Below are 44,747 nucleotides of genomic sequence, written 5' to 3' on the forward strand. Positions count from 1 at the left end.
CGACTTCAAAAGCGTCTACCGGTGGTTACATGAATCAGTTACTGCCGATAAAAGGACTCATCAGGCAATCGCGCAACGAATGGAGCAACTCGCAGAGTTGATGCCGCCGTCAGTCGTAGAGGAAGCAAAAAGCCCCTTAAATTAGGGGCTTTCAGGTTTCTTAGGATAAGCGAGAGCGGAAATCTTCGTACGTAAAATGACGGATACGTTCAAAACTGCCGTCTTCACGCAGAATGCCAATATCTGGATGTTGTACACCATTAAAGAACGTTGTTTTTACCATGGTGTAATGCATCATGTCGGCAAAGACTAATCGGTCGCCGGGTTTTAACGGCTCATCAAAGCTGTATTCGCCGATGACGTCACCTGCCAAACAACTGTTGCCACCAAGGCGGTATCGGTAAGGTTTATCAGCAGGTAACCCTGCACCCTCGATATGCGGTCGGTATGGCATTTCAAGAACGTCGGGCATGTGCGCAGTAGCGGAGATGTCTAACAGTGCGATAGAACCTTGGTTCTCGACAATATCCACTACTTCACAGACCAATGGACCCGTTTGCCAAGCAACTGCTGATCCGGGTTCTAAAATAATGTCCAAGTTGTAAGTCGCTTTTAACCGTTGCAACTGGCTAATTAGATGGTCAACATCATACCCTTCGCGCGTCATTAAATGACCGCCGCCCAGGTTTAACCACTTCACCTGATGCAATAAATCGCCAAACTTGTTCTCTACGGCTGCGAGCGTCCGCTCTAAAGCGTAGGAATCGCATTCACATAGGTTGTGTACGTGTATGCCTTCTACATCGTCTAGTGAGACGTTTTCAAGCTCACTTGCGCGTACACCCAGTCGTGATCCCGGTGCACTGGGATCATAGAGTTCGGTATCGGCCTCTTGGTGTTCGGGATTGACCCGCAAACCAACGGATACGCCTGCCGCCTTTGCTTGGTCGGCGTAGGCTTCCCATTGCGAGATGCTATTAAAAGAGATGTGATTAACAATCGGCAACAACTGTTTGATATCCTCAGCCTTGTAGGCTGGAGCATAAGCATGGACTTCGCTGCCGAACTTATCGGCAGCGAGTTGAGCTTCCCAAACCGAGCTTGCTGTACATCCTTTCAAATACTGCTTGATAAGCGGAAAAGCAGACCACATCGAGTAGCCCTTAAGCGCCAGAATGATACTGGCGCCACTTTCTACTTGCACACGTTTCATCAACTCTAGATTGTTACGCAGCAATGCTTCGTCGAGTACGTAACAAGGCGAGGGTATATCCTCACGCAGGTACTTGTTCATATTACTCACCAAAAGGCTGCTCACACTCAGTAACGTGCCAAGGCAAGCCATACTGATTTAGGCGATTCATGAATTCATCTGGGTCGAATTGTTCCATGTTCCAAACGCCTGGTTTCATCCATTCGCCTTGCAACATCATTGCCGCGCCAATCATAGCGGGTACGCCAGTAGTGTATGAGACTGCTTGTGCGCCTACTTCTTTGTTCGTTTCAGCATGGTCACAGTTATTGTAAATAAAGATGGTTTTCTCTTTGCCATCTTTCATACCTGTTACATAGGTACCAATACAAGTTTTACCGGTGTAGCCTTCTGCTAACGAGCCTGGGTTAGGCAATACGGCCTTTAAAAACTCAAGCGGTACGATGTCTTGTCCTTGGAACTGAACGGGCTTGATTGACGTCATGCCAACATTCTCCAACACACGCAAATGCGTCAAGTATTGGTCGCCAAAGGTCATCCAGAAACGCGCGCGCTTGATAGTTGGGAAGTGCTTAACCAAAGATTCAAGCTCTTCGTGATACAGCAGATAAGAAGGACGTTCGCCAACATTGGGATAATCTAAATCCTTGCGGACGCTGATTGGATCGGTTTCGTGCCATTCGCCATTTTCCCAGAACTTACCTTTTTGCGTGATTTCACGAATATTGATTTCTGGATTAAAGTTGGTCGCAAAGGCTTGTCCGTGGTCACCGCCATTACAATCGACGATATCGAGATAATGAATCTCGTCGAAGTAGTGTTTAGCAGCGTAGGCTGTGAATACGTTAGTCACACCCGGATCGAATCCCGCGCCTAACAGCGCCATCAGCCCCTTCTCTTTGAAGCGTTCTTGATAGGCCCATTGCCAAGAATATTCGAATTTAGCTTCATCTTTTGGTTCATAGTTAGCAGTGTCGAGGTAGTGCACGCCGGTTTCCAAACACGCGTCCATGATTGGTAAGTCTTGGTATGGCAGGGCTACGTTGATGACTAGTTTAGGCTGCACTTGGCGAATCAGATCCGCGACTTTAGCAGAATCGTCAGCGTCGACCTGATACACACCTACTACGCGATCGGCGCCGGCTTGTTCCTGCAAGGCTTCACACTTAGAAAGGGTACGGCTTGCCAAATGAATTTCTGAGAACACTTCTGGCAGCTTGGCACATTTTTGTACAACTACGCCGGCAACACCGCCCGCGCCAATGATTAAAACCTTAGACATTCGCTCTATCCTCTATCGTAAATGCAGTATCATTTCTTGCTGCGAAAGATAGCATAAAATTATCAGTGCTTCATTCGCTATCTTTGCCTTGTGTAACTGTCATGTTGAGCTTATTTGCCGCAAATGTCCAAAGCTTGCTAACGTGTTCAATGGTCATCCATGTTGGTCGATCATTTAAGTGACCAGCAGAAGGCTGTGTAAGCAGTAGTATCGGTTTGTCGCAGTTTTGCGCGCGTTGCAAAGCAGCAGCAAGTTTATAACTGTGCCAGGGCGCCACGCGAGTATTGTTTTGGGATGTGCTGACAATAGTCGCCGGATAACAGCTTGGTTTTTCGATATTGTGCAGTGGCGAATAGTTATAGAGCGTATTGAATTGCGACGCATCGCTACTCAGTCCATATTCGGTCGCCCACGCTTTGGCGTTGGCGTTGGCCGTTTGATAGCGCAGCATGTCAAACAAGCCATTATCAAGTAACGCGACGTTAAACAACTCGGGCGACTCCGCCATCACTGCAGCACCTAGCATTGCGCCATTGCTGCGACCGTAAAACGCTAACTGGTCGCGCGTGGAATACTGGTTTCTAAGTAGATATTCGGCGGCGCCTTTAATATCACGAATGACCTGTAGCTTACCGGTTAATCGGCCTGCGTCGTGCCATTGTTCGCCGAACTCGCCACCACCGCGGACATTGGCAATTGCGACTTGGCCACCGAGTTCCAACCACGTCAACCAAGCAGGGTTGTATGTAGGAAGCATCGAGATACCAAAACCACCATAAGCGATGAGCAGCGTAGGACGTGCTGTTGGCTCGGATTTAACATCTTTACCAACGATAAACATTGGGATCGGCTGGCCATCAGATGAGGTGTAGGTAACTTGTTTAGCTTGATAGCTGTCGACGCCTGCCGGCTGTTTGAATGAACGCCAAAGTGTCGTGCGTTGCTGTTCTGCTTGGTAGCGATAGATGCTGCCAGGTTGAGTGAACTGTTCAAATTTAAAGAAAGCCTCACGCCCGATTTTATCTGCTGTGAGCTCCGAAATATGGCCCTGCCCAGGTAGCGCTAACTCCCTTAACACGTGCCCCTCTTGGCTAAAAATGACTAAGCGTGACTGAGCTTTATCTAAATAATGAGCAATGATCTGATCATTAATCACAACGGCGTCAGCTAACGTTTGCTGTTGTTCCTCTACCACGATTTTCTGAGATTGTTGCGGTTGCTGGATATCTAATGCAGCGAGTAACCCTCGACCTTGCTTACCCCGCAGTTTAAATATAAGTGATTGTCCGCTGCGGCCGATAAACGTGGCAAATTCATTATCAGGAAAGTTTATGGCAATCAGTTCGTTGGGCTGCTTTACATCTGCCAGTAAGTACCAACGATTTTTGTCAAAGCCAGACGTCTCTTTGATCAATAATGCAGAGGTATCGGGTAACGTATAGATATAGCTGTCATTTTTTATCCCGGTTGCAATCCGTTTGTCTTGTGTTTGTGCCGAACCTAGCTTGTGGAAGTATGTTTGAACCGGTGCTTGGCCATCATAACCGCCATCACTGCTTTGCGGATAGCGACTGTAGTAAAACCCCTTCGAGTCCATAGTCCAGGCGAGTGGAGTAAACTTCACACCACTGATCACTGGTTGCGCGGGCGGTTTTGGCTCGGCAACTGGCGTGATGTACCAATCAACCCAGTCGCTGCCTTGTTCGCTCAACGAGTAAGCGATAGTCTTGCCATCAGGCGATACACTATAGTCGTGAATCGAGGTCGTGCCAGAGGGATCAAGTTGGTTGGGATCGATCACGATATGTGGTGCGCCCGAGTCTGATTGACGTACGTAGAGTACCGACTGATCTTGCAAGCCATCGTTTTGCAGATAGAACCAATGTCCAGCGACTTCGGTAGGCGCACTGGTACGTTCGTAATTTGATAACTCTGTCAGCCGTTGTCGAATAAACTCAGCGCTGCTTAACTGACCTAAGCGTTGTTCTGTATAACGGTCCTCTGCCGCTAGCCACTTTACTACTTCCGAGTGCTGTTCATCTTCTAGGCTGCGAAAGTCGTCAGTGACCTCCTCGCCGTGATAGTTATCGGTCACGGATTTTGAGGCAAGAGTGGGATAGCCATAGGGATTCTCAGGCTTGGCTGCTGGTTTTTCGTTCTGACTCGAGCACGCTGAGACTAAAGCGAAAATTAACAGGCTAGCAAACCGTGTGTGCTTCATAGGATATCCCTTTGGTGAAATGAACGTACTATTCTATGAACCCTGACTCAGTGACTCAATCGCTTTACAGAATTTTAGCGATATCTGAACGTATTAGTGCGCTGAGTTGTTTGAAGGAATCTGCTTTATAAGTATGTTTGAGTGACTGCATCGCGTTTTGAGGTACGGCAAAGTCAGATGGAGTAAATGTGAGCGCATCATGGTTGCTGACTAACGCACAGGCAAATAGCACACTGTCTAGCGGCAAAATGGCTTCTTTAAAGGCGCTGAGTAAAGCGTTTGTGGTAGCGTCGAGTGTGTTTGATGGAATCTGGCCGTTAAACCACCAACGCAGCTGAGCGGCACCCCATTCACAAAGAGGCGTACACAACGCTTCAGCGTCAGCTGTTATTGGGAAGACCCAAAGCGATGCATAGCGCGCGCTGACGCGATCTTGCTTACTACTGAGCCGGATCAGGTGGTAGCCGTTGGCACGCCAAAATTGAGCTAAACCTGGATCGTAACCAAAACTTGTACCGAGCGCATGCACGTTTTGCGTTGCTGCCCAGTGTTGAACGGCATTGAGGATATTCGAGGCGATATGCTGTCGACGGTGACTTTCTTGGACGGCGATTCTACTCACTCGGCACCATCGTAAGGCCGCTAGACGGGGGCTTTGCAGAAAGTAAGTGAGACTTTGAGGCAATAAATTTCCAGCTGGACGTCGTTTGCCTAATTGCACTTGCAAAGCGAGGTCATCTGCCAGTGGGCCTTCTAGCGCGAGCCAGGCAACCGCGATGACAGAGCCATTGTTAACGTGCAAGTAAAGGTAATGCTGCGGCTCATCGAGTAATAGTTTGAGATCATTTGGACTACTTTGGTAGTGGGCTTCGAGTAGTAACTCAAACGCTTGGTGCAGAGCATCCTCTGGTAGCTTGCTGGCATGATAAACGCCGCTATCTATTGACTGGGTTAATTGTCGTGGCGCCGCATTCAGCAGTAATGCTTGCTGTAGCCAATGCTCTAAAGGGTCACCCGTTAACCAACGGATGGGGTCTTTTAATGTGTGCATCTTCACGTGAGCAAACGTCCGTTCGGCCCACTCGACAAAGTGAATAGCAAAGCCTCGGCCACACCCCTCATAACCATCTACAGTTGTCGCTAGCATCCACGCCGGATACTTTTGCACCAACTTTTGAATCGCCCATAAAGGAATACCTGCCGCTTCATCGATAATGAGTCGCTCTGTTGAGCCAGGTTGATCAATCAGTGTGTCCCATGCAACAAAGTGAGCATGAGGTGCGTGTTTCAGTAATACTTGAGCATTAGCTTTTCTGGGCGCTGTGACAATACATTGGCTTGCGTTGTCGGCTTGAGCAAGCGCTGTCCCTAAACAACTGCTTTTACCACGACCTCGTGATGCAATAACGATATGCACAGATTCCTTGTCCTGCAACTGTTGGACAAGGTCCTGTTGGGCTGCCGTAGGCAGTGAAGGTGGCTTAGCATCGCTTGTGGTCTCAATGGGCGAACGCATTTGCCAACAATCGATGAGCCGCTGTAACGCGGGAGAAGGCCGTTGTGGCGTCAGTAGCACTAGCTCGCCACCGGCGACTAAAGTGCCACACAAAGAAGCTATGGCATCAAAATTCAGTTGGTTTCGACAGTCAATGACAACTTGGTTGAACTCGTGTCCAAGATAGTCTCTATAACGGTTGCTGGCTGCATGGGCTGCTGTATCAGAGTCAGATAAATAAAGCGAAAGGTTTTCGGGAGGAGTATCAAAAGAGGGGCTCAAAAGAGCCCCATCTGACATGATACGTAACTGTCTAAAGTCAGTATTCTCTAGAACCACGTGATGCCAAAGAATTTGCTTAATACGGTGTTGACGAATACCACAAATAGGATGGCAGGAATAAAGGTGGTAATGGATACACGTACGTATTTGGCTAAGAATGTATTGGGATAATTGCTATTACCCTCAGATAACTCTTTTTCAAGGCTGCTATACCGCCAGTGCCACCAAACAAATAAGCAAATGAGCAAACCGTTAAGCGGTAAAATGGTGTCATAAAACACATCGTAAATGACATCAAACACAGACTTTGTAGCGCCGCCGTAACTAACAAACTCGGTAAATGCTGGTATAAATCCAAATGAAGTGGCTGCGATAATTGTGAGTACTGTGGTCGCTGCACACATAATTGATAGTGCTTTTTTACGCGACGTGCCACGTTGTTGAATGATGGCTGCCGTCGGTACCTCGATAATAGAAACCAACGAGGTAATGGCAGCTACAAAAGCGAGCAAGAAGAAAATGGTGGCTGCAATGCTGGCGCCAACGTATCCAATTGATGCTTCTAAAGCGATAAAAATTTGTGGGAAGAATGAAAAGATCATGCTTACCGAAGAATCGCTAAGTGAGTTAGGGTCGGTATTCGGGTTAATTGCGAATATCGCCGGCAAGGTCATAAGGCCTGCGGTGAAAGCGACCGCGGTGTCTGTAATTGCGACAAGCTTACCGGAGGTTACAATATCGTCCTTGCGGCTAAAATAAGAGCCATAAGTGATGAGAATGCCCATACCGAGTGACAAGCTGAAGAATGCCTGTGAGAGGGCGCCACTGATTACCGAACCATCAATTTTGCTAAAGTCAGGAACTAAGTAGAACTGAATGCCGAGCGATGCGTTATCTAATGAAAGTACAAAGATAACGAGTAAAATCAGCATAATAAATAACGCTGGCATCAGGAATTTAGCCGCTTTCTCAATACCCTGGCGAACGCCGCCCATGAGAATAATGTTGACGATTAACGTCACCGCGACAAGGAAACCAACAAAGCTGTAGTCGTTGACAAATTGACCGAAGTAACTCGGGTCCGCTAGTTTATTGAGGTCACCGATGGCGGCATGGTAAAGATAACCGAAAATCCAGACAGTGATGACCATATAAAATATAGCGATCATGAAAGGAGTGAGAACAGCTAAGAAGCCCGAAAAGCTCCAAAATGGTTTGCCACTGCCTAATGCTAAATAAGAGCCGAGCGGATTTTTTTGAGCTTTTCGGCCAAGCCCCATTTCGGCAAGCATGACGGGTAGACATATAAATGCAACAAAGAGTGCATAGATTAAAAGAAACGCTCCGCCACCATTTTTAGTTGCAGCGACAGGGAATCCAACCAGGTTACCAATACCAACCGCTGAACCTGCGGCAGCTAGGATAAACCCGATCTTGGAACTGAATTGATCGCGTTGTTCGCTCATTAGTTTCCTTCTTTTTAATTGTTATTGTAGAGCTCTATATAGCGAGCCAAAAATTTAAGCAATCCTAGCAAGGGGCAGGGCGCTCGGCAAGCATGCGCCCGCCTGTTCTGCGATTAAAGGTGTAAAGCGTAGGTTTAATAAGGAAATTTAAGAGGTTCTGCGGTTTACCAAGACTGCATTTCTATAATTCGTGACACACAGCGCTGAAACGGAAACTTAAGTAACTCAGCCTGATACAGGCGGTCGGGCTCATCGGCAGCATTAAGTATGAGTAAGCAACCTCGATCGTAGCACTCATCGACTAACGCGATAAAACGGCGAGCCTCATTGTCCAAGTGACTTTCGTGTTGATGCGCTGCGTCGCGTTGGTAGCCGTCCTCGACTCCTTGTTGAATTGAGTTTTTCGGCTTAAAAGTAAAACGTGGAACCTTATCAACGGCGATCTGCTTATAGTGCTCCGCGAGTTCCATATAGTCACGCTGGCTTCTTGGACCCGAACAGAGCTGAGCGAAGTCAAACAGAATCGTCTTTTCTGAACGACATATACAAGGTAAGTCGCGGTTCATGATGGTCACTGGCTTATTATCAGATAACTGACCAAAGTGTGCGGCGACTTGCTGCTGAAAGTCTTGTGCTGACTGCTCAATAAAGTAATACGGCGCTTCACCCTGTTTTAGTCGGCGGTAATCAATACCTGAATCAAGGTCAATGATTTGGCATTGTCGCTCGAGCAACTGAATGAAGGGTTCAAAGCGGTGCCGTGCAAGACCGCCCCGATACAGCTCTGACGGTGGTGTATTTGAGGTCGTGACGAGGGTGACACCATGACTGAACAACGCCTGCCAGAGATTAGCTAACAGCATGGCATCACCAATGTCTTCGACGATAAACTCATCTAAACATATCACTCGATATTCTCGCGCCCATGCGTCAGCGATAGTTAATAGGGGGTTCGCTTCGCCTTGGTGTTGATTGAGCTGATCATGAATGCGCTTCATGAAGTGGTGATAATGTAATCTGATTTTGCTCGGTACGGCTAGGCTACTATAAAACAAATCCATCAACATCGACTTACCGCGACCGACGGGACCGTAAATATAAACAGATTGTGGATGCGCATATTGAACAAGTTGCTGGCGCAGAATATCAAGACGAGCGCACACAGATTCTTGCAGTGCATCCGCTTGCAATTTTCCTGAGTGAATAAGGCTTTGATACTGTGTCTTTATCATAAAAAAGCGGCCGGTTGAGGGAACCGGCCGAACTCGTTGCTAGTGAACAGCCATTAATACATCATGCTGTAAAGAGTTCTACGCGCCTTCGATGCAAGCGGATCACCGTCAGGTAATTGATTGATAACGTCGAGTGCATATTTTTTAGCTTCAGTGCGTGCGGGATCCTTTCGCATTACTTCAAATAACAATGAAATGGCTTCTTCATCTCGGTGCGACTGGTGCAATTGTAGCGCGAGTTTGATTTTTAATTCGCTATTATCTGGCTCTTCCTCGACCTGCGCTTGTAGTGCTTTAATCTCTGGCGAGTCGGCGCTATCTTCAGCGAGTTCGATTTTGCTCATGATCCGTTGATAGTCACTATCTTGCTCGACCATTGGGATCGTCGCCGCGAGCTCCTTAGCTTGTGCTAAACGACCGTGGTCGACCGCTGCTTCAGCCAGTAATTTGATGGCAGTCATGTTGCTATTATCAATGTCAAAAGCCTGTTTGGCTTGAGTGTAAGCTTCTGCAGCGTTGCCTTCGGCAAGCGCTTGTTGTGCATTTTGAATAAAACTATCGGCTGGGCTTGGCAAATGGGGTTCGAGCATTGTCATGATTTCAGTTTCAGATTTAACCCCCGCGAAGCTGTCAACGGGCTGACCGTCCTTAAAGAAGGCTACGGTAGGCAAACTACGAACGCCAAACTGCATGGCAAGCTCTTGTTGCTCGTCACAATTAATTTTTGCCAAGGTAATGTCGTCGGGGTATTGGCTCGCAATACGTTCTAATACCGGCATTAATTGTTTGCAAGGCTCGCACCAGTCGGCCCAAAAATCGATGATCACTAATCGCTCTTTGGAGCCTTCTAATAAAACTTGCTGAAAATTTTGTAGCGTAATGTCGACAATATTGCTTTGTGCCATGAGTCAGCCTTTATTTAATTGTATCAATACATAGCAACATCGGGGCAACCCATAGAAAATTCAATGGCATCATTACTTGAGCCACGCCAGCAGCTTGTCTTTAAGTTTGGTGTAAGGAGGATAACGCAGCGCTACGTCGAACTTAAAGGAACGTTTCATGACTGCCTTTTGGTGACTGAGCGTGTCAAAACCAAATTTACCGTGATAACGACCCATGCCACTTTGGCCAACGCCTCCAAACGGAAGCTCCTCGTTAAGCATAAACATCAACGTATCGTTTGCGCAGTAGCTTCCGGCACTGACTTGGTGCTTAACTTGTTCTAGGGTGCGATTATTTTTACTAAAGGCATAGCACGCTAACGGTTTCGGCTTTGCTATCACGTAATCAATGGCGGCTTGTATGGACGTCACTGATTTGATTGGGAGTAGCGGACCAAAGATCTCTTCGTGATGAAGTGGGTGCTCGCTGTCCAGTCCATCTAAGTTGATGAGTGTGGGCGCGATGTAGTTATCTTTACGCTGATAGTCTCCGCCACTGATGATGTCTGTGTCGTCGAGTAGCTTTACGAGACGTTGCCAATGGTTGGCACTAATAATTCGACCGTAATCATCGCTCTGTTGCGGGTCACTGCCGTAAAACAGTTCGATTTGCTCTTTGATTTTGCTTATCAACGTATCGCGAATGCTGTCCTGAACCAGCACATAATCCGGTGCTATACAGGTCTGACCGGCGTTAAGGTATTTGCCCCAGACCAAGCGTCGAGCGGTGACCTCAATATCACAATCTTCACTTACTATCGCCGGACTTTTACCACCGAGCTCTAGTGTTGTGGGTGTCAGGTGTTGCGCTGCGTTACGTAAAACAGCTTTAGCACCATTACTACCGCCAGTGTAGAAAATATGATCAAAAGGTTGTTGGGTGAGTTCGTTAGCAACCGAGACATCACCGGTGACAACCTTAATCGCATGATTGTCGATATAGTCGCCCAGCTTATTGGCGATGACCTCTGCGGTGTTTGGCGCATGTTCTGATGGCTTCAGTATCACACAATTTCCAGCCGCAATGGCGGCAATAGCTGGCGCGATAAGTAGCTGCAGGGGATAATTCCACGCCCCTAAAATAAGCACGGTACCGAGCGGTTCAGGATAGAGCTGACTTGAGCCAGGCCAAGCCAGTAACGGCGTTTTCACACGCGTCGGTTTAACCCACTTATTGAGGTGCTTCAGTGTGTAATCGATGTGACTTAATAAATAGTTGAGCTCAGTTAATCGACTTTCGCTTGGATGTTTACCCAAGTCCTGCGTGAGGGCGCGCTCGATCGAAGACTGCTCTTTTGTGAGAAAGTTTTTAATGCCTTCTAGCTGTTGTTTACGCCAAAAAACCGGGCGTGAAAGCCCGGTTTTGTAGGTGTTACTGAGTGAATCAAATAACTCAGCTATTGATGGGGTCGTGCTCATTCAAGGCCGCCTAACGTGATGGTCTTAATTTCCAAGTACTCATCTATACCGTATTTTGACCCTTCACGTCCAATACCCGATTCTTTAATTCCGCCAAAGGGGTTATAGGCGTGTGAGATACCGCCCGTATTAACGCCAACCATGCCATATTCAAGCCCTTCACTGACTCGGAATATGCGTGCAGTATCTTTAGCGGCAAAGTAGGAAGCAAGACCGAACGGAGTGTCGTTCGCCTGTTGAATCGCTTCTTCCTCAGTTTCAAAACTCGAAATTGCGATGACGGGACCGAAAATTTCTTCTTGCGTGATTTCCATGTCCTGAGTCACACCCGAAATCACCGTCGGGGCATAGAATAAGTCGCCCAGATCGGTCATCACTGATCCGCCTTCTTCTATCTCTGCGCCATCGGATTTAGCACTGATGACTAAACGTTGAACTTTATCGACAGCGTCTTGATCAATCAATGGTCCCAGATCGACGTCTTCTTTATCACCTGGACCCACATTAAGCGCTTTAACTTTAGAGACCACTTTCTTAATGAACTCTTCTTTCACGCTATCTTGTACCAACACACGGTTCGCTGAAATACAAGTTTGACCGCCGTTGCGGAATTTGCACGCCATCAACTGTTCGGCGGCTGCATCTAAATCGGCATCATCGAACACGATAAAGGGTGCATTGCCACCGAGTTCGAGCGAGATCTTTTTAACGTTCTCGGCACATTGCTTCATTAAGATCTTGCCGACACCCGTTGAACCAGTGAAAGACAGTTTTCTAACTTGTTTTGATGTTGCCAGAATTTCGCCCACGGTTTTCGAATCCGTGGTCGGTAAAATATTAATGACCCCGTCCGGAATACCGACTTCACTGGCGAGCTGAGCCAGAGCGAGACTTGATAAGGGTGTCAGTTGTGGTGGTTTAACAACGATGGTGCAACCAGCTGCCAACGCAGGCGCGACTTTGCGCGTGATCATTGCGTTCGGGAAGTTCCAAGGCGTAATCGCGGCACATACACCCACAGGTTGTTTGATCACCATGACACGCTTGCTGTTATCGGTAATTGGTAGAATATCGCCGTTGATGCGTTCCGCTTCACCGGCAAACCAATCGACAAAGCTAGCACCGTACTCGACCTCACCAACAGCTTCAGGAACAGGTTTGCCTTGCTCGGCGCTCATCAGTTCGCCCAAAGCCTGCTTGTTGTCCATGATGGCTTGATACCACTTGCGCAACAGTGCTGCGCGCTCTTGAGTGGATGTGGCACGCCATTTAGCGAGTGCTACTTCAGCGGCGTTGATGGCTCGCTTCGTGAGATCGCCATCCGCGTCGGCCACTTCTGTGATTACCTCGCCATTGGCAGGGTTTGTAACGGCGAACCGTTTTTCCGTCGGTACCCAATGCCCCTCAATGAAACAATCCTGCTTTGTGAGTGACGACATAGAGTGAGATGACATAACGCCTCCTGTTATTCGGGTTAGTATATCAATGTAGGCAAAAACTAATGGAATGGTTCAGTTTTTTAGAAAAATAAATGACTATCTCTGTGTAAATGCATAAAACGTATACAAATGAGTTGTAATTTTCCAATAACTAGGTACAATTCGCGCCTCGCAGTTATCCGTGTATATGAAACACGCAATCTGCGACCGAGTAAGGGTAAGCCTAATTTCTAGAGATGCTCAAAAGCATAATGGTGGCCGGGCGAAACCCTCGAACACACATCGTGGTTTATAACCACCTTATGACTTTGAGATTTTTATGAAAAATGATACTACCGCTGTGTCTTTCCAAGACATGGCATTGCCTTCTGTTGTCTTAAATCAACTTGAAGCGCTAGGTTTTACACAACCTACACCTATCCAACAACAAGCCATTCCTAGCTTATTGGAAGGGAATGATGTATTGGGTGAAGCGCAAACCGGCACGGGTAAAACCGCCGCGTTTTCACTGCCAGCTTTAGCTTCAATTGAAGCGAATCAACGTCAAACTCAGATGCTTGTCGTGACGCCGACCCGTGAGCTCGCGATCCAGGTCGCTGATGCCATCGAAAGCTTCTCTAAGCAAATGAAGGGTATGGAAGTCGCAACCGTTTATGGCGGCAGCGCCTTTGGGCCACAAATTCAAGCGCTAAAACGTGGCGCGTCTGTAGTTGTTGGTACGCCAGGTCGATTGATCGACTTACTCAACAAGAAAGTGTTGAAGCTTGACGGACTGCGCTTTGCTGTGTTGGATGAAGCCGATGAAATGCTAAACATGGGCTTTATTGAAGACATCGAAACTATTTTACAGTCGGTGCCGGATACCGCACAACGTGCGTTGTTCTCGGCGACGATGCCAACCGCTATTCGTAAGTTAGCCAAAACGTACTTGACGGATCCTGTGAACATTCGTATTGCTCCCGTAGAGCAGGCGAAGGCGAACATTCGTCAGCGCGCATGGAAAGTCATGGGCATGACTAAAATGACAGCATTGACTCGTCTTTTAGAAGTGACTGAATATCAACGCGCGTTAGTGTTCGTGCGTACGCGTCAAGATACTATGGACGTGGCAGAGCTTTTACAGCGCCAAGGATTCCGTGCAGCACCTTTGAGTGGTGATTTGAACCAAGCACAACGTGAACAAACAGTCACTCAATTGCGTAGCGGCCACATTAAAGTGCTCGTAGCAACAGACGTTGTCGCGCGTGGTCTTGATGTACCCGAAATTACTCACGTCATTAACTACGATCTACCGAGTGACACCGAGTCATACGTTCACCGTATCGGTCGTACCGGTCGTGCAGGTCGTAGCGGCGAGGCTATCTTGTTCTATCGCGGTAAAGAGCGTCACTTGTTACGTCATTATGAAAAACTGACGAACGGTTCAATTGAATACTTTGACGTACCTTCAGCAGAAGAACTGAGTCGCTTCCGCCAAGAGCAATTGCAGCAAAGCCTATTGAAGCAACTTGAGTCGGATGTTGACAGCAACGTTCAGAAGCTTCTCAGCAGTTGGTTAGCTGACGGGTCGATGACCGCTGAACAGATCGCGCTGAGCCTATTGGCTCAACGTAACCAGCAACAGCCGTTGTTCGTGAAAGAAGAGCGTCGTCCGCGTCCTGAACGCGCAGAGCGTGCTGATCGTGATAACGGACGTCCTCAGCGTGGTGAAAAGCGTGTACGCGCGACCACTAAACGTGTGCCGGATAGCGAGTTCGATACTTATAAGATTCAGGTCGGCCGTGACCACGGTGCGCGTCCAGGCGATATCGTGGGTGCCATCGCCAATGAAGCTGAGATCGATAGCCAATTCATTGGTCAGATTCAACTGTTCGCACAGCACTCGTTGGTACAACTGCCCAAAGGGATGCCTGCTGAATTGAAGAAAGCGTTGCAACGCACACGCGTGCGTCAGCAGCCGATGGCACTTGAGTTATCTGATAGTCCGCTTAAGAAAATGCCGCCTCGCGCGAGTAAAGGCAACGGCGACAATCGCCGCCGCGCTCCGCGTAAAGGTCAACCTGCTGCACGTCGATTCAATTAATCGGCGTTAGCTAACCCGATGTCGGCCAGAGATTGTGTGATAATCATCTGGTCGATATCATATCCCCACTGTTTTGCTTTAGCTAATGCAAAGTCAATATCGCTTTGATCGACATTAGGTGAGCGCGCCAAAAACCAAAAGTAGTCGTGTGAATCGCTCGTAACAATCGCCATTTTGTAGTTGGGTGATAACCAGCTGACATAGTATCCCCCATAAAACGGCCAGAAAAAGGTTACCTTGTAAGCGGCTGACATGCCTTCTACAGGCTCGGCTTTGCCAATTGCGGTCTGCCATTCGTCATCCACTACATTATAACCGCGATTAGTCACCTCGATAGTGCCGTCAGCGTTGAGTCGGTACTCTGCGGTGACGCCTTGCAGGTTTTCTTCAAAGCTGTGCGGCATACGGATAATTTCATACCATTTGCCCAAATATTTTTCCGCTGAGAACTGTTTTACTGTCGGCGCCACGGGCGTCGGGTCAGATTTGCAGCCGGGTAGGGCGAACAACACAAATAAAGATAAGAGACCGAGTAACGACTTGTTTAAATAACTCATGATTATAAATCATCCATGTTGTTTAAATAATATTCTGCTTGCTTGGCAAGCGCCTTTTGTTCTTCTTGCGTTTTCTTGTTCCACACCGAATACATCATTGCCATGCGTTGATTATTACTAAAGTGTGATTCATGTCGAGCCAAGAATTGCCAATAAAGCGAATTAAACGGACATGACCCCTCGCCAGTTTTCTTATCCGGATTATAGCGACACTGAGAACAATGGTGACTCATTTTCTTTATATAATTTGCGCTTGAAATATAGGGTTTGGTGGCTAGCACACCATTGTCAGCATATTGACTCATACCACGGGTATTAGGGAGTTCTACCCACTCGAGTGCATCAATATAAATGCCGAGATACCATCCATCGACTTGATCGGGATCGCAGCCCGCTAATAGTGCAAAATTTCCAGTCAGCATAAGACGTTGAATGTGGTGTGCGTAAGCGTACTTTAAAGACTGTTTAATGGCTTGCGATAGACAACGCATATGTGTCTCACCATCCCAAAAAAACTTCGGCAGATCGCGTTGATGTCCGAGCGCATTAAGATTCTTATATTCAGGCATGTGATGCCAGTAAATGGCGCGGATAAATTCTCGCCAACCAATAATTTGTCGAATAAACCCTTCAACTTGATTGATACTGATTGTGCCTTCATTTTCGCGCCAATGAGTGAGAACTGCGTTCACGACTTCCATTGGATGTAACATTTTGCTGTTCATCGCAAATGATAAACGTGAATGGTACAAGCTCCATGCGTGATCGTGCACTTCAGTATCCGTTATCGCATCTTGGTAGGTGCCAAAGTGAGCTAATTGGTGTTGGCAAAAGAATGATAAAATATCCCGAGCTTGCTTGCGTGTGGTCGGCCAAATAAAGTGTTGAGGATCGATGTCTCCAAAGTAATTAATATCCTGTTGTGTCACCATTTGGTGAATATCTGTGACATCATTCGCTGGGCAGCTTGGGGCAATAACAGAGCTACTTTTTGGTAGCTTGTTACGGTTATCATGATCATAGTTCCACTGACCACCTTCGGGTTTGTCGCCCTCCATCATGATATCGAACTGCTTTCGTACGCGACGGTAAAAGCTCTCCATCAAAAAATTATCACGACCGGGAAACCACTCAGCCAAAACAGTTCGTTGGGTAAGGAAGTGCTCACTGTCGACCCAGTCAATGTGTATATCTTCTTTCCCCGCCCAGCTACGGAGTTGATGATCAACCCGGTACTCGTCGGGCAGCATGCAGCTCAGCTTCGCGTTGGGGTGCTGGGCTAATATGGCCGCTAAGTTCTGCGTAAGTGACTGGGTGTTGTTTGCATCATCCAGTTTCATGTAATGAACTCGATGACCTGCTTGCTCAATGGCGCTGGCAAAATTACGCATCGCGGCAAAAAAAGCAACGATCTTTTGTATATGGTGTTTGACGTAATCAGTTTCTTGGCGCATCTCCATCATCACGTACAGCACGTTATCATGCTGCGTGCGCCACCAAGTGTGCTTCGCGTTAAGCTGGTCGCCCAATACTAAGCGAACTTCCCTTATGTCACTCATCGTACGTGTCTGCCCCCTTGAGAGGGATCTCCTCTAGGGCTTTATCGGGTTTAGCATAACTGAGTCGAAATAGTCTCGAGGCGCTGTGATAGCTATCAAGGCCAGATACCGCGACGGTCTCTAATGTGTTCAAATCAATAAAGCCATCTTCTTGGATCGCCTCCTCGTCAGTTTGAATCCATTGAATTTCGCCAATGACAAAGTCGGTACCATTGTGCGTAATATTAGTAATTTCGACGAGCTTTACACCCATTGAGAGCGGGCTTTCTTTAACGAAAGGGGCGTGAAAACCATTACAACGGTCAGGCGTTAAGCCGGTTGCTTCAAACTCCGATACCTTTCTATCGTATCGCGCTGCCGTTTGATGTGCCGCTTTAACTATCGATTGGGATACATGATTAATCGTATAAACACCTGTTTCTTCGATATTTTCCAATGTATGGCGCTCAACTGAATCGGGGCGCATGATGAAACCAATGAGGGGAGGGTTAGCGCCTAAATGAACCACTGAGCTGACGATTGCCAAGTTGTCTTCATTTTTACGGCTACTAGTACCAATTAAGTTAGCGCTTTTATAACCCGATAATGAGTTGATGAAATTAACACGATGACGGTTATCCATATTAGCCAAGTCGGCCTGAGCGATATGCTTTGTCATAAGTTGAATACTCCTCTTTTGCTTTCAGTTACGTGCTAGTCTAGGGATAGGATCTAATACCGAACTGCTTTAATTTGTGGCATTATGGGCAGATTAAATGATTAGGGAGCCGTTATGAGCGACGCACAACAAAAAGTTAATGTAATCTGCATCAAATGGGGTGACAAATACGGGAACGACTACGTCAATACATTGTACTCGATGGTCAGCCGTAACCTTAGCTTACCCTATCGGTTTGTATGCTTTACAGACGAAGCAGAAGGTATTCGTGATGAGGTCGAAGTTAAGCCGATTCCAAAAATTGGGTTTGAAGACTTCGACGAGAAGAAAGCATGGGCGAAAGCGCATGGGTGGTTGAAGTTAACGTGTTTTGCGAATCCTCTCTCTGATTTAACCGGACCCACATTGTTTCTTGATTTGGACATCGTCATTGTTGGTTCGCTCGATGACTTTTTTAAACCGGAAGGTGACTTCATGGTTATAAAAGAGTGGGACAAGTCAGATGCTACCGGTAATACCTCGGTATTCCGTTTTGAAGCGGGGGCTCACGAGGATGCGCTGGATTATTTAAAGGCCGATCCCGAGAAAGCAACGGAGTCTGTTCGCAACGAACAAGAGTACATTACACAATTTGTCGACCGCCAAAATCGTCTGAAGTATTGGCCAGAGAAGTGGTGTCGAAGCTTCAAACGTCATTGTATTCGACCGTTCCCGTTGAGCTTTTTCCAACAGCCGCGGATCCCCGAAGATGCGCGCGTTATTATTTTCCACGGTAAGCCACATCCCGATGATGCGTTAGCGGGTCGTAGCGGTAAGTGGTATCGTAAAGTGCTACCAACCCGTTGGATAGCTGAATACTGGCAATAAGCATGTTACGTTGGCTCTACAGCGGTGTGATGACAGGTGTCGCACCGCTGGCGCTTGCTTGGTTTTATTACAGAGGCCGAAAAGATGCTGGTTATCGAGCGCATCATTGGGAGCGACTGGGTCGCTTGGAGGTTACTGACACTGAGCAAAACGGATTACTCATCCATACCGTATCGGTGGGTGAGACCATCGCTGCGCGTCAGTTGATTCAACAAGCTATTGAAGAGTTTCCGCATAGCCCCATCACGATTAGTTGCATGACGCCTACTGCACGTCGTCTCATCGAGCAAAGTTTTGGTGATAGGGTGTCTGTGTGTTACTTGCCTATCGATCACCCTTGTGCAGTGCGGAGCTTCCTGTCGAAGCTCAGACCGCGCGCGATTTGGGTGATGGAAACTGAGCTTTGGCCTAATTTGGTGTATCACGCCGGCCAACGTCATATTCCTGTGAGTCTCCTCAACGCCCGTCTATCAAAACGTTCAGCACGCGGTTACGCCCGAGTCGGGAAACTCATGCGTGAAAGCTGGCACAGCCTAGCTTATGTTGGCGCACAGTCGCGTGCCACAGCAAAGCGTATGTTATGTTTGGGGGTAAGAGATACGAGGCTCTATATTGATGGTAACTTGAAATATGATGTTTCCGTGCCCACATCAGAAAAAGTAGCCGCAGAGGAATTACTGAAATTGCGCGGAGAACACTTAGTTTGGCTGGCTGCAAGTACGCACCCAGGCGAGGAACAAGCGGTACTGAGCGCGCATCAAAAACTGTTAGAAACGTATCCAGCGATGCTGCTGATTTGGGCACCACGTCATCCTGAGCGGTTTGATGAAGTTGCAGCGCAACTTCAGAGTTCTGAACTCGTTTGGATGCGCCGTAGTGAGTTGAGTGATCAAGGTGTCCCATCGGACTGTAATGTGTTGCTAGCCGACTCAATTGGCGAGATGTTGAAGTGGTGCAGTATTGCTCAAGTGACTTTTGTCGGTGGAAGCTTAATTGAGCGCGGCGGACATAATCCGCTTGAAGCCGTAGCGGCAGGTTCAGCTGTCGTTAGCGGAAGAAAGATATTTAATTTTGCCGAGGTGTATCGGCTGTTAGACGAGCAGCGGGCTGTGCATTGGGTTAAGGACTTAGATCTTGCCACACCACTGCAATATTTATTTGATAATGATTCATTGAGAAAAACGAGCGTAAGTGCCGCTGAAAACGTGCTTAGCACGCATCAGGGCGCCAGTCGACGTATGCTTAAGCATGCGCAAAGATTTAGCGATATAGGACAGCAAATGATAGCGACATTTACGACAAAACGTGATGTGATTAAGTTTGATAAGGACGTGTTGCCAGAATTTGAGGATAACTTTTTTTCTGCCAAATATTGGCAGCAGAAAAAGGCCATAGCAGGCAATGCGACGGGCCGTGCAACTGTTTGGTTTATTCAACAGGGGGATCACGGCATGGTGTTGAGGCACTATTACCGCGGTGGACTTGTAGGTAAGGTCAATAAAGATAAGTTTATGCGAGAGCCGGTAGAGCGAAGCCGTGCTATCGCAGAGTTTGATTTGTTGGTAAAGCTACGCAATCAAAATTTACCTGTACCTCGGCCTATTGCTGCACGTATGCGCAAAGTGGGTGTCATGAGTTACACCGCAGATATTTTAGTTGAAGTGATTCCTGGCGCTGTGGATGTTTACCGATTGCTCCGTGAACGTCAATTGAATGTAGAGCAATGGCAGTCTTTAGGTGCTGCGATACGTCAGTTGCACGATAAGAACGTGTTCCACTCAGACTTGAATTGCCACAATATCATGCTCGATGATAATGATAAGCCTTGGATCGTTGATTTTGATAAGTGTGGATTTAGAGAGCCCGGTGAGTGGAAAAAGGAAAACTTAGACAGGTTACTGCGCTCATTGAAGAAAGAAAAAGCTAAGTACGATACCTTTTATTGGAAAGAGAGCCGTGATTGGCCCGAGTTATTGACCGGTTACGAAAAAGGTTAGCACTTACTCTAAACGTCTAATAAAAAGGCCTGCCAAGTTTAACTTAGCAGGCCTTTTTTGTACCGTCGCAACCTAAATGATTAGTCGCGAATCTGTCCGTTACCTGTCACTACGAACTTCTCAGTTGTAAGCGCTTGTAAGCCCATTGGACCGTATGCATGCAGCTTACTGGTTGAGATACCAATCTCAGCGCCTAAGCCAAGCTGACCGCCGTCAGAGAAGCGTGAAGATGCATTTGCCATGGTCACTGCAGAATCAACTTCGCGAATGAAACGCTTAGCTGTCTGATCGTTTTCAGTGACGATGACTTCGGTGTGTCCGCTGCCAAAACGTTTGATGTGCTCAAGTGCACCATCAAAGTCATCAACGGTACGGACAGCGATTTCAAGCGCAAGATACTCTTGGCCGAAATCATCGACTGAAATTTCATCAGCACCGTCAAAATAGCCCACCGATTTGTTGCAAGCGTGAATGGTCACGTCTTTTTCTGCCAATGCTTTGGCTGCCATCGGTAAGAACTTATCAGCGATATCTTGATGGACTAGCAGACCTTCCAGCGCATTACATACACCTGTGCGTTGGGTCTTGCCATTAAGCAAGATGGCGAGCGCTTTATCAAGGTCGGCATCTTTATCAACATAAAGATGGCACACGCCTTTGTAATGTTGAATCACTGGGATCTTACTGGTATCGCTCACGAAATGAATGAGGCCTTCGCCGCCGCGAGGAATCACCAAATCGATGTAGTCTTTCTGCTGCAGTAGCTCGGTCATGACTTCGCGATCTGGCGTTGGTACTACAGTGATCACATCTTTTGGTAAACCGCTTTGCTCTAAAGCCTCATGCAGTGCATCAGCGATAGCTTTACTACTTTCGATTGCTTCGCGACCACAACGCAAGATGACTGCATTACCAGATTTAAAGCACAGTGCTCCCGCATCCGCTGTGACATTCGGGCGTGCTTCATAAATCATGCAAATGACACCCAGCGGAATACGCATTTTTTCGATTTTTAATCCGTTAGGGCGTTCTTCTAACAGGTAGCTGTCACCCACTGGATCTTTTAGGTCGATAATTTCTTCGATAGCCGTCGCCATGCCTTCAACACGTTCTTCAGTTAAATGAAGACGATCCATCATTGCATCGCTCAGACCTTTTTCTTTGCCTGTTTTCATGTCCGTTTCGTTCACTTTAAGAATTTCATCTTTATGTGCACGAATCGCATTCGCCATCTTCTGTAGTACGGCGTTTTTCTCTTGTTCTGACAGTGTTGCCACCGCGTGTGCCGCATCGGCCGCACGTTTGGCAATCTGTTGTGCTAAATCTTGACTCATGAGTCCTCCAAAATCATCAAATCGTCACGGTGAATCACTTCTGTAATTGGGCTGTAACCAAATTGTTCAGCAATATCTTCCGTCTGCTGACCTTTGATGTGTAATAGTTCGTGAGAACTGTATTGGCAAATACCCTTAGCGATTGCGTCTGTATCATTTGCGCTGCGGACGAGTACCGCATCGCCTCGGTCAAAGTCGCCTTGAACATCGACAATACCGGAACTTAACAGTGACGCACCGTTCTCTAATAAAGCTTTTTCTGCACCTTCATCGATTAAAATCTCGCCTTGCGCGACGAGCGTGTGACGTAACCAGTGCTTCTTGTTACTAATGGGGTCTGATTGACGTCTAAATAAAGTGCCAGGAATCTCGCCTTGCAACAGCGATTCAAAAGTCTCGCCTTTGCGGCCGTTCACAATATAGGTATCAATACCGTGTGAAGTCGCTTTTTCTGCAGCCTCGACTTTTGTTCTCATGCCGCCTGTGCCAACCGCACTGACAGAGCCGCCTGCTAGCGAGAAAATACTTTCATCGATTTGCTCAACCACAGGAATTTTCTTGGCGTCTGGGTTCACATTCGGATCGGCGTCATAAAGTCCATCGATGTCTGAGCAAATAAATAATGCATCTGCGTCAACGAGCGTTGCGACCATCGCCGCCAAGTTATCGTTGTCGCCCACTTTCATTTCATCAGTGGCAAGTGCATCATTTTCATTCACAACAGGTAAAATGTTGTGTTCTAACAATCTATTCAGTGTGTTTTTGATACTTACGTAACGTGCACGGTCACGTAAATCACTGTGCGTCATCAAGAGTTGGGCGCATGGAAAGTCAAAAAAGCGCGACCAATACGCCATCATTTCGTTCTGTCCTACAGCTGACATGGCTTTACGAACGGTGACGGGTAACTTTTGATGCTCAAATGGAATATGCTTTCTTCCAGCGGCAACACTGCCTGAAGAAACGAGTACGACCTCTTGGCCGCGTTCTCTACACTCGTTGATGAAACGAGCGATTGGCAGTAGGTACTTGGTACTCACTCCGGTTTCATCTGGCGCAATGAGCGCACTGCCTACCTTTAGGACGGCTCTTCGCCAGGATGGCGCTTTCATATAGACTCCCTTTTCATGAATTCGTTAGTAGTCTAACAGATTGGCTTTTTTTTCTCTACTCACAGAGCTTTAAAGCTTCATAAGCCAAAGCTATTGTCAATATATTAGTCAAAAATAAATCACTGTGTTAGTGAATTTGTGCATCCATTAATCACTTGGCGGGGTGTAACCCTCAACCGTGACATCCTTTCTTTCGAATAGGAATTCTTTCATACGTTCTTCAAGGAATTTTCGATCGTCTTCCGCCATCATATTTAAACGATTTTCGTTAATTAGCATAGTTTGCTTCTTCTGCCACTCGGCCCAAGCTTCTTTGGAAATGTGATTAAATATACGTTCACCTAGCTCACCAGGATAGAGCTGAAAATCGAGTCCCTCAGCTTCCTTTTGTAAAAATTCGCAATAAACGGTTCTGCTCATTTTAGTACCTTTAGTTTTTTAAATAGTTTTACTGTAACTGCCGAATACCCCAGTTCAATATCCTCGTGGAGTGGCACCCAGCGTTGCTTTCTTTCATTAATGGCATCTGTAGCGTGACTGTCAACTACGATCGGATAACAATGCAGGGTGAAATGACTAAAAACGTGCTTAAATGGTGATAATTCGATCAATTGTTCGGGATGAGCTGGCGCTGAGTTCAAGAGTGCTGATTTACTCTCGTACTCTGGAAAGCTCCAAAGTCCGCCCCAAATTCCTGTTGCTGGTCGCTGCTCTAGCAAAATGGATAATGTTTGGATATCCCGTTGAATGAGCAGATAAACGGTGCGAGTCGGGTTTTCCTTTTTAGGCTTAGGCGCTGGGATAGTCGCGACCGTGTCTTCTTGATACGCGAGACAATCGCTCCTAAGAGGGCAAGCCTGACAATCCGGCTTGCTTCGCGTGCAGACCAGAGCGCCCAAATCCATCATTGCCTGATTATAATCATCATGTCGGTGAGCGGGTGTGAGCGCTTCAGAGTGTTGCCATAACGATCGTTGTACCGCTGTTTTACCGGGCCATTCTGACTCACCGAAATAGCGAGCTAGCACACGTTTTACATTGCCGTCGAGAATAGCTGCAGGCTTGCCAAAACCTAGCGATAATATTGCGCCTGCTGTAGAACGACCGATGCCGGGTAGCGTCTCGAGTTCAGCCTGAGAGTCGGGTAACTGGCCGTCATATCGCTCGACAGCGAGCTGTGCGGCTTTATGGAGGTTGCGAGCGCGTGCATAGTAGCCTAATCCCGTCCATAAACTGAGCACGGTATCTTGTTCGGCTTCGGCTAAGTCGGGAAGTGATGGAAAGCGCTCTACGAATCGCTTAAAATAGGGGATAACGGTATTGACTTGGGTTTGCTGTAGCATAATTTCTGACAACCACACCCGATAAGGCGTTTTATTAAGTTGCCATGGAAGCGTCTTGCGCCCGAACTTATCAAACCAACTTAATACATGGCTTGAAAACTGCTCATTCATTAAGGCCTCTGACTTTTATCAAGTTACGTTAGTTCTATTTAGTTTATTGTCTAAAGCTGTGTAAATAAACCGCAAACCTATCTGACAAATAAAAAAATAGCACTATAATTTTAATAATTATGAATGATCATTATGATCTACATATTTAATTTGTCGTACTCACAGTGAGACGTACGAATTTACAGATTGCATGAATAAGGAGATTGCAATGAAAAAACTAAACGCGATTGTTCTAGCCCTTTTAAGCGCCGGTGTGTCTGGGACTGCACTTGCACAACAATCTCAAGTAGAAAAAAACGATATTTATGTGGGAGCGCGTTTGGGAGTTTTTGCGCCTGACTCGGAGCGTGTCGCTGCGCAAAACAATGTTGGTGTGCCGGTAGATAATGGTTTGAGCACTTGGACCGGCGGTCTTGAGCTAGGTGTGATGTTAACCGAAGCTTGGGAAGCACGCGTTTATTATGACTATATGGAAGCAGATTTAGACCCGAGCGGCACTGCTTACGGTAAAAGTTACGGTACTGATGTGCTGTATCATTTTAATGATATGGTCTACGGTGGTTTAGGCCTAACGAGTACTGATATCGGAGATATCGCGGACAAATCGGTTCGGTTGACGGTGGGTCACCGTTCTTTCATCAATAACAATTTAGCTTGGCGCGTAGAAGGTGGTGTTCAGCAAGGGTTTGATGAAGATTACACCGAAGGTTTTGCGAACGTTGGTCTTCAGTATTTCTTCGGCGGACGCAATGCTGTAACAGAGGCGAAACCTCGTCCAGCGGCTGCGCAGCCAACTGAAACGACACCTGCACCGCAGCAGACGATGGATAGTGACAACGACGGTGTGATAGACAGCCGCGATAAGTGCGCTGATACGCCTCGTCGTTACTCAGTGGATGCAGACGGTTGCACCATGTATGAAAATGAAACTGTACGCGAACAGCTGCTCGTTGAATTTGATTTTGATTCCTCGCAAGTTCGCAAAGATGCGATGGAACCTATTGCGGAAATGGCGGAATTTATGAACGAGCATCCGCAGTTAGATCTGACAATACATGGACATACCGACAAAATCGGTGATGCAGAGTACAACCAGTGGTTGTCGCAGCGCCGTGCAGAGTCAGTCAAAAATGTACTGGTTGAAAGCTACGGCATTTCAGCAAGCCGCATTAACACAGTCGGTCATGGCGAGAGTCAGCCTAAAGTTAAAGGTGACAGCCCTGCAGATCGTCAAGAAAATCGTCGCATTGAAGCTGAACTGAAAGTCATGACACGTGTACCTGTCATTGAGAAGTAAATTGCGTTAAGTACCTTGAATAGGTGATAATAGAGAGCAGGCTCATGAAAATGAGCCTGCTTTTTTATTATGGTGACAGCAACAGTTGAGTGTAAATAAATGAGTCAGTTTAAAAGCGCTGAAGAAGCCGCAGCGGCTGGGAAATATGTACGTCGAGTTCGCAGTTTTGTAAAGCGTGAGGGGCGATTAACTAAAGGCCAAGCGGCCGCAATTGAACGTCAATGGCCACAACTTGGTCTTGCGCTAGAGCAAGGTCTGCTCAACTTTGAAACAGTGTTCAATAACAGCAACCCAGTCACTCTAGAAATAGGCTTTGGTATGGGGCACTCGTTGGTTGAAATGGCAAAGAATGCACCTGAGCAAAACTTCATCGGTATCGAAGTCCATGAACCCGGCGTCGGTGCCTGCTTGATGGCTGCAGAGGATGCTGGTGTTACTAATTTACGCTTATTCAATGACGATGCAGTTGAAGTACTTGAGCAGTGTATTGCTGACGAGAGCTTACAGCAGGTGCAAATTTTCTTTCCTGATCCATGGCATAAGAAGCGTCATCATAAACGCCGACTAATTCAACCGGAGTTTGTTGCTCACCTGTGTAAAAAGCTCAAACCCAACGGTGTGATTCACTTGGCGACCGACTGGGAAAACTACGCCGAACATATGCTTGAGGTGTTGTCCGGCGAGCCACGTTTGAGCAACCTATCGACCGCGGGTGACTTTATTCCGCGCCCAGAAGAGCGTCCTAAAACCAAGTTTGAACAACGTGGTGAAACTAAAGGCCACGGTGTCTGGGACCTTAAGTTTCAGAAAGCAAAGTAGTTAAAACGTCGTTCAGGAATCGGTGACCGAGCTGACTTAGCTGCCAATGGTCACCGTCTGATTCGACCCAGCCTTTTCTCTTGGCTTCGTCTAGTGCACGGTCACCGTGTTCGATCGGTAAGCCGGTAAAGTCAGTAAACTGCTGTTTAGATACAGGCTGAAATAGACGAAATTGGTTCATGAAGAACTCGAAGCTTCGCTCTTCGGGGTCAACATCCCACTCCCGATAACGTAACGCGCGCGTCAAATCGAGATAGCCCTGAGGATGTTTCACCTTTTCGCAACGCCGTATTTTATGTTGCTCTGGGAGGGTTATTTTACTGTGTGCTCCACAACCGATACCTAAATAGTCACCAAACTCCCAATAGTTAGTGTTGTGTAGACTTTGGTGCCCGGGTTTACAGTAAGCACTGACTTCGTATTGCTGATAACCGGCTTTCAGTAATCTCTCGTGGCCGCGTTGATAGATGGCCCATAGCGTATCGTCATCGGGCAGTTGAGGTGGTCGGCTGGCAAACATAGTGTTGGGTTCGATGGTCAGCTGATACCATGAAATATGAGGTGGATTTAGTGCAATAACACCTTCAAGATCGCTCAGTGCGTCGTGCGCCGATTGACCGGGCAAACCATGCATCAAGTCCAGGTTAAAGCTCTTCAGAGGTAACTGACTGGCGTGCTCTGCCGCGGTGCGAGCTTGCAACGGGTCATGGATACGACCGAGTGTACGTAAGTGTTCTGCATTGAGGCTTTGAATACCGATAGAGAGTCTGTTGACACCCGCGTTGATGAAGCCCGCAAAGCGCTCTACCTCGAAAGTTCCTGGGTTAGCTTCCAACGTGATCTCGCAATCACTGGCAAGAGTCAGGCGTTTGCGCACGCCATCAAGTAACCGTTGAATCCCCTCCGCAGTAATCACGCTTGGGGTTCCTCCGCCAATAAAAATAGATTGGATAGCGCGACCTTGCACGCCGCCGAGATCGGCTGATAGGTCATCTAGCAAGCGACTTATATAAGCTTGTTCAGGAATGCTACCTTGTATTTTGTGCGAGTTAAAGTCGCAGTAGGGGCACTTCTCGACACACCATGGAATATGGATATACAGCGATAACGGTGGAAGCGTAAGTGACATATTAGGCCTGTTCTGCTATGTGTTGCAGTAATTGGGAGAGTGCTTTACCACGGTGACTCAATTGCTGTTTAGCGGCTTTATCGAGCTGGGCTGCTGAACACTGCTGGTCAGCGATATAAAAAATTGGATCGTACCCGAAACCGTGGTCACCTTGCGGGTGCGTTAAGAGCTCGCCGTGCCATTGCCCGTGACAGATTAACGGCGTTGGATCGGCAGCATGGCGCATATAAACCAGTACGCAATGAAAGCGAGCTTGGCGTTGCTTTATGCTCGACATATCCGCAAGTAAACGCTCGATGTTATCTTGATCGGTCGCATGCTCGCCCGCATAACGCGCCGAGTAAACGCCTGGTGCACCGTCGAGCGCAGGAATTTCGAGGCCAGAGTCATCCGCTATGGCGGGTAATCCCGTATGTAGACAGGCATTACGCGCCTTAATGATGGCGTTTTCTACAAACGTTGTGCCGGTTTCTTCTGCTTCGGGCACGTTCCATTCACTCTGTGGTCGGACTTGCCAAGACTGAGTTGCCTGTTGGCTCGCCAACATCGCTTGCAGCTCGCTCACTTTTCCTTGGTTTCCAGTTGCGAGCACTAGGGTAAAGTCGCTTGTTATCATAGAAAAATCTCAAGTCAAATCGGTGACATCATGATACCGTTTGAACGTGCCTTTTAAAATCAATGATTCATAATAAGCGGCACGGATAAAATAAAAGAATAAAAGGAGAATGCACTTGGATGCTGCAAATACACTGATTTTAGTGTGTGGTTTTTTGTTAGTGGTGAGTATCCTTGCAGGAATTATTTCTAATCGCTTGGGTGCACCGATTCTACTCGTGTTTCTTGTCGTGGGTATGCTCGCGGGAACCGATGGTGTGCTCGGGTTAAGTTTTGATAGCCCTAATATTGCGTTTTTCATCGGCTCTATCGCATTAGTGATTATCCTATTTGATGGTGGCATGCGCACCAATCCTGAGCGCTTTAGGGTTGCACTTTGGCCCGCTATTAGTTTGGCAACTATCGGGGTGGCCTTAACCTGCACCTTGGTTGCAACGACAGCGGTATATTTATTCGATCTACCTTGGACGGCTGCCTTATTGATAGGCGCCATTTTAAGTTCTACCGACGCGGCCGCTGTATTTGGTATCTTTCAGTCGCAGGGTTTACAGATTAAAGAGCGGGTCGGTGCGACACTTGAGATAGAGTCAGGTAGCAACGACCCGATGGCGGTTATCCTCACGCTGACCATGACCAGCGCTGCCGCATCTGGCGAATTTTCAGCGTGGTATCACATGGTGGGAAATGTCGCCTGGCAGCTTGCAGGTGGCTTGGCGATGGGATGGTTAGCGGGTCGTGCATTCATTATTGCAGCCAGGAAATTACCGCTGAGTTTCTCATTTCTACCCTTATTAGCGATTGCCAGTGCCGTGATGATCTATGCACTGACTGCATTTTTGGGTGCCAGCGGTTTCTTAGCGGTGTACTTAATGGGCTTCGTTATTGGCAATTCGCGTCTACCACAACTTGTGCATATTCTGCATGTACAGGATGGGCTAGCTTGGTTAAGTCAAATTAGCATGTTTCTTATACTTGGCTTATTAGTAACACCTTCACATGTTGTTCAATACTTACCTGTCGCAGTGGGTGTTGCCTTTACGCTGATATTCGTAGCGCGTCCGATAGCAGTCTTGGTGAGTTTACTCCCATTCAGCTTTCCCTGGCGTGAACAAGTGTTCATCAGCTGGGTCGGATTACGTGGGGCGGTACCTATTATCTTAGCCCTATTTCCATGGTTGAGTGGTGTTGAGCAACAAGAGCTCTATTTCGATGTCGCATTTGTCGTAGTGCTCATCTCTCTAATCATTCAAGGCTGGACCATCGCGCCTGTGGCGCGTTGGTTACAGTTAGAAGTTCCCAAACGTCCGGAACCGGCGCAACGGATGCCATTGGCGTCTGTTTCGAGTCGCGAAGCACTCGAAGTTTGGTCTTATCCTATCGATAAGGATTCTCCCGCCTGTGATCACGCGTGGAAAGAGCTCAAGTTGACCGCCCCTGCGACTTTTGTCGGTGTTATTCGTGACGGTGACTGGCTGCAACCCGAGACACAACCTATTGTGCGTGAGGGGGATGTACTGCTAGTGACTGCAACAGTCAAAGATATTGATGAGGTGAGTCGTATCTTAGCATCCGGCGGTAAGGGCATGCAGATGAGTGATAAAGGCTTCTTCGGTGACTTTACTTTAAGGGGCGACTTGACCATTGCCGAGCTGGCGAGCGTATATCCGGCAGGCGATGTGGATGAATCTATCCTCAGCATGACTCTTAATGACCACTTTAAGGACAAGTTCCATCGTCGCGTAGTTATCGGTGATAGCTTGGTTATTGGCGCGTTGACAGTGACAGTGCGTAGCTTAAATAAAACAGGTGATATTGAAGCGGTGGGTGTTAAAGCAAAAGAGTGAGCAGGCGCTCACTCTTGATACATTTTTTGCTCAAATTCAAGGCGATGGCTATGACCCGCTGAATCGCGGATATCAATTTTAAAGCGCATTAACTCTTCATCACCAAATAAAAAATCGGCAATGTAATAGACGCTTGTGCCCTCATCAATTTTTTGGAACTGCAATGTCTGTACGCCACCGCGAGGGTTTATCACGTGGCCTTTTAAGTCTGCAGCGACCGACTGTTGGTTAGAACGATTCAAGACCGCAATATTTACCAATCCTGACTTCTCACTGCGCTGGATGTCATAGGTTGAAGCGATCTCGGGCGTTAGAAACGTCGAGTTAAACGCGTTGTAATGAACATCCCACTCGCCCAACTGCTGTTTTTGTTCAGCGAGCGAAGCACCCGTAAAGGTGCTCGCTGCCAATAATAGTGTGAAGGTTAAATAACGACTCAATTGATGCATTGTGTGCTCCTATACGCCAATTAAGATGCGTAAGAACTGAATCGCAATAATGACAATTAACACCGATAGATCTAAGCCTCCTAGCGGCGGAATGATACGTCGCACGGGCGCAAGAAAGGGCTCTGTCAATTGATACAACATCGCTTCCATCGGGTTATAGCCTTGGGAAAACCAGCTCAACAGCGCGCGGATAATTAGGATCCAGAATAGGGTGGTTAAAAATGCACTAACGGTAGACAGTAAGCCCTGAACAACAATTACCAAGGGGTTCACCGGGATGTCATTTAACCAAACCAGCGCTCCTATTTTGAGCATGCCTAGCGCAATAGCGAGTATTAAACACGCTAAATCTATGCGACCTTTAGATGGAATCACTTTGCGCAAGGGACCCAACAAAGGCTCGGTTGCTTTGACAACAAACTGACTGAGCGGATTATAGTAATCCGCTCGAACAGCTTGCATCCAGAGTCGCAAAATAACCACAATCGAGTAAAGTTCGATTAAGGTGGTCAGAAGAAACTGCATTGCGTTATTCATGGTCGCTCCTAAAACAGATCCGCCATTTCTTGATTACGTTTCACTGCGGCTTTCACAGCATCGGCCGAAATGTTATGCAGATCGCGTTGTTGATAGACTTCTACGCCTTTTGCGGTTGAGCCGCCCTTACTGGTTACTTGCTTGCGTAAATCTTCTAATGTTAAGTCGCTTTCTTTCGCCATTTGTGCGGCACCTAAACAGGTTTGCTGAACCATAGCGCGCGCTTTTTCTGGGTCAAAGCCGAGTTCCGTTGCGCCTTTGGCTAAACTATCCATAAATTCGAAGAAGTACGCTGGGCCACTGCCCGCAACGGCGCCTAGGATATCGAGTTGATCCTCATCGGCGACCCACAAGGTATCACCCACGCCATCGAATACGTCAGTCACATAGGCTTTATCTTTGTCATCGGCGCTATCGGTCACTAAACCTGACATGCCCTGACCGACCAACGATGGCGTATTAGGCATCACGCGGATGATGGTGATGTCATCACCTAAATAAGTGCGGTATTTCGGCATACGAATACCAGCAGCGATGGTGATAATCAGTTTGTCGGCAAGGTTACTGACTTTGCTTTTAATATCAGCACAAACTTGTTCCATTAATTGCGGCTTAACTGAGAGCACGATAACGTCGGCTTGCTCAATAACCTCAATATTGTCTTGGCTAGTATTGACGCCTAAGTTGGACTTCATCTTTTCAAGTTTCTCAGGGCTCGGGTTGCTGACAAAAACATGGTCAGCTGGATAGCCACTTTTGCACATGCCACCAACGATGCTTTGTGTCATGTTACCTGCGCCAATAAATGCGATCTTACGAATATCGTTCATTATCACTCCCGTTGTCCAAAAATTGCACTTCCAATACGTACCATGTTAGCACCTGCGTGTATTGCTTGTCGCATATCACCGCTCATTCCCATAGAAAGGGTGTCAACAGATGGGTGCAGTTGTTGCAGCTGTTGGTAAAGTTCACGCATGCTCGTGAAGCTATCAAGTTGCTGCTTTTCATCGGTATCTGCTTCTAAGATGGTCATGATGCCGCGTAGTTTCAAGTGCGGGCACTTGCTGACAAACTTTGCGAGTGCATTAATATCACTTTTTTTTACACCGGATTTATTCGGGTCGTTATCGATATTTACCTGTAAGAGTACATTGAGCGGGGGCAAAGCACCTGAGCGCTGGTCATTTAAACGACGAGCAATTTTCTCTCGATCGATACTTTGAACCCAGTCAAAGTGTTCAGCGACAAGTTTAGTTTTATTGGACTGTAGCGGACCAATAAAGTGCCAGGTTATATCCAGCGCTTGCAACTGTTGCACCTTGGCAACCCCTTCTTGAACATAATTCTCAGCAAATTCGCGTTGGCCGGCTTCGTACGCAACCCGAATTGCTTCGGCTGAATGCTTTTTACTCACAGCGAGCAGCCGCACGGACTCCCTATAGGTAGTCTGTTCGGCCATAGCGTTAATGTTTTGACGAATTTGTCCAAGACTTTTGACAATATTTTCTGCTACCTTGGTCACCATTATTCCTTGTTTATCAGATAGAGAATTCAACGATGAATGTAAGCGAACTGCTTTCCTTTAGTATGAAGCAATCGGCTTCAGATTTGCATCTTTCTGCAGGCAGTGTGCCTATGATACGAGTGGATGGTGATATTCGACCACTTAAAATGGACCCTCATTCACATCAAGAACTTCGTACCATGTTGTTCGATATTATGTCAGAAGGTCAGCAGGAAGAGTTTAACGAGCGTTTCGAATGTGACTTCTCGTTTTCCATTGAGTCTGTTGCGCGCTTCCGTGTCAACGTTTTCACTCAACGGCACGGTATCGCGGCTGCCTTCCGGGTCATCCCAAGCGAAGTTACGACCTTAGAAGAGCTCAATGCGCCAGAGATATTTAAAGACATTGTCGATGCGCCTCGCGGTTTGGTGTTGGTTACAGGACCCACGGGATCGGGTAAGTCAACAACGTTGGCGGCGATGGTTGATTACATTAACCGTTCACGTTCACAACATATTTTAACAATTGAAGATCCGATTGAGTTTGTGCATGAGAATAAACAAAGCTTAATCAGTCAACGCGAAGTGCATCGTGATACACGCAGCTTTGAAGCCGCTTTACGCTCGGCGTTGCGGGAAGACCCGGATGTCATTTTGGTCGGTGAGATGCGCGACTTGCAAACCATTCGCTTAGCCATGACTGCGGCAGAAACCGGGCATTTGGTGTTGGGTACGTTGCATACCACTTCAGCGCCTAAAACCGTTGATCGTATTATTGATGTGTTCCCTGGAGACGATAAACCCATGGTGCGCTCGATGCTCTCAGAATCATTACGGGCAGTCATTTCGCAAAGCTTATTAAAACGCGTGGGCGGAGGTCGTGTGGCGGCACATGAGATCATGCTGACAACCCCGGCGATTAAGAACTTGATTCGGGAGGATAAAGTCGCACAAATGTACTCTGTTATCCAGACGGGACAGGAGAAAGGAATGCAAACACTCGATCAGTCGTTAAAGAAATTACTCTCGCGAGGCGATATAGATAGTGAAGAGGCGCGTCGTTGCGCTGCGAATAAAGAGGATTTCTAGTGATACGACTCGGGTGCGCGGTTGTCATTTTGACCCTTTCGCTGGCTGTTCAGGCGCAGCAATCTACACGTATTGCGCTAGGTTGTTGTGTCGACCAGAGTGAGCGACAGGCGGTATGGGATGCGTTGAACCTGGCTGAACCCGAGGTGTTTGCTTTACTCGGTAATGGGGTTGCTGCAAACGCTGATGATATGGATGACTTACTTGCGGCGTACGAGGTGTTTAATCGTTACCGAGGTCCGCGGATGCTACGCAGAAACAGCGCTTTTGTCTCGACGTGGGGAGAGGATGATTACAGTATTGATGGACACGTCGGTGCTGACAACCCGCAACGTTATGCGGTACGCAATCACTTTTTGACCTTTTGGCGTGAGCCGCTGACGTCTGAACGTATGTTCCAAGAGCATGGTATTGCTAAAAGCTTTATCATCGGGGAAGCGCCGCAGCGGGTACAGGTGATTTTATTGGACACGCGCTGGGCGCGCGAGCCGTTAAAGAAAAGAGGTTTGCTTGAGCGAGTCAGCCTTTACTTCGATGACAATAATGGTCCCCTACAAGTGGGTGACGCCAATAGACTGCTGGGTGAAGGCCAATGGCAGTGGTTAGAACAGCAACTGTCGAAAGAAGCAGAAATACGTATTTTGCTTTCTGAAATGCCATTTTTAGCACCACAGAACGGATATCCGAGTTGGGCGTTGTTTACACAGGAGCAGAAGCGACTGTTTGCGCTACTAAAAAATCTCAATGTAAAGCACGTTTTATTGGGCCATGGTGGTATTAACTTTGGGCAAATTGTCAAAGCGCCTCAGTTACTAGACTATCCTGTTTGGCAAGTCAGTTCGGGCACCATTAATAGAGACAATGGGACGCCGTATCAGTTTAGTCAGCGACAAGGTTTGGGCGAGCCAAGTACGCGGTTTGGTATGATCGAGATTACATGGTCAGAACAACCGACCGTGACACTCTCATTGAGAGACGTCAACGGGCGGCCATTGACTCAAACGACAATTAATTTGCGTGACTTGCAGTAATGTTTAATTGTGGCGGTTGACGATGCTGGGTCGCTTGCTCGTAGCTGTAGGCGGCCTCGATCAATACAGGCTCTGCATTCGCCGTGGAAAAGAAGCTAATGCCAACGGGTAGTTTTGGCTGCTTGGGAAGTTCAATATAGCCCATCGGTACGGTAATGTGCGGATAGCCCGCAACAGCTGCCGGTGAGCTTGCGGAACCAGCGTAATGGTCACCATTCACCAAGTCGATTTTCCAACTAGGACCGGTCGTGGGCGCAACTAACAAATCCAGATCATGCTCAGTAAGCATCTTATCGATACCCTCGGGTCCAGCTAGACGCTTACTTTTCTCCAGCGCATCTAAATAGCGAGATTCATCAGCAGCGGTCATATTGTTTGCCATGATAAAGAGCTCTTGACCAAAATACGGGAGTTCTTTATCTGCCATCCGATTGTTAGCCTCAATTAAGTCCGACATGCTGCGGTACGGCAGATTAGTGGTCGCAAGGTACGCCGCCATATCGTGCTTGAATTCATATAACAAAACGGTGAATTCGGCATCGCCGTACTCACCATAAGTTGGCATTTCCACATCAACTAGCGTAGCGCCTTGTGCTTTTAGCACGTCCAATTGTTGCTCGAACTGCTGATCAAGTAATTCGTTATACCCCATTAAATTACGAACGACTCCAATACGCTTACCTTTGAGCCCATCTTCGTTCAAATAGTCGGTCAACACGGTGTCGGAGCGGAAGCTAGCAGAATCGCTCCCATCGTAGGATGCCATTGCTTGCATTAGTGTAACTGCGCCCGCCACGGTTCGTGCCATTGGACCTGCGGTATCTTGACTGTGCGAGATAGGGATGATGCCGTCACGACTAATTAAACCTAACGTTGGTTTGATGCTGACAATACCGTTTACCGCTCCGGGGCAGACGAGTGAACCATCGGTTTCAGTACCGACTGCGAAGGTGGTGAAGTCGGCAGCGACGGCCGCTCCTGAGCCTGCGCTTGAGCCACACGTGGAGCGGGTAGGATCGTATGGATTACGCGCTAAGCCGCCAACACCACTCCATCCCGAGCTTGAACGTGTTGAACGAAAGTTAGCCCACTCACTCAAATTGGCCTTGCCTAAGATAATTGCACCTTGCTTACGAAGGTTTGTCACTAAAGTGGCGTCATCCTCGGGATAGTTCTCGGCAAATAAAACGGATCCCGCGGTATTGGCGAGTCCATCCGCTGTATCGATATTATCTTTCAGTAACACAGGAATTCCGTGAAGAGGACCGCGGACATTGCCTTGTTCACGTTCGTTATCTAACATTTTAGCTTGATTTAACGCATCAGGGTTAAGGCTGATAACCGCACGCAATTGAGCGCCCTGTTGGTTGTTTGCTTCTATCTGACGTAAATAATGCGTTATCAGTTCCGCTGAAGAGAGCTCGCCTTGTGCTAGTGCGTCTTGAATCGTTAGATAATCGGCATGTGCGAATTGAAACGTGGCTTCACTTTGTTGGCTGCTGACCGTGGCGGGATTCGTTTCTGTCGGCAACGTTTGACATGCGGTTAACGCTAAAGCCAAGCTGAGTGATAAGGTTGTTTTGCTAAGTTTGGATAGAGCCATAATCGAGTTCATCCCTGTTATTTTTATGTTGCACTAAAATCGCACACCTTCTTAGGTAAGGCGAGAAAAAATAAGGTAGAATAGCGGAATATTGAGATTTATAGCAGGTTGTATAGGTATGAAAGTTCTGGGTATCGAAACGTCATGTGACGAGACGGGGATCGCTATTTATGACACTGAGAACGGGCTACTGGCGCATAAATTATACTCACAAGTAAAACTGCACGCAGATTATGGTGGTGTAGTTCCGGAGTTGGCTTCCCGGGACCACGTTCGTAAAGTGTTGCCGCTTATACAGGAAGCGTTTGCCGAAGCCGAGCTATCGCGGGAAGATATTGATGCGATAGCTTACACCTGTGGCCCGGGTCTAGTCGGAGCTTTGCTTGTCGGTAGTTGTATAGGTCGAAGCCTCGCTTTCGCTTGGGATGTTCCAGCGGTGGGCGTTCACCACATGGAAGGGCACCTGCTGGCTCCGATGTTAGAAGATACACGTCCCGAGTTTCCCTTTGTCGCGCTACTCGTTTCTGGGGGACACACGCAACTAGTTGATGTGAAAGGAATTGGACAATACGAGTTGCTTGGAGAGTCGGTCGACGATGCGGCTGGTGAAGCGTTTGATAAAACAGCTAAGTTGATGGGGCTGGATTATCCGGGAGGACCTCGACTGGCTCGACTTGCTGAAAGTGGGCGTTCTGAACGTTTTAAGTTTCCGCGACCAATGACCGATCGCCCAGGTCTCGATTTTTCGTTTAGTGGCTTAAAAACGTTTACCGCCAATACGTTGGCGAGCAGTCCTAATGATGATCAAACGCGAGCTGATATTGCCCGCGCATTCGAGGATGCTGTCGTTGATACTCTGGCTATTAAATGTAAACGTGCGCTCAAACAAACTGGACGTCAGCGACTAGTTGTTGCGGGCGGGGTGAGCGCTAATAAACACTTGCGCCAACAACTTGAACATTTAATGAAGAAATTGAAAGGGCAGGTGTTCTATCCAAGAACAGAGTTTTGCACTGACAATGGTGCCATGATTGCGTTAGCAGGCGCCCTTCGTTTAGAGGCGGGCGAAAAAACAGGGTTGGCGATCAAAACTTTCCCGCGTTGGCCATTAACTGATCTTGCTGCGCACGGTTCTTAAAGTTATTGATCTCTACGAAATGAAGTTTCTTTACCTGATGTGAGTCGTATAATATTCGCTTGATGGCGCCACAGAATGAGCGCTGAAATCATAATTACAGGCACGGTGTATTGAGGTTTTATCCAATATGCATAAAACGGCGCAAGACACACGGTAACGAGCGCAGCAAGAGAAGAAATGCGACTCAGCTTGAAGACCAGAAGCCAGGTCGCGATCAGCAACAGCGCCATCGCCCAAGCCACAGGAAACATTGAGCCTAGGGCGGTTGCGACGGCTTTGCCGCCACGAAAATTAAAGTACAAGGGGAAGATATGGCCCAGGCAAGCGGCGACAGCTATTAAGCCAAGAAAAAACGGTTCGATCCCTAAAAAATAGGAGCTCCAGACAGGGATCATCCCCTTGAGCACGTCGAACAGAAGCGTCAATATTGCGGGCAGTTTACCCCCAACTCGATATACATTGGTCGCTCCGGGATTACCGGAACCCGATAATCTGGGGTCGGGCAGTCGCCAAAGCTTACAAATGAGCACGGCACTACTGATCGAGCCCAGTAGATAGGCAGCGAGTATCATCAGTAAAGTCAGTGCGCTCATAGGGTTCGATTCTTCCTAAGATTAGGTTAAGCTTTATAGACCTAGAATAAGCGGTTTTTAGTCGAATTACCAATGAGGAAATTTATGTCCCAACAAGGATTAGATGAAGTACTGATTGAGGGGCTAGAAGTTGACGCAACTATCGGCGTTTACGACTGGGAACAAGATATTCAACAAAAGCTGATCATTGATCTCACACTGGCATGGGATTGCCAGCGCGCAGGTCAGTCGGACAGTATCGATGATGCGCTCGATTATGCCGCAGTCAGCCAAGCCGTTGAACGTTGGATTCAAGCGAAGCCGAGAGCATTAATTGAGACCGTTGCAGAAGGTATTGCCGAGTTATTATTTAAAGATTTTGGTGTTAATGAAGTCCAGGTAAAGGTCAGTAAGCCTGGCGCTGTGCCAACGGCAAACAATGTAGCTGTAAAAATACAGCGGACCCGTGTAGACGGACCGTTCGGATAATTGCGATGGCACGTGTATTTTTAGGTGTGGGTTCGAACTCCGACCGAGAGCGCCACATTCTTAATGGGCTGATTGATATCAACGAGCACTTTAACTGGGTGCAGCGTTCCCAGGTCTATGAAAGTGAAGCGGTTGGCTTTGCAGGACATGCGTTTTATAACCTCGTAGTTGAAGTAACCACAACGCTCGATGTCGAATCGGTCCTTCAGCAGTGTAAGGCGATTGAAAAAGCACATGGACGTACTCACGGGGGGCCTAAATTTAGTCCCCGTACGTTGGATATCGACGTACTGCTATACGATGACTTGGTTCGCGAATCAGAGCCTCAATTACCGCGTGCTGAAATTTTAGAGAATGCCTTCGTTTTATTGCCGCTAGCGGATATCGCACCGATGCGCAGACATCCGGTTAACGGCAAAACCTATCGTGCTTTGTGGCAAACTTATAACCGAACACAACAGCTAGCTCCGCTCAAAGATGAGCGTTGGCTGCCGTTTTAAATTAAGCCACGTTTTATCGCTAACAAGCGCTCCTCATTCAGTACTTGGCCTACCTCAGGCCCTTTAAGGCCTCGTGCAACGATAGATGAGGCATCAATCGATCTTGCCTGAGTCAAGGCACTTACAATACAGCCATCACTGATATTAGGTCGTGCGATATGGCGAATGTGTGCCAATTGCTCGATACGCTCTGGTTGGCGCCACATATCAGCGCCATTAGCAAGCTCTAATAGTTGTGCGGGACTGAGTGGTGAGGGTTGCAATAACCACTTGCGGCTACCAAACACTGCTTGTGCTAACCGTTTATACTGATTGGGCAGACGTAGCTTTTGACTCAACAAATTAATTTCAAAAGTATCGCCTTGACGTAACATGAGCGTTGCAAATCGTGTGTGAGTGCACTGTGTGACTTGGCTAATTTGTTGTAGGTCGCTCACTGATGAGGGCGATATCGTCAATTCAGGCATCACCTGCGACCATGCATCAATTTCGACTAATAGCTCAATAAACGCTGCTGGCGCATCGGTGGCGAGCGCCTTTTCCCACTCTCGCCATACTCGTTCTGCAACGAGTGTCTTTAACTCGCCCGAACGAGCCATGGCTTTCATCAGGTTTTTGGTTTCCTGTGCGACCGTAAAGCCCAAGGGTTTAAATCGTGCATAGAACCGTGCCACGCGAAGCACTCGCAAGGGATCTTCAACAAACGCAGGCGAAACGTGACGCAATAGCTTGCGTTCAATATCTTGCTGTCCGCCATAGGGATCGATCAGGTGTCCGTGCTCGTCTTCAGCGATGGCATTAATGGTTAAATCTCGACGCTCTAAGTCTTGGGTGAGCGTTATCGTGGTCTCTGTATTAACTTGAAACCCCGTGTATCCTTGTCCTTGCTTACGCTCAGTACGCGCCAGTGCATACTCTTCCCGTGTCTGTGGGTGTAAGAACACAGGAAAGTCCTTACCCACTTGTTGATAACCTAAAGCGAGCATTTGGTCAGGGGTTGCGCCCACCACAACATAATCTTTATCACCGACAGGACAGCCCAATAACTGGTCTCGAACGGCTCCACCGACTAAATATATATCCAAGTGCACCTCCATGCTTTAAGGTGATGATCGCGAATCACTAGTTTAAGCGCAAGTAACTCGTTACACTGAGGCTAAAAAAGTTTGGCATGACTATGTATCAACAGCATTTTGGATTAACCGCAGAACCATTTTCGATCGCGCCCGATCCGCACTTTCTCTATCATAGTGAGCGTCACCAAGAAGCGCTCGCGCATTTAGTGCAGGGGTTGCAAGGTAGTGGTGGTTTTATTCTACTGACCGGAGAAGTCGGTACGGGAAAAACCACGGTATCGCGTGCGTTACTTGAGCAACTGCCCGAGTCGACAGAAATTGCCTTTATCCTAAACCCGATGCTTAACGAGGATGAGTTGTTGGCGACGTTATGTGATGAGTGGGGAATCCGCTATCAAAAAGGACGTGCAACACGTAAAGTACTGACCGATAAAATCAGTCAGTTTCTACTCGATGCTCATCAACAGGATCGTCAGTGTGTCGTGCTGATTGATGAAGCGCAACACTTAAAGCCCCAAGTACTCGAGCAGCTGCGGTTACTAACCAATTTAGAAACGACAAAAAATAAGTTACTACGAGTCATTTTAATCGGACAGCCCGAACTACAAACCTTATTAAAACGGCAAGAGCTTCGACAGCTGGCACAGCGTATTACTGCTCGTTATCACTTGTTGCCATTGACCAACTACGATACTGAAAGGTATATCGCTTATCGCTGTCAGATGGCGGGCGCCAACCGAGCGCTGTTTACTCAGCCTGCGGCGATGACGGCTCACAAACTGACGGGCGGAGTACCCAGGCTATTAAATTTACTCTGCGATCGCGCGCTTTTAGTTGCTTACGCAGATGGTCAAATGCAAGTCGACAAAGCGCATGTTAAACGCGCCTCACAAGAGCTGGGCCAATTTGACGAGCCTCAACAACGCGCTCAGACGGCGTCACGTTGGCCGTGGCTTCTACTGCCAATCGCGGCAGTAATAATAGCCGCTCTGATGCGCTGGTGGTCGGTTCCCGAGATTCAGGTGGAAGAACCGATTAGCAACTATGACTATCAAAATGCGCAATTACTGGCGACTGCGTGGCAATTACCTCAACCGCCTCGGCAACAAGCCTTTTGTGATTGGGTAAAGAATTATCAGCTCGCTTGCTTAAAAACCAATGCGGTCAGCGTGTCGCAATTACAGCAAATAAACTATCCGGCGTTATTGTTACGTGATGCTCAAACAGGCATCGTATTGAAGTCGATGGAGCCGGTTGATACCCAGGGGTGGACAGGAGAAGTCATCGGCTTATATCAGCGACCCGATATTCGATACCAAGATGGGGCTACGGAATCTGAAGCTTTGACACAATGGGTTAAGGAGCAACTGGCGCGTTATTTAAGCGATACCCAGCAGCGTTTGAATGCGCAAGCACAATTACAAGCGATTCAAAGACAAGCTGGGCTACCGATCACTGGCGAGTTAAATCAAGTTACATTGGCGTGGTTGAGTGCACGCTACTTTGAATCCGGTCCGCGCTTACAGGAGGTTAACTGATGTCTTCTATCTTAAAAGCGCTAAAGCAACAGCAGTCCCCCATCGTGCGCACACAAAGCCAACTTAATAACGAGCTATTCGCAGCGCAAAAAAACTCGGCTTCAGGGACTGCCAAGTGGGCTATCGGTGCTTGTGTAGCTGCCATAGCCTGCAGTTTAGTGGTTTTGTATCTTCCTTTAGGTGAACAAGACAACGCGGTAGCGCAACGGGCCCAGCAACCAGAGGTCTATCGTTGGGGAGACGCGGCTACAGTACCTACCATCGATTGGGCGGCAGCACCTGAACCGAAACCAGCTGAACCCGAGCCGATAATTGTCAACCCGAGAGGGCAAACGGCTCAGCAGCCAGCTAGCCAGCAAGATGCGTTGGCTACCGAAGGCATTTCTGAGGATTTGCTGAGTCGCTTTGAACAAGCTGTTAAAGCAACGGCCGATGCTAAGCAAAATGACGTCGATAGCGTGATTCCTACTTTATCGAAACTCAATCCGTCGTTACAGCGACAGATTCGTGCGTTCACGTACGATGCGCATATGTACGTTTCTGATGAGAGTCGTCGGTGGATAGAGCTTGATCAACAAAAACTCATGGTTGGCGATCAATTTCGTGACATGCAAGTTGTAAAGATCGAGCCACAACGAGTGGTTTTACGCAGACAGGGCAAGCTTTTCGCGGTCGAAGCGCTGGTTGATTGGGAAGGCGCCCAATGATTGACAATTGAGCGTGACCTTTTTACTCTTTAAACAACTGAATTAAACGCCTGTTTGAAAAAACGTCGAACGGGTTCAACTTTGTATAAAGAGAGGTAGGTCATGGCCGATTATCGTGCGCCAAGAGATGACATGGATTTTGTCCTTCATGATGTATTTAATGTCACCGCCGATTGGCAAAAAAGCGACATGCTTGCGGAGATGATGGATCAAGACACAGCGTCAGCGATTCTTGATGAAGCCGCAAAGGTCGCTGAGCAGCTCATCGCGCCGGTATCTCGTCAAGCTGATGAGGAAGGCGTGAGTTTTAATGGCGGTGAAGTCACGACGCCCGCAGCGTATAAGGAAAACTTCCGCCAATTAGCTGAAGGTGGCTGGGTCGGGGTTACCGCAAACCCAGATTTTGGTGGTATGGGGCTACCGAAATCACTCTCAGCTCAGTATGAAGAAATGCTGTGTTCGGCCGATGTCGCTTTTTCCCTTTACCCTGGGCTAACCTCTGGCGCCATCATGACGCTTGATTTGCATGGCAGCGACGACATCAAACAAACCTATCTAGAGAAAATGGTGCAAGGCGAGTGGACCGGCACCATGTGCTTAACTGAACCTCATGCGGGTACTGACTTAGGGATTATAAAAACTAAAGCAGAACCACAAGGTGACGATAGCTATCTCATTTCAGGAACCAAGATTTTCATCACCGGTGGTGAACATGATTTGGTCGATAATATCGTACACCTAGTGCTGGCAAAACTGCCTGACGCACCCGCTGGCACGAAAGGTATATCGCTTTTTGTAGTGCCGAAATTTTTAGTCAACGACGATGGCTCAGTCGGTGAGCGTAATGCGGTCAGTTGTGGCTCCATTGAACATAAAATGGGAATCCATGGTTCAGCTACTTGCGTGATGAACTTTGACGGCGCACGCGGCTGGATGGTCGGTGAGCCTAACCGTGGTTTGGCTGCGATGTTTACCATGATGAACTATGAACGTCTGGGAGTAGGGATTCAGGGTCTTGGTACCGCAGAACGCTCTTATCAAAATGCGTTGGAGTATGCGAGAGAGCGTATTCAAGGACGTGGTGCAAAAGCGACGCGTGATATGAGTGCAGCCGCTGATCCCTTATTGGTGCATGGCGACATCCGCCGCATGTTGTTAACCATGAAGTCACTCACCGAAGGTGGACGTGCGTTTTCAACCTGGGTCGGGCAACAATTGGACCGAGCAAAATACGGTGAGTCAGATGAAGTGAAGCAACAGGCGGACGCAATGGTGGCATTGCTAACCCCTGTTGCAAAAGCCTTTTTGACGGACACGGGTCTTGAGTCAACAATTCATGGACAACAGATTTTCGGCGGTCACGGCTATGTGCGGGAGTGGGGACAAGAGCAACTCATTCGTGACACCCGCATTGCACAAATTTATGAAGGCACCAATGGTATTCAAGCACTCGACTTACTCGGGCGCAAAGTGGTTGGTTCTAAAGGTCAGCTGTTACATCCATTTGTTGCCGAGATTAAAGCATTTGTTAATGAAGCTGCCACCGACAACTGGAATGCTCAATTTAATCAACTCAAGCAGGCCGTTGATGAACTAGAACGCGTGACCGGACAAATCATTGAGCGCACGCAAAGTGACGAGAATCAAGTCAACTCCGTTGCGGTGGAGTATTTGCATTTGGTCGGTTATATTGCGTATGCATACTTATGGTTACGTATGGCATTGGTTGCAGAGACAAAGCAAGGCGAACGGCCTTACTTGGCGAGCAAAATTAAGACAGCACGGTTTTATTTTGCGCGGATATTGCCACGTATTTCGTCATTGATCAGTACCATCGAAGACGGTAGTGAGAGCTTATATTTACATGACGACGAAGACTTCTAAACAAACAATTAGCTTTTATCGCGATAGTCGCCGCCCCCAAGGTTGGGGCGGCTTTTTTTTAGCCCTATGGATGGCGATTTATATTGGTGGAAAGGTTCCGTTGTGGCTGATAGCTATTGGCGTACTGTTAACGATGACGATATTTATTATTATCGTAATTAAGTTCCGACCAAAACAGGAAGCTGCGTATTGGGACGGGCGAGAACTCGTTGAAAGGCGTTTTATCTTGCCACCCAAACACTATCTGCTAAATGAACCACCGCGGGTTGTCCGTCATGAAGCGGATATAGCCGCCGTCGAATTTAGTGAC

Annotated in this window: 40 protein-coding genes; 15 read left to right on the plus strand and 25 right to left on the minus strand. The window is 47.7% G+C overall.

Annotation, left to right across the window (positions count from 1 at the left end; genetic code table 11):
- Positions 1-160 precede the first annotated feature (160 nt).
- The 9 genes from nspC to OS145_RS09210 all read right to left on the minus strand — a co-directional run bounded on the left by nspC (position 161) and on the right by OS145_RS09210 (position 13,008).
- Positions 161-1,294: a carboxynorspermidine decarboxylase gene (gene nspC, locus OS145_RS09170; RefSeq protein ID WP_040488062.1), complete on the minus strand. Its 1,134-nt coding sequence runs from the start codon at positions 1,292-1,294 to the stop codon at positions 161-163.
- A 1-nt stretch (position 1,295) separates the two neighbouring features.
- Positions 1,296-2,495 carry a saccharopine dehydrogenase family protein gene (locus OS145_RS09175; protein WP_006956113.1) on the minus strand — a complete coding sequence of 400 codons (1,200 nt, stop codon included), beginning with the start codon at positions 2,493-2,495 and terminating at the stop codon, positions 1,296-1,298.
- A 70-nt stretch (positions 2,496-2,565) separates the two neighbouring features.
- Positions 2,566-4,716: a prolyl oligopeptidase family serine peptidase gene (locus OS145_RS09180; protein WP_006956114.1), complete on the minus strand. Its 2,151-nt coding sequence runs from the start codon at positions 4,714-4,716 to the stop codon at positions 2,566-2,568.
- A 64-nt stretch (positions 4,717-4,780) separates the two neighbouring features.
- The gene (locus OS145_RS09185) at positions 4,781-6,550 is read right to left on the minus strand and encodes a GNAT family N-acetyltransferase (RefSeq protein WP_131382168.1); all 1,770 of its coding nucleotides are present in this window, start codon (positions 6,548-6,550) and stop codon (positions 4,781-4,783) included.
- Positions 6,541-7,959 (minus strand): sodium-dependent transporter, encoded by a 1,419-nt coding sequence (locus OS145_RS09190; protein WP_006956116.1) that lies wholly within the window; start codon positions 7,957-7,959, stop codon positions 6,541-6,543. Before OS145_RS09190 ends, OS145_RS09185 begins: the two co-directional genes overlap by 10 nt.
- Positions 7,960-8,123: 164 nt before the next feature.
- On the minus strand, positions 8,124-9,191 hold the full coding sequence (zapE, locus tag OS145_RS09195) for a cell division protein ZapE (protein WP_006956117.1): 1,068 nt from the start codon (positions 9,189-9,191) through the stop codon (positions 8,124-8,126).
- A 53-nt stretch (positions 9,192-9,244) separates the two neighbouring features.
- Positions 9,245-10,096, minus strand: coding sequence for a thioredoxin (gene trxA / locus OS145_RS09200; protein WP_006956118.1), 852 nt, complete (start codon positions 10,094-10,096; stop codon positions 9,245-9,247).
- 72 nt (positions 10,097-10,168) lie between these two features.
- Positions 10,169-11,554 carry an aldehyde dehydrogenase family protein gene (locus OS145_RS09205; RefSeq protein WP_006956119.1) on the minus strand — a complete coding sequence of 462 codons (1,386 nt, stop codon included), beginning with the start codon at positions 11,552-11,554 and terminating at the stop codon, positions 10,169-10,171.
- Positions 11,551-13,008 carry an NAD-dependent succinate-semialdehyde dehydrogenase gene (locus OS145_RS09210; RefSeq protein WP_040488065.1) on the minus strand — a complete coding sequence of 486 codons (1,458 nt, stop codon included), beginning with the start codon at positions 13,006-13,008 and terminating at the stop codon, positions 11,551-11,553. The genes OS145_RS09205 and OS145_RS09210 overlap by 4 nt, the downstream gene beginning before the upstream one ends.
- A 304-nt stretch (positions 13,009-13,312) precedes the next feature.
- Here OS145_RS09210 and OS145_RS09215 point away from each other — a divergent pair, with 304 nt between their 5' ends.
- A complete protein-coding gene (locus OS145_RS09215; RefSeq protein ID WP_006956121.1) occupies positions 13,313-15,076 on the plus strand; it encodes a DEAD/DEAH box helicase in 1,764 nt (587 codons plus the stop codon).
- On the opposite strand, the gene OS145_RS09220 is transcribed toward OS145_RS09215, so the two are convergent.
- The 3 genes from OS145_RS09220 to OS145_RS09230 are packed head-to-tail and all read right to left on the minus strand — an operon-like array spanning position 15,073 to position 17,850.
- The gene (locus OS145_RS09220; protein ID WP_006956122.1) at positions 15,073-15,633 is read right to left on the minus strand and encodes a lipocalin family protein; all 561 of its coding nucleotides are present in this window, start codon (positions 15,631-15,633) and stop codon (positions 15,073-15,075) included. The genes OS145_RS09215 and OS145_RS09220 overlap by 4 nt on opposite strands.
- A 2-nt stretch (positions 15,634-15,635) precedes the next feature.
- A complete protein-coding gene (locus OS145_RS09225; RefSeq protein ID WP_006956123.1) occupies positions 15,636-17,192 on the minus strand; it encodes a cryptochrome/photolyase family protein in 1,557 nt (518 codons plus the stop codon).
- On the minus strand, positions 17,185-17,850 hold the full coding sequence (locus OS145_RS09230) for a flavin reductase family protein (protein ID WP_006956124.1): 666 nt from the start codon (positions 17,848-17,850) through the stop codon (positions 17,185-17,187). Before OS145_RS09230 ends, OS145_RS09225 begins: the two co-directional genes overlap by 8 nt.
- Before the next feature lie 114 nt (positions 17,851-17,964).
- Here OS145_RS09230 and OS145_RS09235 point away from each other — a divergent pair, with 114 nt between their 5' ends.
- The gene (locus tag OS145_RS09235; protein WP_006956125.1) at positions 17,965-18,717 is read left to right on the plus strand and encodes a hypothetical protein; all 753 of its coding nucleotides are present in this window, start codon (positions 17,965-17,967) and stop codon (positions 18,715-18,717) included.
- 2 nt (positions 18,718-18,719) lie between these two features.
- Positions 18,720-20,714 carry a 3-deoxy-D-manno-octulosonic acid kinase gene (locus OS145_RS09240; protein WP_006956126.1) on the plus strand — a complete coding sequence of 665 codons (1,995 nt, stop codon included), beginning with the start codon at positions 18,720-18,722 and terminating at the stop codon, positions 20,712-20,714.
- Between the two features lie 80 nt (positions 20,715-20,794).
- On the opposite strand, the gene OS145_RS09245 is transcribed toward OS145_RS09240, so the two are convergent.
- The 4 genes from OS145_RS09245 to mutY form a co-directional block, all read right to left on the minus strand.
- On the minus strand, positions 20,795-22,048 hold the full coding sequence (locus OS145_RS09245) for a glutamate-5-semialdehyde dehydrogenase (protein WP_006956127.1): 1,254 nt from the start codon (positions 22,046-22,048) through the stop codon (positions 20,795-20,797).
- Positions 22,045-23,160, minus strand: coding sequence for a glutamate 5-kinase (gene proB, locus OS145_RS09250; RefSeq protein ID WP_006956128.1), 1,116 nt, complete (start codon positions 23,158-23,160; stop codon positions 22,045-22,047). Before proB ends, OS145_RS09245 begins: the two co-directional genes overlap by 4 nt.
- A 147-nt stretch (positions 23,161-23,307) precedes the next feature.
- Positions 23,308-23,580, minus strand: a complete 273-nt coding sequence (locus tag OS145_RS09255; protein ID WP_006956129.1) for an oxidative damage protection protein — start codon at positions 23,578-23,580, stop codon at positions 23,308-23,310.
- Positions 23,577-24,614 carry an A/G-specific adenine glycosylase gene (gene mutY / locus OS145_RS09260; protein ID WP_006956130.1) on the minus strand — a complete coding sequence of 346 codons (1,038 nt, stop codon included), beginning with the start codon at positions 24,612-24,614 and terminating at the stop codon, positions 23,577-23,579. Before mutY ends, OS145_RS09255 begins: the two co-directional genes overlap by 4 nt.
- Before the next feature lie 208 nt (positions 24,615-24,822).
- Here mutY and OS145_RS09265 point away from each other — a divergent pair, with 208 nt between their 5' ends.
- Both OS145_RS09265 and trmB read left to right on the plus strand, forming a co-directional pair.
- Positions 24,823-25,911 carry an OmpA family protein gene (locus tag OS145_RS09265; RefSeq protein WP_006956131.1) on the plus strand — a complete coding sequence of 363 codons (1,089 nt, stop codon included), beginning with the start codon at positions 24,823-24,825 and terminating at the stop codon, positions 25,909-25,911.
- Positions 25,912-26,010: 99 nt separating this feature from the next.
- The gene (trmB, locus tag OS145_RS09270) at positions 26,011-26,730 is read left to right on the plus strand and encodes a tRNA (guanosine(46)-N7)-methyltransferase TrmB (protein ID WP_006956132.1); all 720 of its coding nucleotides are present in this window, start codon (positions 26,011-26,013) and stop codon (positions 26,728-26,730) included.
- Here trmB and hemW read toward each other — a convergent pair.
- On the minus strand, positions 26,708-27,859 hold the full coding sequence (gene hemW / locus OS145_RS09275) for a radical SAM family heme chaperone HemW (protein WP_006956133.1): 1,152 nt from the start codon (positions 27,857-27,859) through the stop codon (positions 26,708-26,710). The two genes, trmB and hemW, sit on opposite strands and share 23 nt — an antisense overlap.
- Position 27,860: 1 nt before the next feature.
- Positions 27,861-28,475 carry an RdgB/HAM1 family non-canonical purine NTP pyrophosphatase gene (gene rdgB, locus OS145_RS09280; RefSeq protein WP_006956134.1) on the minus strand — a complete coding sequence of 205 codons (615 nt, stop codon included), beginning with the start codon at positions 28,473-28,475 and terminating at the stop codon, positions 27,861-27,863.
- Between the two features lie 109 nt (positions 28,476-28,584).
- Here rdgB and OS145_RS09285 point away from each other — a divergent pair, with 109 nt between their 5' ends.
- Entirely contained in the window at positions 28,585-30,318 is a 1,734-nt protein-coding gene (locus OS145_RS09285) for a potassium/proton antiporter (RefSeq protein WP_006956135.1), read from the plus strand.
- Between the two features lie 8 nt (positions 30,319-30,326).
- Here the strand turns inward: OS145_RS09285 and OS145_RS09290 are convergent, their stop codons facing one another.
- The 4 genes from OS145_RS09290 to OS145_RS09305 are packed head-to-tail and all read right to left on the minus strand — an operon-like array spanning position 30,327 to position 32,832.
- The gene (locus tag OS145_RS09290; protein ID WP_006956136.1) at positions 30,327-30,767 is read right to left on the minus strand and encodes a DUF4426 domain-containing protein; all 441 of its coding nucleotides are present in this window, start codon (positions 30,765-30,767) and stop codon (positions 30,327-30,329) included.
- Positions 30,768-30,776: 9 nt separating this feature from the next.
- Positions 30,777-31,304 carry a YggT family protein gene (locus OS145_RS09295; protein WP_006956137.1) on the minus strand — a complete coding sequence of 176 codons (528 nt, stop codon included), beginning with the start codon at positions 31,302-31,304 and terminating at the stop codon, positions 30,777-30,779.
- Between the two features lie 8 nt (positions 31,305-31,312).
- Positions 31,313-32,134, minus strand: a complete 822-nt coding sequence (gene proC / locus OS145_RS09300; RefSeq protein WP_006956138.1) for a pyrroline-5-carboxylate reductase — start codon at positions 32,132-32,134, stop codon at positions 31,313-31,315.
- Between the two features lie 2 nt (positions 32,135-32,136).
- A complete protein-coding gene (locus OS145_RS09305; protein WP_006956139.1) occupies positions 32,137-32,832 on the minus strand; it encodes a YggS family pyridoxal phosphate-dependent enzyme in 696 nt (231 codons plus the stop codon).
- A gap of 32 nt (positions 32,833-32,864) precedes the next feature.
- Between OS145_RS09305 and OS145_RS09310 the strand changes: the two genes are divergently transcribed.
- Together OS145_RS09310 and OS145_RS09315 are read left to right on the plus strand one after the other, a co-directional pair.
- Positions 32,865-33,899: a type IV pilus twitching motility protein PilT gene (locus tag OS145_RS09310; RefSeq protein WP_006956140.1), complete on the plus strand. Its 1,035-nt coding sequence runs from the start codon at positions 32,865-32,867 to the stop codon at positions 33,897-33,899.
- Positions 33,899-34,930: a metallophosphoesterase family protein gene (locus tag OS145_RS09315; protein WP_006956141.1), complete on the plus strand. Its 1,032-nt coding sequence runs from the start codon at positions 33,899-33,901 to the stop codon at positions 34,928-34,930. Before OS145_RS09310 ends, OS145_RS09315 begins: the two co-directional genes overlap by 1 nt.
- Here OS145_RS09315 and OS145_RS09320 read toward each other — a convergent pair.
- The gene (locus tag OS145_RS09320; RefSeq protein ID WP_116287559.1) at positions 34,908-36,533 is read right to left on the minus strand and encodes an amidase; all 1,626 of its coding nucleotides are present in this window, start codon (positions 36,531-36,533) and stop codon (positions 34,908-34,910) included. The genes OS145_RS09315 and OS145_RS09320 overlap by 23 nt on opposite strands.
- A 118-nt stretch (positions 36,534-36,651) precedes the next feature.
- Between OS145_RS09320 and tsaD the strand changes: the two genes are divergently transcribed.
- Positions 36,652-37,671 (plus strand): tRNA (adenosine(37)-N6)-threonylcarbamoyltransferase complex transferase subunit TsaD, encoded by a 1,020-nt coding sequence (gene tsaD / locus OS145_RS09325; RefSeq protein WP_006956143.1) that lies wholly within the window; start codon positions 36,652-36,654, stop codon positions 37,669-37,671.
- A 2-nt stretch (positions 37,672-37,673) separates the two neighbouring features.
- On the opposite strand, the gene plsY is transcribed toward tsaD, so the two are convergent.
- A complete protein-coding gene (plsY, locus tag OS145_RS09330; protein WP_006956144.1) occupies positions 37,674-38,264 on the minus strand; it encodes a glycerol-3-phosphate 1-O-acyltransferase PlsY in 591 nt (196 codons plus the stop codon).
- Between the two features lie 84 nt (positions 38,265-38,348).
- On the opposite strand from plsY, the gene folB reads away from it, so the two are divergent.
- Positions 38,349-38,732 (plus strand): dihydroneopterin aldolase, encoded by a 384-nt coding sequence (folB, locus tag OS145_RS09335; RefSeq protein WP_006956145.1) that lies wholly within the window; start codon positions 38,349-38,351, stop codon positions 38,730-38,732.
- Between the two features lie 5 nt (positions 38,733-38,737).
- Positions 38,738-39,232: a 2-amino-4-hydroxy-6-hydroxymethyldihydropteridine diphosphokinase gene (folK, locus tag OS145_RS09340; RefSeq protein WP_006956146.1), complete on the plus strand. Its 495-nt coding sequence runs from the start codon at positions 38,738-38,740 to the stop codon at positions 39,230-39,232.
- Here the strand turns inward: folK and OS145_RS09345 are convergent.
- A complete protein-coding gene (locus tag OS145_RS09345; RefSeq protein WP_050750001.1) occupies positions 39,229-40,317 on the minus strand; it encodes a tRNA nucleotidyltransferase/poly(A) polymerase-related protein in 1,089 nt (362 codons plus the stop codon). The genes folK and OS145_RS09345 overlap by 4 nt on opposite strands.
- 86 nt (positions 40,318-40,403) lie before the next feature.
- Between OS145_RS09345 and OS145_RS09350 the strand changes: the two genes are divergently transcribed.
- The 4 genes from OS145_RS09350 to OS145_RS13440 all read left to right on the plus strand — a co-directional run.
- Positions 40,404-41,846, plus strand: a complete 1,443-nt coding sequence (locus tag OS145_RS09350) for an ExeA family protein (RefSeq protein ID WP_006956148.1) — start codon at positions 40,404-40,406, stop codon at positions 41,844-41,846.
- A complete protein-coding gene (locus OS145_RS09355) occupies positions 41,846-42,553 on the plus strand; it encodes a general secretion pathway protein GspB (protein ID WP_006956149.1) in 708 nt (235 codons plus the stop codon). Before OS145_RS09350 ends, OS145_RS09355 begins: the two co-directional genes overlap by 1 nt.
- A gap of 102 nt (positions 42,554-42,655) precedes the next feature.
- On the plus strand, positions 42,656-44,437 hold the full coding sequence (locus tag OS145_RS09360) for an acyl-CoA dehydrogenase C-terminal domain-containing protein (RefSeq protein ID WP_006956150.1): 1,782 nt from the start codon (positions 42,656-42,658) through the stop codon (positions 44,435-44,437).
- The coding region (locus OS145_RS13440; protein WP_006956151.1) for a hypothetical protein at positions 44,418-44,747 on the plus strand (330 nt) is incomplete at its 3' end. The genes OS145_RS09360 and OS145_RS13440, both read left to right, overlap by 20 nt.

It is taken from the genome of Idiomarina baltica OS145, from assembly GCF_000152885.1.
In the GTDB taxonomy this organism is placed as follows: Bacteria; Pseudomonadota; Gammaproteobacteria; order Enterobacterales; family Alteromonadaceae; genus Idiomarina; species Idiomarina baltica.

Coding starts and splice junctions, on each gene's coding strand:
- nspC (WP_040488062.1), bottom strand. CDS start 1,294: ATGAACAAGTACCTGCGTGAGGATATACCCTCGCCTTGTTACGTACTC.
- OS145_RS09175 (WP_006956113.1), bottom strand. CDS start 2,495: ATGTCTAAGGTTTTAATCATTGGCGCGGGCGGTGTTGCCGGCGTAGTT.
- OS145_RS09180 (WP_006956114.1), bottom strand. CDS start 4,716: ATGAAGCACACACGGTTTGCTAGCCTGTTAATTTTCGCTTTAGTCTCA.
- OS145_RS09190 (WP_006956116.1), bottom strand. CDS start 7,959: ATGAGCGAACAACGCGATCAATTCAGTTCCAAGATCGGGTTTATCCTA.
- zapE (WP_006956117.1), bottom strand. CDS start 9,191: ATGATAAAGACACAGTATCAAAGCCTTATTCACTCAGGAAAATTGCAA.
- trxA (WP_006956118.1), bottom strand. CDS start 10,096: ATGGCACAAAGCAATATTGTCGACATTACGCTACAAAATTTTCAGCAA.
- OS145_RS09205 (WP_006956119.1), bottom strand. CDS start 11,554: ATGAGCACGACCCCATCAATAGCTGAGTTATTTGATTCACTCAGTAAC.
- OS145_RS09210 (WP_040488065.1), bottom strand. CDS start 13,008: ATGTCATCTCACTCTATGTCGTCACTCACAAAGCAGGATTGTTTCATT.
- OS145_RS09215 (WP_006956121.1), top strand. CDS start 13,313: ATGAAAAATGATACTACCGCTGTGTCTTTCCAAGACATGGCATTGCCT.
- OS145_RS09220 (WP_006956122.1), bottom strand. CDS start 15,633: ATGAGTTATTTAAACAAGTCGTTACTCGGTCTCTTATCTTTATTTGTG.
- OS145_RS09225 (WP_006956123.1), bottom strand. CDS start 17,192: ATGAGTGACATAAGGGAAGTTCGCTTAGTATTGGGCGACCAGCTTAAC.
- OS145_RS09230 (WP_006956124.1), bottom strand. CDS start 17,850: ATGACAAAGCATATCGCTCAGGCCGACTTGGCTAATATGGATAACCGT.
- OS145_RS09235 (WP_006956125.1), top strand. CDS start 17,965: ATGAGCGACGCACAACAAAAAGTTAATGTAATCTGCATCAAATGGGGT.
- OS145_RS09240 (WP_006956126.1), top strand. CDS start 18,720: ATGTTACGTTGGCTCTACAGCGGTGTGATGACAGGTGTCGCACCGCTG.
- OS145_RS09245 (WP_006956127.1), bottom strand. CDS start 22,048: ATGAGTCAAGATTTAGCACAACAGATTGCCAAACGTGCGGCCGATGCG.
- proB (WP_006956128.1), bottom strand. CDS start 23,160: ATGAAAGCGCCATCCTGGCGAAGAGCCGTCCTAAAGGTAGGCAGTGCG.
- OS145_RS09255 (WP_006956129.1), bottom strand. CDS start 23,580: ATGAGCAGAACCGTTTATTGCGAATTTTTACAAAAGGAAGCTGAGGGA.
- mutY (WP_006956130.1), bottom strand. CDS start 24,614: ATGAATGAGCAGTTTTCAAGCCATGTATTAAGTTGGTTTGATAAGTTC.
- OS145_RS09265 (WP_006956131.1), top strand. CDS start 24,823: ATGAAAAAACTAAACGCGATTGTTCTAGCCCTTTTAAGCGCCGGTGTG.
- trmB (WP_006956132.1), top strand. CDS start 26,011: ATGAGTCAGTTTAAAAGCGCTGAAGAAGCCGCAGCGGCTGGGAAATAT.
- hemW (WP_006956133.1), bottom strand. CDS start 27,859: ATGTCACTTACGCTTCCACCGTTATCGCTGTATATCCATATTCCATGG.
- rdgB (WP_006956134.1), bottom strand. CDS start 28,475: ATGATAACAAGCGACTTTACCCTAGTGCTCGCAACTGGAAACCAAGGA.
- OS145_RS09285 (WP_006956135.1), top strand. CDS start 28,585: ATGCACTTGGATGCTGCAAATACACTGATTTTAGTGTGTGGTTTTTTG.
- OS145_RS09290 (WP_006956136.1), bottom strand. CDS start 30,767: ATGCATCAATTGAGTCGTTATTTAACCTTCACACTATTATTGGCAGCG.
- OS145_RS09295 (WP_006956137.1), bottom strand. CDS start 31,304: ATGAATAACGCAATGCAGTTTCTTCTGACCACCTTAATCGAACTTTAC.
- proC (WP_006956138.1), bottom strand. CDS start 32,134: ATGAACGATATTCGTAAGATCGCATTTATTGGCGCAGGTAACATGACA.
- OS145_RS09305 (WP_006956139.1), bottom strand. CDS start 32,832: ATGGTGACCAAGGTAGCAGAAAATATTGTCAAAAGTCTTGGACAAATT.
- OS145_RS09310 (WP_006956140.1), top strand. CDS start 32,865: ATGAATGTAAGCGAACTGCTTTCCTTTAGTATGAAGCAATCGGCTTCA.
- OS145_RS09320 (WP_116287559.1), bottom strand. CDS start 36,533: ATGGCTCTATCCAAACTTAGCAAAACAACCTTATCACTCAGCTTGGCT.
- tsaD (WP_006956143.1), top strand. CDS start 36,652: ATGAAAGTTCTGGGTATCGAAACGTCATGTGACGAGACGGGGATCGCT.
- plsY (WP_006956144.1), bottom strand. CDS start 38,264: ATGAGCGCACTGACTTTACTGATGATACTCGCTGCCTATCTACTGGGC.
- folB (WP_006956145.1), top strand. CDS start 38,349: ATGTCCCAACAAGGATTAGATGAAGTACTGATTGAGGGGCTAGAAGTT.
- folK (WP_006956146.1), top strand. CDS start 38,738: ATGGCACGTGTATTTTTAGGTGTGGGTTCGAACTCCGACCGAGAGCGC.
- OS145_RS09350 (WP_006956148.1), top strand. CDS start 40,404: ATGACTATGTATCAACAGCATTTTGGATTAACCGCAGAACCATTTTCG.
- OS145_RS09355 (WP_006956149.1), top strand. CDS start 41,846: ATGTCTTCTATCTTAAAAGCGCTAAAGCAACAGCAGTCCCCCATCGTG.
- OS145_RS09360 (WP_006956150.1), top strand. CDS start 42,656: ATGGCCGATTATCGTGCGCCAAGAGATGACATGGATTTTGTCCTTCAT.